Source organism: Gilliamella sp. wkB308 (assembly GCF_001690185.1).
GTDB lineage: Bacteria > Pseudomonadota > Gammaproteobacteria > Enterobacterales > Orbaceae > Gilliamella > Gilliamella apicola_I.
This window is the reverse complement of sequence record NZ_LZGN01000003.1, coordinates 115,344-156,161: the sequence shown is the minus strand read 5'-3', so window position 1 is coordinate 156,161 and position 40,818 is coordinate 115,344. Positions and strand designations below refer to the sequence as shown.

The window sequence follows — 40,818 nt, the reverse complement described above, 5'->3', positions numbered from 1 at the left end:
AAACCGTGACACTTGACGTGAGCATGGTGACAGAAAATGCACGGGTACCGCAAAATTTACTGGATGATTTTAAAAAGCTGGCAAACGAAGATATTTTACCTATCCAAAAATTTCGACGATTTGTCGCGCGCGTTCCTCAGGATATTGACATTGCGGTAATGGCAAATGGGGATGAATTACAACAATCATCATTAAAAGAAGTTAAAAATGAAAAACTGAACCATGTTCCAACAGAAAATCAAAAAATTAAAGTGAATGGTTTAGCCAAAAGTTTTTTAAATGTAGTGATGTTGGGGTTCACCCTGAAAGGATTAGAAGAGAACCGAAAACAACTTCAATCCGAAACCGACCCAATAGCACGAGCTTTTCTGTTTTATGATGTCTGTTCGGGTTACATTGCGCTGTATGGTATGACGGCTGAAGTGGTGGGGCATATTATCAAAATGGCAACCGGTAAAACGGCATTAAGGGTCAGCAATTTTTTAACCCGTTTTCCGCACGGCGAAAGTCGACTCACCACGCAAAACCTAAGAATGGCTAAGGGAATAAACAACTTTTTCAATATCACCAATAATTTGGTCAATATTGCCGGTAAAGGACTTGCTCTATTAACAATAGTTGATGGAGGGATGGAAGTAATTAAAGGTTTCAATTTAATGTTCAGAGAAGGAGAAGGAAAAGCTGGTACGCTAAAAATAATTGGCGGAGTAGCTATAATACTAGGTGCGGCATTGTCCTTAAAACTGTTTACATTATGGCTTCCAGCTACAGCGGTACCGGTAGTTGGCATTATTGCTGCCGTTGCCGGTATTATTATTATCTATATTGCCTCTTTTTTTGAACGAACCAAGTTAGAGCGTTGGTTTGCGCGTTGTGGGTTTGGGGTTGATCAGTGTCGATACCCAATGACCAAGGATGGATTAAAAAAAGCATTAAATGATTTTGCGTTTTTAACTTCGGGCATGTCACCCCAGCTGAAATTAAAAGAAGCTGAGTCCCGTAAGGATGTATCTTTAATCGGTGGTTTCGAGTATAAATCACTCTATCTTAGTATGACTATTCATAACTTTGATAAGCAGTATGATGAACTACAATTTATTGTCACTATAAATGATAAAATTGACTCAAAAAAGAAAATTATATTGGAACTGACTCATAATCCTGAAACATACGAGCTTGAAAGTAAATTAGTTGAATATACTTTTCCCCCGCTTTCGGTCAATCGTAAACCGACTGTTAGCATTACACCATCAAAAGGACGATTTTATAAGTACCAGTCGGAAGAAGTAGACATTGATAACAGCGATAAAACACTGAAAGTAATGGAAGGCACAATCACCAATCTGGTTATAAATTTTAAATTGGCTGAAATTGACCTGTCTGCCGTTCAAGATTTATTGTTTGCCGTTGAACTCATGTATCAAAAACCCAAAATTATCAATGATGATAAAATTGAACAACCTGCCCCAGTTCATCAATATCATGAATTTGAAGGCAAAAGTTTTTTAATTATAAAATAACGTTAGGAGTAAATGATGCCATCACGTTACAAACCGCAACTTGTTTGTTGGAATGAGGATTTAAGTAAAACCAGTGGAAGAGGGATACTCGGATCTACAAATTATATTGCATGTGCGACAGATAATTACCTTGAAATATTTCGTAAACGAAAAATTATCGGACCCTATTTTGGATTTTTTTTATTTGGAAGTATAGAAGTTGCTATTATTTTCGCCTTTTTTTTTAGTTTAAATCAAAATAGAATTGATTTTTTCGTGATTATAACGTTGTTTCTCACATCTATTGGATTAGGTCTATTTCTTTATTTCATTCTTTTCAATCTTCTTTTTGGTCAATTTGCACCCGTAAGTAATCCAATTCGTTTTAATCGCAAAACAGGTAAGGTTTACCTTTACGAAGCGGTGGCAACAAAATGGATGTTTAGATTTTGGAAGCCGCTATGTTCATTCAATGATTTAAATAAATTTGAGATTAAGGTTTATGATTGGGAAAACTTTCATGGTGTATTGCAACGATCTACGGGGGCTTTTGCTTCGGGCGGAACAATAGAACACAATTCTTTATACGGAGTAGCTTGCAAACCTGGTAGTTACGAAGTCATAGAATATATTTATATTCGAGAAACAGATTGTTTTGCTGGCGATTGGGATTGGATAAGCCACTTTATGGAGTTTAGAACGAACGAACCTTTAGACCAAATAGGTTTACAATACCTTAATTATTACCCACGTGATGCCGAAACCTTTATGCAAGTAAAACCGAGGCTAAAAATCACCTCGAGACAAATTGAAGGATTGGACAAGGCATCGAAAGCGGGCTCAAAAGAAGAGCTGGCCCAAATAGAACAAGAGTATGAACTCACAAAAACCGTGTATCCGGTCGAATAATCCTAACATTAGCTTAAAAAACGGAAAGCAAACCAATCAGGATAGCAGGAGCAAAAATGCCATCATGTTACAAACCACCACTGCCCAAATGGAAAAGCGATTTATCTAAAGGGGGCGGACCAGGCACTAAACACTATGCTAGTTATATTGCATGTGCAACGGATAATTATCTTGAAATCTATCGTAAACGAAAAATTTTAGTGCCTTATTTCACATTTTTTTTATTTGGAAGTGCAGAGATTTTGCTTATTTGGATGTTTTTTTATTCATTGGATGTATTAGCTGCAGCTATAGTGGCTTTTGTTGCATCAATAGGATTAGGTCTCGTACTTTACGTGAATTTTTTCACTTTTCTTTTTTATCAATTTGCCCCAGCAAGTAGTCCTATTCGCTTTAATCGTAAAACAGGCAAGGTTTATCTTTACGAAGCGGTAGTAATGGAACGGATGTCGACGAAGCTATGGCCACCGCTAAAGGCTTTTAAAGATTTAAATAAATTTCATATAAAAGTTTACGATTGGAAAAATTTTAATGCCGTATTACTAGGTTCGACAGTGGTTAACCCGCAAGGTGGTAGCTTTGAACGTTATGCTTTAGTTGGGGTTGCTTGTGAGCCTAATAGTTATAAAGTGATTGAATATATTTATATCCGTGAAACGGATTGTTTTACGATGGATTGGCATTGGATTTGTCATTTTATGGGAAGGAACACCGATAAACCCTTAGACCAAGCAGGTTTAGAATACATTGATTACCATCCACGTGATGCCGAAACCTTTATGCAAGTAAAACCGAAGCTAAAAATCACCTCGAGACAAATTGAAGGGTTAGACAAGGCATCGAAAGCGGGCTCAAAAGAAGAGCTAGCCCAAATAGAACAAGAGTATGAACTCACAAAAACCGTGTATCCGGTCGAATAATCTTCATGTTAGTTTAAAAAACGGAAAGCAAAACAATCAGGATAGCAGGAGCAAAAATGCCATCACGTTACAAACCATCACTCCCCAAATGGAAAAGCGATTTATCTAAAGGGGGCGGGCCAGGCACTAAACACTATGCTAGTTATATTGCATGTGCAACGGATAATTATCTTGAAATCTATCGTAAACGAAAGATTATAGTACCTTATTTCACATTTTTTTTAATAGGAGGTGGAGAAATTTCGGTTATTTTGGCCTTTTTTGTTTGTTTAAATCAAAATAATATTTCTTGGATTGCCGTTATAGTGCCATTTATTGCATCTATATTGGGAGGTCTGGTACTTTATGTGAATTTTTTCACTTTTCTTTTTTATCAATTTGCCCCAGCAAGTAGTCCTATTCGCTTTAATCGTAAAACAGGCAAAGTTTATCTTTACGAAGCGGTAGTAATGGAACGGATGTTGACGAAGCTATGGCCACCGCTAAAAGCTTTTAAAGATTTAAACAAATTTCATATAAAAGTTTACGATTGGAAAAACTTTAATGCCGTATTACTAGGTTCGACAGTGGTTAACCCGCAAGGCGGTAGCTTTGAACGTTATGCTTTAGTTGGGGTTGCTTGTGAGCCCAATAGTTATAAAGTGATTGAATATATTTATATCCGTGAAACGGATTGTTTTACGATGGATTGGGATTGGATTTGTCATTTTATGGAATGGAATACAGATAAACCGTTAGACCAAGCAGGCTTAGAATACATTGATTACCATCCACGTGATGCCGAAACATTTATGCAAGTAAAACCTAGGCTAAAAATCACCTCGAGAAAAATTGAAGGGTTAGACAAGGCATCGAAAGCGAGCTCAAAAGAAGAGCTAGCTCAAATAGAACAAGAGTATGAACTAACAAAAACCGTGTATCCGGTCGAATAATCCTAACGTTAGTTTAAAAAACGGAAAACAAAACAATCAGGATAGCAGGAGCAAAAAATGCCATCATGTAACCCCCCTCGTTAAGAGGCGGGGATTAAGCGTTTTGTCGTGTTTATTAATTAATTGAGGACAACTTAGGTATATCTGCAAGTATTTTTAACTCCATTTCATACAAATCATCAAAATGGTCTCTTTTCTAAAAGATGATTTAATTCTTCAAATTGTGTAAAAATTTTATCTTCGTTCCAATCTCCATTAAGAAGGGATGAAAATGAATGTCAAAATAACACCCATTATTAAGCACTGCAATCAGTAATCGCAAAATCAATCATCGTTAAATACCATTTGCCTTCAATCCAAGATAGGTAAAAAATAAAAGTTTTACCCCAAAATATTTTATCTTTTTCAGGTTTTAAGTCAGAAACCAAAATCACTTTGCGGGTAATGGGTTCTAATGTTTGAACTTTGGATAATAGCTCTTTTAATTCCTCTTCTGAATATATATATCTGGTTCTGGAAGGTCTATATATCTTTTTATCAAATCAGAAAACCGATGATCTGTTTTAGTAATGTCAACATATAATCCGGTTTTTGATGCGTATTCACAGTCTATTTCTGGATAAGATGAATACTGTAACTGAAAATTATCTGAAATTTTTTGTGTAAACGTCTGTTCAACAACGGTAGGCATGACGCGATAATTTTCAATTTCACAATCATCATTTAAACAAACATATTTTAGGTTTTGAGACCACCTATCATATGAACCTTGTGTAGATAAAAAGTAAAACCCGACATCTTTATTGATTAATTGATTGAACTTTGCATTATCTTTTTGGTTATAAGCATTAATAACTTCAGTGACCGTTTGTTGAAATAAAGATTCTTTTATCTGAGCTTCAGAAACGGATATATTAAAAAAAAACAGTTAGCAATATAACCAGTATTTTTTCATCTTCATTTTCCTATTCTTTTAATGGATTAATTCAAAATTGCCATTTTTATTTATTTTAAATTTTAATAAATGTGACTCTATTTTAGGTATTGTGGTGTGTTTGATAATATTTCCGTTATCATCAATTAAAACCTCATTTTCAGAAAATTCTTGAATGAATATATTTCCATTTTTATCAATAGTAAAATCATTCCAATAGGTGACTTCAAATGTGAATCTATTGTCTATTAATAAAGCATCAATATTATTTCCTGCATGATCATAACTGTTTATTTGAAAAAATAAACAGGGATATTCTGACTCAACCCATCCTTCGTATATAATCCCTGTAACTCTTTGTAAACCAATTGAAACGTCTAACACTGGGTAATAATATTTTGATGTTGAATAATAATCATGAAAATTTTTAGGCTTAATATTTTTTTCTGATTGGGTAAATTCTTTTTTTTCCAAAAATTGAGCATTTATTTTATAAGACCCCGTATTTTCGTCATAAGAATAAAATTTCTTTAACCCATCAGATGTAAAAGGCAAAGTATGTTGAATGGTGGTATTTTTCGTACTGCCATTTGAACTACCGATGACAATTAGCATAAAAAACAGAAAAAGAAGGATATGTTTCTTCATTTTTTAATCTCTTTTATAAACTTCAGTTATTTTATTATCCATAAAGTTAGGTGATTGAAAATAATATCTTTTATCCTTAATAAACAGGTTAAAGATAAAATTGCCTTGGGTTTGTTCTTTTGCTAATCCTTGATAGGCGCAAAGACTGACGTCGTTTTTTAGGTATAACGGTAAATCGTATTCAAGCGTATTAAGTTTAATCTTAGTATCATGAATAGTAAGTGTTAAATAAGTCGAACTATAATGACCATTAAAATCTTTTAAGGTCGTTGGTTGATATTGCAAAATAGTATTAATTGCTGATTGATAATGTTGTTTGTATCGTTCTTCTAACTCAGGATGTTGTTCGACTAATGCTTCGGTGACAAAGTCCCCTAGAAAGTATCGGGAATGTTTAGGATCTCGGTAAGAATATAGTTGTGATTGTTCAGTGTGCTTATCGGTAAGTAAAAACCATGACTGCGAACCTAACAGGATATCATAAAGTTTATTATTTTTGGTTAATTCAGCTTTAATATAGATACCATCAGGGGTAAAACCATAGTAATGTTCAAAATTAACATCATCAGGTAAGTACTCTTCGTGCTTATTTTGAGTAATTTCGAGAATATCGTCTGCACTTAAATGCCAATCTAAACACATTTGATAATAAATTAGATTTCGAAATTTTAAATCATGACATGACTTAGTCATATTGGTTATCTCATCTTGTGCTTGGCACGAGAAGGTTATTAATAGGCTTGTTATTAGTATTAAAATTTTATTCATTATTTCCAATCTACATTGTTATTTTTTATCATGCTTTTATATTAAGATTAATCTATTGATTGGATTAATATCCAAGCATTGAATTATTATTTAGGTATAGTTGAAAGTTCTTTTAACTCAACTTCGTACAAATCATCAAAGTTGTATATTTTTTTCGAGATGATTTTATTTTTTTCATATTGCGTAATAATTTTATAGTCTTTTCCAAACTCGTCGGGGTGGTAATACGTCGTTTCGATCAATTCGCCTTTTTGATTATATTTGTTCCATAATCCAACTTGTATTCCTGTTCCATTATAAATCCCTTGGCAACCTGATAATTTTAATGTTCCATTTGGAAAGTATTCTTTTATCGGTTTTTGACATAAGGCTTTATCAGTGGATAAAGTTTGGCTAAAATCGTGTTTATTTTCGTCTGCAAAACTTGTATTGCATAAACATGAAATGAATACTATTGCAAATAGTAAATTTAAATTCTTTTTAAAATTACTCATAATTAAAATTTTCCATGTTTTTTATCTGTTTATCTTTTTTTCGAACTTAAACTTTATTTGCCATTAAATTCGACTTGTTCATGACTTATCCATTGATTATCTTTCCATTCTCCGTCACACATTTGCACCCCAGACCAGACAACTTTTGATTTTTTGATATCGATAATGACACATTGATAGTTTTCGTGTAGCATTCGCTCATTGTCTGATATTTCAACATAACCTTTGATAATCGCATCCATTTTAACGTAATGTTTATTTTCAGATATTTTAATATCTATTGAGTCAATACCGGTATATTGGTCATCATCATATCCTTTGATTTTAGATGTAACCCCATTCTTAATTAATCTTGGATCTGAATAAAGATTAAATTCTTCATTATAAGTTAAGAAGATTAATTCTATTTGATCGGTAATTTTTAGTTTATTCGCAATAGGGACTGGTTTTATAGTTGTACCCACACAGGAAAGGCTAAAAATAAGTAATGTTATATATAATAAATATCTCATAAATCTTTTCGTTGCGTTTATCACATCTTATGGAGAGAGTATACTTTATTTCAGGTATTATTGAATTGTTTATTTTTCATTTAATGTGGATATTTAACTAATCAATTACGCTGAATAATAACAATTTTTGTGAATACAATTTTTTATTATCCCGCATTTTATGCACTGCAATCCATAGTATAAAAATCTAGAATTGTTAAATACCATATTTTATCTAATTGAGTTAGATAAAATATGAATATATTTTTTTCATCACTTGGTAATATGCCTGGAAAGTTTTCAATATAAACAACTTTCACTGTTTTAGGGGCTATTTTATCGGCAATGGCTTGATACTCCTGCCAAAATGGTCTTTTTTCAAATTGATAGTGTTTTAATTCCCAATGATAATAATCAAGCGCTATTTTTAAAGCGTCAATATTACTTTCTTTTGGATTGGCATACAGACCGAGTTTAGTGACTTTTTCACTACATGGATCAAATGTAGGATATTGTTCATATTGTATTTTAGGATTGCCAGATATTGAAAACCCTAGCAATTCATCTTCTACCCAAGACGGTATTGTATTTTCAATGATTTTATTATTCGATTTAAATTGTTCAATTCTTCTCATTGTGGGGCTGGTACTCGCATTATATACAATGAAAAGACCTATATCCTTTTGAATATATTGGTTAATTCCTTTAAAATTCTTTTTATTAAAAAAGTTAATAAGTTGATACACCGTTGGTTCAAACTCTTGTTGTGGGATTGTTTGAGTTACTGCTGGTTGATTTTCTATTTTTTGACTACATGCTATGTTAGCCAAAGACAAAAGGATCAGTAATATTATTCTCATTTTAAAATTGTTTTCTTTTACCATTAAATCAACCTTTTTATATTATTGAAAATTAATTCTTTTTTATTTTTAGTTTTTTTGCTAGTCCAGCTTGAAAGTATAATATTATCAGGGTTAAAACCATAGCAATAAATAAGAACAGCATGATCAAATAAAAATCTTAGTGCTTGTTTTGATGATGTGTTTCTCTTTTAATTCATTACCTGGATTATCTTTCCTCTTATTTTTTCCAACTAAATTTTTCACCCGATTGTTTTTTTTGTAAACACTCTTCAGTAGTATATTGTTGTGGGCAGGCAAAGCAGTCTTTTGTATTTTCATTGGTAAAATTTAAATCATCAGGGATTTTTATAATGCCATTTATTGGTTTTATTTTCTGACTTAAGCAGATCAAGCTTGCATTTGCAGAATCATAATCATCTTTTGCTATTTCAAATGTAAAAAGAATACGATCCCGACCAGTTTGTTTGAAGATTTCTAATTTGTTATTTCTTTCTCTAATAAATAATTGATAAGCGCTTACGCCTATGGTGTTTTGTATTTCGATAATGACATAATCCAATTTATTTATCAAAGAGATTTCAAAAACTCTTTCATAGCTATTCTGGTAATTTAAAAAAACGTCGGATTGCAAAATTATTTTATGAGAAAAAATATCAAAAGTATCCAAAATATAAGTATTTTCGGAATCATCATCTTCTATAATGGGTGACATTGTTTTAGCCGTTTCATGTATATTCTTTTTTTCATTAAAGAAACTAACTTTCACATTTTCTTGATTTAATTGTTTATTACTACAACTACTTAGCAAGACTATAATAAAAAAGTAACTTATTTTATTTTTCATCACGTTATCTATCTTATCGATTAGAACATTGTTTATCATATTTTATAAATTCTTCGATCCATTTGGTATTTTTTCTTTATTCAATATTATTAAGTCCGCCATTAATTTGTTTAGTAACAGATTCAACATCTGAATCTGTTAAATCTTTATCCATCACATTTAATGTTTGTCTTATATTAATTGTAGAATACTTATCTTGCTGAGTTAAAAGAATGAAATAAATCCTTGGAGAAATCTACTTCACCTTTATAATTAGTAGGACTTTTGTTTGATCTTCATAGGTGCTTCTAATTGTTTTTTTCCAAATAGCGTTGAGCAAGAAAGTGTATTTTTCTTTTTACATCTTTTAATATCAAATTTATCAATCAATAAAGATTAGTTTTTAATGATTATTTTTTTAATTTACTCATTTATATCGGTTTGCTTACCACCGTTCTTACTAATAAGGTGATAAGTAAAATCACCGGTTATTTCATACACTATCGTTACTTCAATTCATTAATTTCTTTATCCACAAATTTGCGTTCGACAAGCTCACCGTCTTTATAGGTTTCTGTGTATAAAAGTTTGCCTTTTTTGCGTACATTGATATTAGCGATTTATCTAAAGTTAGAAATAGATAAATGATTATTATATGCGGTTTGTATTTTATCTCTATTTTGTTATTTAGTTAAATTAATACAATCCGCATAATCACTCATTTTTATTCAGGAACAAAATTATTGATATTATAAAAGACGATATGATAGCCATTACCTATGTTTAATGTTATTTTTTTATAGGTAAATTCAACAAATAGGCTTTGTAATGAGTGAAAATCACGCTCTTTTTTAGATAAAAATTGTGTTGCATATTCAATATACTCAGGGCAACAATCCTTATATTTTTCTGGGTTATCGATTATTTCATTCTGATAGAACTGTTTTTGAACCAAATAAGACTCTTTCCGGATCTCATCAAAATATCTTTCTTGGCAAATGGCTTCTAGCTGTGATGTGGTTTTAATCGCTGTTGATAAAATAAATTTACCTTTATTGTTATGCAACTGTATGTCTTCTTTAAAATAAAATGGTAAAAATTCAATAGTTCGGATACCATCAATTAAGTCTTGAGAAACCGCATATTCTATTTCACCAGTTAATAGGAATTCTTGATCCTTGTTATCTATAAATTCAATTTGCAGCTTATCTATACCCAGATATAGCTTTTTAATGATAAAAAGCGTCTCATCTTTTTGCACCAGTGAAAAGTCTTCTTGGTTTAATCCTTTTAATGCTAATTTTTTACTGCCTAACTGAATTAAAACAGGATCATGGTCTAACGCAATGACTTTGCTAGAGTTTATGTTTGTTTTTTCCTCTTTATGCGCATAACCACAAGAAGTCAAAAAGCTAATGAGTAAAAGTATAGCTATCGTTTTCATTATTTTCCTAATTGAATAGTAGTATGTATAAAATCTGTATTAAATCCCCAATGTCCATGATCATAATGATTTTGGACACCTAAGCTTATACCGGCAAACTCTGCCAAACTTGTCGCATAGTTAGATCTGAATCCATATTCAAAAGTAATTTGGTAAATAGTCGCATTTTTATTTCAATCAAAATTTTTATTTTTCAAATATTTATTATTTCGGAATGGTGAAAAGCTCTTTTAACTCAGTCTCATATAAATCATCAAAATTGTAAATTTTCTTTGAAACAACTTTTCCATTCTTATATTGAGTTACGATTTTATAGTCTTTGCCGAATTCATCGGGATGATAATAGGTGGTTTCGATTAAATCGCCTTTTTCATCGTATGTTTTCCATAATCCTACAGGTATTGTGGTAGCATTATACATATCCATAAACCCTTCACTATGCTTAACGCCATTTTCAAAGTACATAGTAGTGAGTTTGGGTAATTCTAAAGAGTCAGTAACTATTGTTTCTATAAGATTTATTTGTCCATTAGGATAATAAATAACATATAATACATCTCCTTTTTTAACTTCATCTCTTACATAGCGGATGAATTTTAGTTTTCCATTTGGGTAAAATCCTTGAGCAGAAATGCCGTCTGGTTTATATGATGACATATAATACACAGATTCTAATTGACCGCCTTTAGTATAGTAAGTTTTTATATAATCCGCTGCTTTATTGCCATTGATATAATATTCATATCGTAAAAAACCCTCCGGAGTATTGGATTCTTTAATTTGTACTGAATGTGAAGAGGTAGCTTCTGAAATCTTTTTTGCTTCAATGCGTTGAACACATGCCAAAATGCCACCAAAAAAAATAGACACCATTAGTAATTTTTTCATTTTATTCCTAAAAATATTATTTAATGTTGATTTCTAACCCTTGAGCAAGTTGCTCTGCTATTAAGTCCATATTGTTAGAATACTTTTTTTATGCGCTGCAATCCATAGTATAAAAATCTAAAATTGTTAAATACCATTTATTATCCAGTTGTGTAAGATAAAATATGAAAACTTTTTTATATATCAAATATGGTGGTCCATTTGCATAATTTCCCGTATAGATTATTTTTACCGTTTTATGCGCAATGTTATCAGCAATGGATTGGTATATATCCCGCATAGGATGTTTACTAAATTGATAAATTTCTTCTTCTCTTTTAATAAAATCGATATGTTAATACTATTTAAAACTAATTTTTATTATTTGATTGGGATACTATCCCATATTTGTAGTAATCCTCAATGCCTACATTTGCCTCAGTATTATAATCAGTAGGTAAAGAGCAGTATAATATGTTGGTCTCAACGGATAAAAGTATTAATTTTTATCGATTTATCAAATATCTAGCTATTATACATGATTTTTTGTATTTTTATATTTAAAAAAATTAATACAAGCAATATTGAAATATAAAGAATTAAAGGAATTTCATAAATGAAATTAAGTATATTTTGTCCTATCATTTCATTTTCATCAGTAAACAAAACATAATAACTATTGTGACTTAAATAATTTATGTAACTATAATTTTCAGAAATAGGATTCAATTTCAACACCATAAAAACGGTAGGATCATCCTGACAAATAAGAATTTTGGTAAAACATTTAATTACTAGTAATATTATGATTAAAATCTTTAATAATTTCATAGTGTCATCCATTTATAATCTTCTTGGATAGATTGAATTTTGCCCTTCAATTTTCACCAGACAGTATCTTTATAGCGGAATAGGGTAACAAACCTTTCTTTGTGTTATCACTATTTTTTTATATTGAAAAATTTTTGTACTACAATTTAGAAATATCTTGAGTAATTTCAGGATGATTTGAATTTAATTATGTATATATTCCTTTAATATTTGAATTAATTTCAATATATCTACGATTATTAGCTGTAAAATTCAAAATTTTATTTTCCATTAGACTATTTACTTGTGGACTGGATTTTGCTGCGGCAGTATTCGATGAAGGGTACAAATTATTTGTATACAAGTTATCAAATAATGTGGTTATGTAGAATGATTAAATAATTAAGATCATAAACGTTATTTGTCACCAATTTTTGTAATCAATCGTTTACAAGTTAATGATGAATTGGTACGATGCGTGCAATTTAAAATTAATTTGTTATTTGTGATTTATGTTTTATCTTATTTTTGTCACGATTGTTTGGTCATTTTCATTCAGTCTTATTGCTGTTTATATCAGTGGACAAGTTGACTCTTGGTTTGCTGTTGTGATGCGTGTTTTGTTAGCCTTTATTACTTTTATCCCTTTTTTTCGATTTCGTGGTATCCGCTTTAAGCAGATGATTCTGTTAATGGGTGTTGGAGCCTGTCAATTGGGGATTATGTACTTTTTTTATTATAATTCCTTTCAGTATATTTCAGTACCTGAAGTCCTTCTTTTTACCATATCAACGCCTATTTATGTCACGATCATTTATGACATGTTGCAAGGGCATCGTCTTCGATATAGTTATCTGTTAACGGCTATTATTGCCGTAATTGGTGCAGCTATTATTCGCTATGATCATATCAGTCGTGATTTTATTATCGGATTTTTATTAATTCAGAGCGCAAATATTGTGTTTGCTTTAGGGCAGGTTGGGTATAAACGAATTATGGAACTTTATCCATTGCCTCAACATCAAGCTTTTGCATGGGTCTATTTAGGGGCTGTGCTGGTTGCTAGTCTTGGCTGGTTATTGTGTGGCGATTATTCAAAATTACCCACAACCAACTTACAGTGGGGTATCATTATTTGGCTTGGTGTGATTGCCTCTGGTTTGTGTTATTTTTTATGGAACTATGGCGCAACTAAAGTGGACTCAGGGACATTAGCGATTATGAATAACGTGGTTATTCCAACAGGCATCTTGGTTAATGTCGTAGTTTGGCATCAATCCATTGACTGGATTCGATTTTCAATTGGAAGTGCGGTGATTGTATTTGCTTTAATACTTCATCATAACGTGAGACGCCACTCTCCAAAATAAATTAAATAACATTATGTTAAGCCAAATTGTAACATGATGGATAATATCAACGGTGTTGTTATGGATGATAATGCTGTTGATATGAGCAAACTTGATGCAATAGGGCCTTGCAATACCTCAAATTGTCTTGCCATCATATAACAGTTGATCGCAATCGATACCGAGCTTAATAATACAATAACTTGTAATTCCAATACGGGTAATCCTAACAGTTTTCCTGTCACAAATGTAACAATAGGTAGTATTGCCAGTTTTATCATACAGATTGTTGCGGTAATGTGTAATTTGTTCCGGATTTGATATTCGGCCAGCCCCATGCCTAATACAATAAGTGATAAAGGTGCTGTCATATCACTGACCATTTTTGTGGATTGTTGAATGAATTTAGGTAATGTGATACCCGTATAATTAACCATAATACCAGCAAAAATCCCTATAATTATAGGATTTTTGATGACATTTTTGAATGCTTTAATAAATCCTTTGCTGGAAAGTTTTCCCATTTGTACAAATTCGATCGATACTGTTGCTAGCGTCCATAAAATAAGTGCATTAAAGATCACAATAATCGCAACAATTGGAATTGCACTGTCACCCAGTAGCATTTTTATGATTGGGATACCCACAAATACTGTATTGGTATAGATTCCCCCCATAGCAAACATCGTACTTTCAGAACCATTTAGGTGAAAACATTTATAGGCGATTAAGCAACCTAAAGCAAAAACAATAAATGAGCTACCGAAGAAAACAAATAATAGTTTCATATCGATTTCAGAATGCTCGGAAAAATGGCTCATAATTTGAAAGAGCATAATCGGAAATGCGATGTAGAAGGTGAATTTGGTTAAACTGTCGGTCACCGTTTTTTGCCAGCGACCTAATTTAACCGCTACATAGCCTAATAAAATAAGAATAAATAGCGGTAATGTTGCAACAAATTGTTGTCCTAACGTAGAAAAAAAAGCCATATGATAATTACTATTTATTGTTGTTTACGAATAAAATACCATTCTAACTGCGTCGATCGTTTTGGATCAAATTGATAGCCTTCAAGGTTAAAGCTTTTTATATCATCGGGTTGATTGAGGTTATTTTTGATGATGTAACGGCTCATTAATCCTCGTGCTTTTTTGGCATAAAAACTAATTACCTTGAATTCACCTTTACTTTCATCTAAAAAAATAGGTTGGATAATCGTCGCTTTTAATTGTTTTGGTTTAATGGCTTTAAAATATTCATTCGAGGCTAAATTGATCAACGTTGGATTTGCAGTTTTATGAAACTCATTATTTAACTGGTCGGTTAATTTATCCCCCCAAAATTGGTATAAGTTATTGTTATGACCGTTTTTTAGGCGTATCCCCATTTCTAAACGATAGGGTTGAATAAGGTCAAGGGGATTAAGTAGACCATAAAGTCCGGATAAGATCCGTAAATGAGACTGAGCAAATTGTAAATCTGCTTCTGAAAAATCGTCGACATGAAGCCCTTCATACACATCACCTTTAAAAGCAAGAATTGCTTGTCTGGCATTTTCAAGATTAAATTCTTTATGCCAATGTTGAAATCGTTCATAATTTACTTCAGCCAATTTTGGACTAATTGACATCAATTTAGCTAAATCGTCAGTCGATAATTTTTTACACTCTTTAATAAGTATTTCAGAATCTTTAATAAATTTAGGTAATGTGTGCGTTTTCGTGATAAGCGGACTTTGAAAATCGAGGGTCTTGGCAGGAGAAATTATCGTTAGCATAAAATGATACACCTATTGTAATTTATGTAGATTGAGGGTATTTTACACCTAATCGTGCAAAAAAGGGGTATAAAAATGAATCAAACCAAAAAAGAAATACATGATCTTCGTTCTTGGGCAAAAATTCGTGAAACATCTCTAGAAATTGCAGAAGCCATTTTTGAGTTAGCGAATAATGATGAAAAGCTTGCTGAACAAATTTGGTCGGAAGGAAGTGATGAAGTATTGCCACTTGCCTTTTCTAAAACAAAAGCAGATAGACTGTTTTGGGGCGAACAAACAATCGAGCGTAAAAATATCTAAATTTTATGAAATTGACTTTTTTAGGCACCAGTGCTGGTTGCCCAACAGCTGAGCGTAATGTGAGTAGTATTGTGTTAGATCTTTTGCAAGAACGTGGCAAATTATGGTTGTTTGATTGTGGTGAAGCCACACAAATGCAAATGCAAAAAGTTAAATTTAGTCTTGCAAAACTTGAGATGATTTTTTTAACGCATTTACATGGTGATCATCTGTTTGGGCTACCTGGGGTGTTAACTACCCGTTCTTTAATGCAAAATCAATCCGCTTTAACCTTAATTGCACCTAAAGGGGTGAAGCAATTTATTGAAACGGTTATCGCAATTAGTCACTCTTGGTTAAGTTATCCACTCAATATCATTGAGCTTGAAGAAGACTGTACGGTTTTCGAAGATGAAAAGTTCAAAGTCGAAGCAAAATTGTTGCAGCATCGCGTTCCTTGCTTTGGCTATCGTATTATTGAAAAGGATTTACCAGCCAGTCTAGATATCGATAAATTGAAACAAGATAATATCGAAATTGGCGCACACTATGCACTTTTGAAAGCCGGTAAAACGGTTACCTTAGAAGACGGCCGTGTTATTCATGGTAATGATTATTTAGGATCGGTAAGGGAAGGTCGAAAATTGGCAATTTTTGGTGACACTGTCCCTTGTCAAGCCTCTATTGCGCTAGCCAAAGATGTTGATTTAATGGTTCATGAGGCGACTCAAGAGCATGCTTTGGAAGAAAAAGCCCTAGAACGAGGGCATTCTACTACTGTTCATGCAGCAACGATTGCCAAACAAGCCAATGCCCAGCAGCTTATCATGACCCATATCAGCCCAAGATATAGTCTTAAAGATAATGATAAATTACTTAATGAGGCAAGAAGCATATTTGCTCATACGGAAATTGCGAGTGATTTTTCAACGTTCAATATCTAATCCTTCTCGCCGACTTTTCCGGCGAAAAGGATATTTTTTATAAACAAAAATCTTTAATCAAATTTTCGATAGCTATTTTAGTTGGTTTTAAAAAATCCATTGAAATAAACTCATCAGGTTGATGTGCTTGTTCAATTGAACCAGGACCTAATACAATAGTTGGTGAAATTTGGTTTAAGTAGGGCGCTTCTGTACTGTAGTTTACGGTTTGCGCAGTTTGACCAACTAATTTTTCAACTTGCTGTAAGGCAGGATGATCTTTTTTACATTCATAACCCGGAATTGGGGATACTTCATATTCAACCGAAATACGGTTAGGGTATTTGTCCATGACCGGTTGTAAAGCCTGACAAAGATCATGATAGAGCGAATTAACATCGTTATTTGGCAATACACGAATATCAATAATTAGCTCGCAACAACCACAAATACGGTTTGCTGCATCGCCGCCATGAATTACCCCAAGATTAAGCGTCGGGTAGGGGACAGTAAAACCGTCATTATGATATCGTTCTTTAAACTGTTGTTTGAGTTTTAACAATTGTGCGATAGCTAAATGCATGACTTCAATCGCATTTATTCCTTTGTCTGGATCACTGGAATGACCAGACTTACCAATGACTTTGATTGAGTTAGAAATAAAACCTTTGTGTGCTCGTATCGGTATTAATGATGTTGGTTCACCAATGATTGTACAATCGGGTTGTAAGTGAGTATGTTTAGCAAAAAATGATGCACCAGCCATAGTGGTTTCTTCATCAGCGGTAGCAAGAACATAAATAGGTTTAGTCAGTTTGGTTAGATCCATATCACGTAAGGCATCTAATATAAAAGCAAAAAAACCTTTCATGTCAGCGGCACCTAGTCCATATAACTTGTTGTTTTCTTCCGTCAATTTGAAAGGATCTTTAGTCCATTGCCCATCATCAAAAGGGACGGTGTCAGTATGACCGCTAAGCAGTAATCCACCTTGTGTCTGGTTTTCACTATTTGAATAAGTCGCTAATAAATTAAATTTATCGCGAGTATTCGGTACGGGCTGTATTTCAATTTTGAACCCTAATGCTTCAAACCAGTTAGCTAATTTATCTATTAAAGGTTTGTTTGAAAAATCGAGTTTTTCATTGGTCACATTGCTGATTGTTGGGGTTGATATCAGTTCACTATAAAGCGTTAAAAAAGAAGGCAGTGCCATACAAAATCACCTTGAGTTGCTAATTAAATTAAATCCATTAATAAGATGACAAGCATATCACTTACTGTAAGATTTGCCTATGACTAACGTTTATGTTTCACCCCGTTTTTAATCTGTATTGCTAATTTATTAATAATCCTTATGACTAGAAAACATTAATTTGGAGAGATAAATTGATAAAGATCCGATGATTTTCAATTTTTTAACATTTCTTGCGTTTATTTTGTATGCTGATTTTATTTGTAAAAAACATTTGTTATTATTTAATCATTACTAAATAGCATATAACGATTCATTATTTCGTTAAGCTTGATTATAAATTAATTATCTTGAACAAGGCATGAGTTATGAAACAAATAAGCAAAAAATGGATTATTATCACCGTCGTTATACTTGCTATTATTTTTATTGCATGGCAGCAATTAAAAACGGATGGATATGGTGCCGATTTTACTAGTGGAAATGGGCGTATTGAGGCAACCGAAATCAATATTTCTGCAAAATTAGCCGGTCGAATTGAAAAAATTAATGTGAATGAAGGCGATTTTGTTAAGGCAGGGCAACCACTCGTTGTAATGCAAACTGATACGTTGCAAGCCAAATTAAACGAAGCTCAAGCCCAATACCTTCAAGCCATCAGTAATGAGGCGAGTGCTAAAGCACAAGTTTCTTTAAAAATGAGTGATAAAATTGCGGCTTTAGCCGGTGTCACTCAGCGTGAAAGTGATTTAGATATCGCTTCAAAACATCTTCAACGAACAACCACCCTTTATCAAAAAGGGGCTTTGTCTATTCAACAATTTGATGATGATACCGCTAAATTCAATAGCGCCAAAGCGGCATTAGATTCTGCTCAATCACAAGTAACGGCAGCGGATGCCGCGATAGAAGTTGCGCAAGCTGGCGTGGAAAGTGCTAAGTCAGCCATTAATGTTGCTGATGCCAATATCAGACAAATCCAAGCCGATATTGATGACAGTACACTCGTTGCACCTGTTGATGGACGTATCCAATATCGTATTGCTCAGTTAGGTGAAGTGATGCCTTCTGGCGGTAAAGTACTTAATCTGGTTAATTTGTATGACGTGTATCTAACTTTCTTCTTGCCTGAAACTGTGGCGGGCAAAGTGGGCATTGGAGACGAAGTTAGACTGATTTTAGATGCCTTACCTGACAAAGCCATTTCAGCTAAAATTTCGTTTGTTTCGAGTGTTGCACAGTTCACCCCTAAAACGGTTGAAACGAAAGATGAACGCCAAAAATTGATGTTTAGAGTAAAAGCGCAGCTCGATCCTGAATTATTAAAATGTTTTATTAATCAAGTTAAAACAGGATTACCTGGTGTGGCTTGGGTTAAGCTTAATCCGAATACATCCTGGCCAGCTGATTTATCTGATGTAGCCAAATGTCCAACTAAATAATTGGAGATAGTATATGTCAGATTCAGACAATAAGGATTTAGCTTTATTAGCAGGAGCTAAATCTATTGATGATGCAGTGGTTAAAATTAGCGATGTTTCACTGCATTATAAAAAAAATTGTGCGCTGGATAAGATTAGTTTAACTATTCCACCAAGGTGCATGGTGGGATTAATTGGGCCAGATGGGGTAGGTAAATCAAGTTTGCTATCTTTGATTGCGGGCGCACATGTCATTCAAGACGGTTCCGTTTATGTTTTAGATGGCGATATGCAAGATAAGTCACATCGTAAAGCGGTGTGTACGCGCATTGCTTACATGCCACAAGGATTAGGCAAAAATCTTTATCCGACATTATCTGTCGAGGAAAATCTGCAATTTTTTGCCCGTTTATTTGGTAATGATGCCGCAGAGCGTCGACGTCGTATTGACGAATTAACAAAAAGTACTGGGCTGTATCCCTTTTTATCAAGACCAGCAGGGCGACTATCAGGGGGTATGAAACAAAAAGTCAGTTTATGTTCTGCTTTGATTCATGACCCCGATTTACTGATTCTCGATGAACCTACCACGGGGGTTGATCCCCTTTCCCGAGCGCAATTTTGGCAATTAATCAATAAAATTCGGCAGCAAAGACCACAAATGAGCGTTATTGTGGCAACAGCTTATATGGATGAAGCACAAAACTTTGATTGGCTTGTTGCGATGTATGGCGGTAAGATTTTAGAAACAGGCACACCTAAATCATTATTAAGCCAAACAGGAAAAGATAATTTAGACGATGCCTTTATTCAGTTGATGCCAGAAAGTGCCAAACAAGGCTATCAAGCCGTTGAAATTCCACCTTTGGATGTAAATAACAATCTACAAACAGCGATAGAAGCCAAAGGGCTAACCAAGCAGTTTGGTGATTTTATTGCAGTCGATCATGTTAATTTTTCGATTAAACAAGGCGAAATTTTTGGTTTTTTAGGATCAAATGGTTGTGGTAAATCAACAACCATGAAGATGCTAACCGGCTTATTACCGATTTCGTCCGGTGAAGCTTGGTTATTTGGAAAACCTGTTGATGCCAATGATATTAATACCAGACGGCATTTAGGTTATATGTCTCAAGCTTTTTCTTTGTACAGTGAATTAACGGTTGAGCAAAACTTAGTGCTACATGCACGTTTATTTGGCATTGAAGAAAGTAAAATACCTGAACGTGTTTCTGAACTTCTTAAACGGTTTGGATTAGAACAAGATGCGCAAAATCTACCGGATAGCTTACCTTTAGGGGTTAAACAGCGTTTATCTTTATCGGTCGCCGTTGTGCACAACCCAGAAATATTGATTTTAGATGAACCGACATCGGGCGTCGATCCGATTGCTCGAGATGACTTTTGGCGTTTGATCATCGAATTATCCCGTAAAGATAAAGTCACTGTTTTCATAACCACTCATTTCATGAATGAGGCCGCAAGGTGTGACAGAATTTCGTTAATGCATGCGGGGAAAGTGCTGGCAAGTGATACCCCCGATAATATTATTGCTTCGAAAGATGCATCCACATTAGAAGATGCCTTCATTCGCTACCTAGTTGATGCAGGTGCTGATGATAGTGATGAACAACAAAAATCGACCGAAGCACCAGTTACCGCCGACAAATCCCAAACAGTCATGCCACCAGTAAATCATCTTCAAGGATTCAGTTTAACTCGGATGATTGGTTGTTTATGGCGTGAAACACTTGAACTGTCGCGAGATCCTTTGCGAGCGATGTTGGCGTTATTGGGTTCGGCAATCTTAATGCTCGTTATGGGGTATGGGATTACGTTAGATGTCGAAAATTTACGTTTTGCCGTGCTCGATCGTGACCAAAGTGAAATCAGTCAAAATTATACGCTTAATTTGTCTGGTTCAAAACGTTACTTTGTTGAAAGACCGCCTATAACGGATTATGCAGACATGGATGCCCGTTTACGAAGTAATGATATTGCGTTAGCGATTGAAATTCCCCCTAATTTTGGACGAGATATTCAACGTGGTGATTCAGTTGATATCGGTGTTTGGATAGATGGTGCCATGCCACTACGAGCAGAAACCATTAAAGGTTATGTACAAGGTATGCACCTTGCTTGGCTAAGTCAAAAAGTGAAAGAAATGTCGGGAAAAGATTCCACCAGTTTGGCGAATATTGAGACGCGGTATCGATATAATCCTGATGTAAAAAGCTTACCGTCAATGGTACCTGCGGTTATTCCTATTTTATTATTGATGATTCCTTCCATGTTGGCTGCTTTATCGGTTGTCCGTGAAAAAGAGATGGGATCGATTATTAATTTATATGTTACCCCTGTAACGCGTGCTGAATTTTTATTAGGTAAACAAGTACCGTATATTATTATTTCTATGTTTAGTTTTTTGCTGTTGCTGTTTATGGCGATTACTATTTTTGGTGTGCCAATCAAAGGCAGTTTATTCACGTTATGCTTGGCTGCTTTAGCTTATTGTATTATTTCAACCGGGCTGGGATTGTTGGCGTCAACAATTACACGTAGTCAAATTGCTGTGATCTTTTTAACCTGTGTCGGCACCATGTTACCTGCTATTCAGTTTTCGGGTCTGCTTAATCCAGTGGCATCATTAGAAGGTAGTGGGCGCTATATCGGTGAAGTTTATCCGACAACACATATGCTAATCATTGCACGAGGTGTATTTAATAAAGCACTGGGTTTTAATGATTTACACAATTCTTTATTCGCATTATTAGTCACTATTCCTGTTGTGCTGTGCGCCAGTATTTTTCTTCTTAAAAAGCAGGAAGGGTAGTTATGAAGCAAAGCTTAATTAATATTTATCGATTAGGTATTAAAGAATTATGGGGACTATTACGCGATCCTATCATGCTTCTGTTAATAGGTTACTGTTTTACGTTTGATATTTATATTGCCGCTACAGCAACATCTGACTCGCTTCATCATGCCTCTATAGCGGTAGTTGATGAAGATGATTCACCGTTATCAAGACAAATTGTTGCGGCTTTTTATCCGCCGATGTTCAACCAACCAGTAAAATTATACTCAATGGATGAGGTGGATCGAGGCATGGATAACGATAGCTATACCTTTGCTTTAAATATTCCGCCTAACTTTCAGCGTGATGTATTGAACAATCAAAGCCCTGAAATTCAATTAAATATCGATGCGACTCGAATGGGACAAGCTTTTGTGGGAAATGGTTATATCACACAAATAATCACGGGTGAAGTGACAGAGTATGTTAATCGTTATAGCAAAGCAACCGATTTACCTGTCAATATTCAAGTTCATACCGCATTTAATCCGAATTTAACTCGCTCTTGGTTTGGCTCGGTAATGGAAATCATTAATATTGTAACGACGTTATCCATTATTTTAACCGGAGCAGCATTAATGCGAGAACGTGAACATGGTACTATCGATCATCTGCTTTCCATGCCTGTCACACCGTTTCAAATAATGATATCTAAGGTATGGTCAATGGGATTAGTGGTGTTAATCTCAACTTGGGTGGCATTACTATTGGTGGTAAAAAGCTGGCTTAATGTTCCGATTACTGGCTCAATTACGTTATTTTTAATTGGTGCCGCTTTACATTTATTTGTGACAACGTCACTTGGAATCTTTATGGCAACCATAGCCAAATCAACGGCACAATTTGCCATGTTATTAATTTTAATTTTATTACCGTTGCAAATGTTATCCGGTGGTAGTACCCCTAGGGAAAGTATGCCAGAAGTTGTGCAAAATATAATGATGATTGCTCCAACAACACATTTCGTCGAATTAGGACAAGCTATATTGTATCGTGGTGCAGGATTAAGCGTTATATGGACATCCTATGTTTGGTTAATTGGTATCGGATCGGTCTTTTTCTTCATTGCATTAAGACGTTTTCGTAGCTCAATTGTTAATATGGGATCGTAAGTTTCTTGCTATATGCTGATAAACCATAACCAATCGATTGGTTTTTTAATGAGTTGGTTATGGTTATTTATTTTTTCGATTTAATCGCCATCATCTTCTATAATGGTCATTGTCATCTTGAATCAATCATATCACTTAAACCGATTAGTGAATAAAATTGCAATTTTAGTTTATTGAGTTAACTTAATGTTTGTCATCAATATTGGGCTGTTACGCCAAATATTTTCATTATTTTATAAATATGAATGATTTTGTCACTAAAATGAATGTAAATGTCATTTCTTTTATATCAGTTATTGTTAAAATTTACCGCAAATTTAGCCAGCTACAAGTGTTAAATTCTAATAAACATAATGGGTTAAGATTAACAGTTGTGGCAATGTTATTTTCTTGAGCAGTAAATAAATTAATGCTTGTGTTTGTCATTTTAAGACTGTTGTATGAAAATTCAATCGTTTTCATATGATGAAATTCAGCGCTATTTTGTTAATTTAATTTTAGTGGTCTTGTTGTCGCTAAAAGTGTTCACAAATTTTCAGGCAAAGTCACGAAATAAGTAAAGGCTGTCTTATTTTTGTTTTGAATTAAGGCTGATTCAACCTTAATTCCTGTATGTCTACCTATTAAGATAGATATGAAAATCTTTAAAGTTCCACCATTTATTCAATTACTAGAACTAGCATGTTTGCCAGCGAAAGTAATATTCATTCTTAACGTTGTTTCCATTTAATGGAATAAATGATGAAATGTTTATTAGTTTCGTTTGGTGTTTTTTAATTCTCTTGGCGTTAATCCAAAATTAGCTTTAAATCTTTGTGAAAACCGACTGGATGAAGAATATCCTATCATTTCAGCGATATATTCTGTTGAAAAATTAGAGGTTTGTAATAAATGAAGCGCTTGTCCCATAACCAGTTTTTCCTTAATTTTTTGTATATTTTCCCCTTCAAGTTTCAATTTTCGATACAACGTTGCTTTACTCATGCAGATTTCTTTGCAAATTTCATCAATGGTTATTTTTTTATTATCTTTTTTGTTAAATATTTCAATTACTTTTTGCGTGGTTTCTTTTCGATTGGGTAAACATGCCAAATTTTTATAACCGGAATGGACTAACAGTTTAATAATTTCTTTTCTACGATTTGTGACGATGTCATCAGATGCCCATTCTAAGCATTCTATCATTTGTGAAACACATTTATAAAAGGCAGAATTTGCTTTCCCTGCGGTATATTCATTATTTTTTTTAGGGTTTATATTGATCGAAGTATCATTAAAATCTGAAAACTCAAAATCAATAAGTAATGCAAAGTAATTCGTATTTGCGGGTATATTTCTCATATTCATTGACTGAACATCGGTAAAAAAGATGAAATCTCCGGTATTACAGGCTAATTTTTTTTCATTACCAATCACTTTGCAACCACTTAATATAATTATTAATAATGGCTTTAAAATCGGTATATTAGATAAATTTTGTTGCTTTTTAGAGGTGTAAATTGAGATATAATTGCTGTGACTATTTGCTTCACTTAACTGTTTAAGTTTTTCAATTTCTACTGCGGTATTATTCATCCAAATTGCCCCATTACTTTCGTGTATTTTTTATCGTGATGATGAAAAACATGATGACGTTGTTCAGTATATCGTTCTGTTATAAAATTTATGCTTCATACACTGAAACGATTAACGTATAAGCAAACAATAAATAAGACCACAAAAATTTTTTACACATTTAGTACTCCAGTTGGTTATGGAAAAATGTAAGCCAATGTCCAAAAAGTTGTGGCCTTTAATGGAAATTTACTTATAAAGTTTTGTCACTAAAAAATTAATACACAATTTTTTATAAGCGATGCCATAACCTATCAAACATAATCTATGTGAAAATGTATATATATTTAACGTATTTTAATTACTCAAAATAAAGATATTTATTTTGCTTAAAACTGTTTTTTCGATCTTTGTTATTTCTGGATAAGCATTTTGAAGACATACTTTAGCACTGTATATTCTTCTTATTTGACTTATTTTTGAACTGTTAGTCTGCATTTAATACACGCTAACAACTCAATAAAGTTAACACATTTTAATCAAAACGTTAACTTTTTGTAAAATAAATTTTATGCGTAAAGAATCAAATTTGCATGTTATGACTATTTTTATATGCCCAATCGTTATTTATCTTAACGTTTATTACGATAAAAAAACGTAATTTAGATTTTTCTGTTGGAAATGCAAAAATTTACAACATTATTCTCCGTTATAATAATGATTGGTTATTTTTATTGCTAATTATCATTTAACTAATGGTAATTCATCCCAACGTGTTGTGTAACGTTGGCTAAGCCGTTCTCGTTTGATCTGCCAAGGTGCGGTTTTTCTACTTCCGCCTAATTGAATGGTATTTTTTCCCATTTTTTGATTAATGGTATCGATTGTTTTCATTAAGTTATCATTTTTTTGCTGTAAGACTGGCAGATTATTTAAAGCAAATAAGTCAGATTGGCAGAAGCTATCTTTGGCTTTTAAATCGAGTAACATAACACCTGACTTCATAAATAAAAATCCTTTTTTATAAATTGCTGTTAGCCCCTGTTGTGCCGCATGAATAATTACTCTTGTATCATCAGTAGGTGATAGTAGCGGTACGACAATCGACGGATTGTATTGAATTAAGTCTTGACGAAACTGATTTGTTTTCAAAAAAACAAGTACAGCATTAGCAATCGATTTTTGTTGTCTTAGTTTTTCAGCGCCTCGACTGGCATGAATACGAATGGCCTCTTGCAAGTCGAATAATTCACCTGTTAACTGCCCAAAACTACGTGATGTCATAATGTTTTTCTTAGGTGTAGCAATGTCATCTAATTCAATAGCGTTAATACCTTGCAACTCTAATATGGTACGTTCAAGCACGACTGAAAATTGTTGTCTAATTTGTTTTAAATTTGCCTGACGCAGATCCCATGCAGTATGAATGCCTAATGTTTGTAATCTTTTGGCTATGCGTCTGCCAACGCCCCAAATTTCATCAACAGGAAATGATTTTAAAATCTGATCAAGTAAGGCTGAATCGTTAGGAAGGCAATAGACCCCTTGATAAATAGGCTGCTTTTTTGCAATGTGGTTTGCCAACTTCGCTAACGTGTGGGTTGATGCAATGCCAATACTTACCGGAATCCCAGTATCACGTTTTACTATTGCCCTTAAATGTTGACAATGGGTTGTAACATCGTTAAATCCTACTAGTTTAATAAAAGCTTCGTCAATAGAGTAGGGTTCAATATCGGCAGTATAATGGCTGACAGTATCAAAAACACGTTGGCTCATATCGCCATAAAGTTCATAGTTAGAACTTAATAATGTAATTTGTTTTCGAATGTTAGCCTCAATTTGGTAGGCAGGCATACCCATTGGTACTAAAGGTTTAAGTTCATTGGAACGAGCGATGACACATCCATCATTATTGGATAAAATGCCAATTGGTTTTCCTTCTAATTTAGGGTTAAAAACACGCTCACACGAAGCATAAAAGTTATTACAATCAATCAGCCCAATCATGCATGTCCACGTTTTCGTAAAGAATGAATAGTGTGTATAACAACGCCCCAAATATGGACTTCTTTACCTGCTAATGAAATAGGGGGATAAAGTTCATTGCCCGATAATAGGTAATGTTGCCCATTAATAAGTCCCAGGCACTTACATGTTAGTTCACCGTCAACAGCAGCAACGACAATATCTTCTATTTGGGGTGCTAATGAACGATCTACCACTAAAAGATCACCACTAAAAATACCATAGTTAATCATTGATTCCCCCTGTGCTTTAATATAATAAGTAGCACTCGGGTGTTTAACTAAGTGATCGGTTAAGTCCAGTTTGGTTTCTAAATAATCATCAGCAGGCGATGGAAAGCCTGCCCTGACAGGGGTATCAACCAAAGGTAAGTAATTTTTGATAGTGCTATCAACGGTTCCTAGCACAATGCAGGATTTACTCAAGAACGTTTCTCCTAAAAATATACAGGTAAAATTTATACTATGTAGTAGTATTCGTGATAAAAAACGAATAGTGTATAAATATACAGTATAAAATTCTTGATTCAATGAAAAACACTGTAAAAAAATAGCAATGTGACAAAAAATGACCATGTGTAATGGATGATAAGCATATTTTAACGAGCCAGTAAGTATGACGATCTGAATCAATAATAGTTGAAATAACGGCAGGATTGAATTTGCATTGTTGTAAAAATAGCGAACAAAATCGCAAGCTATCATAATAATTGATTTAAATTACATTACGGCATTTTACAAAAACACTTAAATAGTTTACATTATAGTGATTATTTATTAATTAATTTACGACATAATTCACTATACCTTGTATTTTTGTTCACAGCCCTTATATAAGTGACTAAAGGTAAAGTTTGAGTGTGACTTATCGAAATAATACAAAAAGTCAAATTGTTAACCTAACTAAGCCTGATGCAATTTTGATTGGTTATCGATGATAAAAAATGCTAATTAGCTTGTTTTAGCTTAATTTTGATTTTTACTCTAATTTAACGCTCGTTTTTTTTATTTTCTCATCTTTTGTTTTTTATAAGAATAAAATATCAATATTGATATACATCAATAATATTTGTTGCGATTTTTTGTTTTTTTAGACAGTCAGCATTACCAGCTCGACACAAGGGCGAAAAGAATCAGATATAATATTTTCCAAGTTATGTTATTTGACATTTAAATATAGCAAGGGTTGTCGTATTAAAAATATTTTTCAAAACCACAAAGTGCGTAAAACAACATTTAGTTATATCAAGTTTTTAAAAAACTGAAAAAAAGGTTTGGCGCTAGTTTTATTATAACTGGGTCATGTTCAGTTTTATTACCTACTTATTTTAGCTCGGTCTATAAATATAAATTCTAATCCAAAGTTACCGACCAATTACCGAATATGTATTTTAAGTAATATTATTTTAGGAGTTTTAAAAAAAATGAATCTAATTTGGTCTGCAGTAGGGCAAGTTGTTAGTTCTTGTCTTCCGGTGTTTTTATTAATTTTTCTTGGTTGGTTATGTGTTCATAAGAATATTTTTACCAAAGACTCCAAGAAGTTATTATCCGGTTTAGTGTCAAACTTTGTATTTCCGGCATTGCTTTTTGTGCATACATCACATGCTAAGCCGTCTGAAATATTCAACGGCATTTGGATGATTGCATTCTTCTGTACAATGTCATTTTTATGGATAATTTGTTTTTTAACCAATAAATACATTTTACATAAAGATTTAAAATCAACAGCGATGAATGCGATGTTATGTTGTTTCCCCAATATGGGGGGAATGGGCGTACCATTTTTAACATTGATGTTAGGTGCGTCGTCAACCATTTCAGTTGCTGTAGCGAATTTTGTGGTGGCGTTATCATTGATACCAATGACGATTTTCTTATTGGAATTGTGTGATACGAAAATATCAGGCGGAAAAGTAACGGGCAACATGGTATTTAGCGCAGTGAAAAACTCGTTAATGAAACCAATGTTTTTAGCGGTTATTCTGGGCTTAATTGTTAGTGTTACAGATGGAACAAAATGGTTACCACATTTTGTCTTTAATACCTTTGATATCATGTCAAATGCTTGTAACTTTATTTCGTTAATTGCCGTTGGGGTAGGTATTTATGGTGTTAAATTGAATTTTTCAAAACCGTTGATTGTCAATGTGATTTTAAAAAGCTTCTTTACACCTGTAGTGGCTTTAATTGCGGTAAACCTTTTTGGTATTACGGGTATGGAAGCGGAAGAGTTAGTATTCTTGTTAGCGATGCCAACAGCATCAACAGCCGTTATTTTGGCTTATAATTGGAATGTTGAGCAAGAACAAGCTTCAAGTATCTTTTTTGCTTCAACAATTTTATCCATCTTTATTTTACCAACGTTACTATTAATTATGCATTTTACGGTACCGGGCGTGCAATAAACAATTTGTTTAAGCGAAAAATGGATATAAAAAACGGGCATTAAGCCCGTTTTTTGTTTATTACTTGTTGTTTTTTATCTTAGCTGTGTTTGCTTTAGCATAAGATAAAACAGTATTTAGATATGATTGTTTATTACAATTTAAATAAATTTGTCACTAATGTAAAAAGCTATTTTTGTGCAATAAATACCGCTCGCATTGGGGCAGGATAACCCTCAATGGTTTTACTTAGATCATTTGGATCGAGAAAATCAGCAAGTGAATCAGACGTCATCCAATCGGTTTTACGTTGTTCTTCTAAACTGGTTTGTGAAATATCTACCATTTTGACATCTTTAAAACCGCATTTTTGTAGCCAATTTATCATGGTAGGTACCGATGGAATAAAGTAAACATTGCGCATCTGTGCATAACGTTCACCTGGCATAAGTGCTTGATGTAAGTCACCTTCAATAACGAGTGTTTCTAATATTAATTGCCCGCCATCAACAAGCTGATCTTTTAATTGGTAAAGATGATCAAGTGGCGAACGGCGATGATATAACACACCCATTGAAAATACCGTATCAAAAGCATTAAGCTTTGGTAGCTCTTCAATACCAAGCGGTAATAAATGTGCTCGCTTATCATTGCCTAATAATTTTCTGACGGCTTCAAATTGACATAAATAAAGAGCCATAGGATCGATGCCTACAGCAAGTTTAGCCCCAGCGCCAATCATTCGCCATAAGTGATACCCACTATTACAACCAACATCTAAAACAAGTTTACCTTCTAAATTGTCAATATGATGAATAAGGCGTTCCCATTTCCAATCAGAACGCCATTCAGTATCGATATCTATACCATAAAAATGAAATGGTCCTTTACGCCAGGGCATCATGTTCTTTAATAGCTGAGTAATACGTTGCTGTTCCCCAGTTGAAAGAGGTATTTGCGTTTTTACGCTGACACCATGCAATAAATCTATATGATAGGGCGTTATAACAGGTAAGTGTTTAATACTATTTAGCCATTGAGTAAAACGGCTATCTAAGTTTTGTTTTTGCCAGTTGGCTAATTGTGCCGGTAAGACTTCAAGCCAGCTACTGAGCCTATTTTTTGCGATAATCTGGTAAAAATCACCAAAATCGATCATTCTTTTGTGTCCTTATTAATTTGATTTTTGACTGATATATGGATTAATAACTATCCTAAATAACAGCTATTTTATAGCAATGATAGAACCAAAATTGAAACATTGAAACCAAGTGTTAATATGTGTAAAACCTGCTTTGGTTAGGCGTTCATGATGGATTTCGACAGTATCAGTCAGCATGACATTTTCTAACATATTACGCTTTTGACTAATTTCTAATTCACTGTAACCATTCGCACGTTTGAAATCATGATGCATATTGAACAGTAAGTCATCAATAGTTGAATCAGTAAAACTAAATTTTTCAGATAATACCAATATACCATTGGTGTTTAATGCTTGATAAATCTTATTTAAGACTTGTTGTCGGGATTCTGGTGATAAAAATTGTAATGTAAAATTGAGAACAACCATGGATGCATTTTGCATCTGGATATTACAGATGTCGTCACAGATTACATCAACGGGCGTGTTGGCTTTAAAGGCGTCGATATGGCGTTTACAACGTTCAATCATCGGTAACGAATTATCAATAGCTATAATATGACAATTTTCATGTTTAATATTACGGCGGATAGAGAGCGTTGCCGCACCTAATGAACAACCTAAGTCATAAATCATCGAATTCGGTTGGACAAATCGTTCAGCCAACATACCAATCATAGAAATAATATTCGAATACCCCGGCACCGAGCGTTGAACCATATCCGGAAATACCTCGGCAACTTTTTCATCAAAAGTCCAGTCACCTAATTTATCGATAGGGGTTGAAAATAATTGATCTATTTTTGAATTCATAAAAGTTGAAGTTATAGATAACGAATAAAAAATAATTCTGTTATGATACCACTTTTTTCAGTTAATTTGTTTGAAGCATTATGAATTTTGTTATTCTTTTTATAAGTTTGATGAGTATTTTAGTCATTATTTACTTAGGTAAACGGTGGTTGTTTTGGCTAGATTTTCATTTAAATGGTTATTTGAAATTGGCTTATTGGTTAGCATTAGCAACCATTGCTATCACATTTATCCTGTCAAAAGTATTGAATAATTTTCCGGCCTTTTTTGGTATCTTATTCAGTTTAGCTATCTGTTTTGTTTATGCAACATTGCTATTTGACTTTATTCACTTAATAAGTAGAAAAAGATTTAAACCCGATTTTTGGGTAAGTTATGTTTATGTCGGTTGCGTAATTGTACTGTTTATATTTGGTCATCAAATGGCGACTAATTCTAAAATAGTGAATTATCAAGTTACGATTAATAAACAGGCTAATGTTGATCATTTACGTATTGTTCAATTGAGTGATATTCATCTTAATGGGTTAACTCAACGTAAATTTATTAAGCAAATGATTGATGAAGTTAACAAACTTAATGCCGATTTAATCGTCATCACGGGTGATACGCTAGATAAACAATTAAAATCATTTACAGAAACTGACTTTAATAAACAATTTTCACAATTGAAATCGAAATATGGTACCTATATTATTTTTGGTAATCATGAATATCTAGCCATTAATAAAGAGCATCCTCATGGTGAGGATATTGTTGATGCGTTTAAAGCTGCCAATATGCGCGTTTTACGAGATGATATTGTGTACCTTAGTGATTTGAATATCACGTTAATTGGTCGAGAAGATTTTTCATCGAGTAAGTATGATTTAAAACGAGCAGAACTAGCTGATTTAATGATGTTTGCCGATACGTCTACACCCATCATTTTATTAGATCATCAACCCAAACATCTTGATGAAACAGCCAACGCTGGGGTTGATTTGATGATTTCAGGACACACGCATGGTGGACAACTTTTTCCAATCAATTTTTTGTTATCTGTTATTTATAAAAATGCTGATGGGATATATCATGATTCAGAAAAACAATTTACCAGTATTGTAAGTAGCGGTTATGGCTTTGGAAGTATACCTTTACGCTTAATGACACGTTCAGAAATTGTTGTCATTGATGTGACGTTTGATAATAACAAAGAAAAATCAAATCATTCTTTAGAATAGGTAATTAATATTGACTTATCAATTTATTATAAATAATGAACAACTCGCTAATTTTTGTTCAAAAATTAAAAATAGTGCAGCTATTGCATTGGATACTGAATTTGTTCGAACTCGAACTTTTTATCCTCATTTAGGCTTACTTCAGGTATTTGATGGTGAATTTGCAGCCTTGATCGATCCTATTGCAATCACAGATTGGCAATGTTTAATCGACATTTTTCGAAATGATGCCATTGAAAAATATTTTCATTCTTGCAGTGAAGATATTGAAGTATTTATGCATCATTTTGATTGTGTCCCAACGCCAATCATTGATAGTCAAATTCTTGCTTCTTTTTTAGATAATCCATTAAGCAGTGGTTATGCTAGTTTAGTTAAAAAATATCTTAATATTGATCTTGATAAAAGTGAAACCCGTACAGATTGGTTGAAACGACCATTGACAGACAAACAGTGTCAATATGCGATTAATGATGTGATATATCTGTTTCCGTTAATGCAAAAACTCAAATCACAATTAACCAGCAACCATTATTTAGCTGCCGCTTATCAAGAGTGTCAAATGGTTATTGGTCGCAAATGTGAGGTGATCAATCCGGATGATGCTTATCTGAATATTAAAAATAGCTGGCAATTGAAAGGTAAGAGTTTAGGGCAGTTATATAAATTAGCGAGTTGGCGCTATCAATTAGCTAAGCAACAAGATATTGCTGTAAACTTTGTGGTCAAAGAAGATATATTATGGAAAATAGCCCGTTATTCACCGTCATCCTTGTCTGAACTCGATAAATTAGGATTACATGGAAAAGAGATTCGGTTATATGGTCAGCAGATTCTGAATATTTTGTCTGAACCGATTCCAGACATTCCAGCAATACGCAGAGTAAACAGCTACCCTGATTATAAAGTGATCTCAGACCAATTAAAAAATGCAGCAGTCAAGATTGCCTCACAAACGGGGCTTAATCCAGATTTGTTACTATCCCGACGATTAATAAACCAATACGTGAAGTGGAAGATTGATAAAATAGGGCAGGAGCCAGAAATTTTATCAGGCTGGCGAAAACCTTTATTTGAACCCTATTGCCAATAAATGTGGCTAATGAGCAGATCATATCTGCTCATTTAATATGACATTTTTTTCAATTATCAATGTATAAATTTGACAACAATTAAGCAAGTTGTGTTAGCATTGATTCGACAATCAGTGAGGATTGCGTTGCAGCCAATTTTAAGAAAGATTGAAAATCAACGGCTGATTCACTATCACCATTATCCGAAATTGCTCTAACCACCACAAAAGGTATCTGATATAACCAACAAACATGACCAATAGCAGCTGCTTCCATCTCAACGGCGATAGCATTGGGAAATGTTTGCTTAATTCGTTCCAGATTGGTTTTTCCGTTGATAAATGCATCACCACTACCGATCGACCCTTCAATAGCGTTGACCCCTTGTTTTTTAATACACTCTTTGGCTAATGTTTGGAAAGTTTCACTTGCATCAAAGGCAATCGGGCATCCTGACATTTGACCAGGTTGATAACCAAACGCTGTCAAATCCACATCATGATAAAATACATTTTTCGATACCACGATATCGCCAATGTTTAATGCTGTTGATAGTCCGCCTGCTGAACCTGTATTGATAACAGCATCAACTTGATAATTATTCAATAATAGGGTGGTGCCTGATGCTGCTGCGACTTTTCCAATGCCTGATTGAAGAAGGACAATTTCACAATTGGCTATTTTACCAAGATGAAAATCGCAATTTAGATGGCGTTCCACTCTATAATGGGTAATTTTACTTTTTAATATCGCAACTTCTTCTTCCATTGCGGCAATGATAGCGATTCTCATACGATCCTCATGACTAACGTTAAGTAACTTAAATTAAGATGTGATATCATAATTGCTATGTGTTAACTTGACAACATACAACTATCTGGGAGAAGAGAATTGCGCACAATATTTATAACGGGCTGTTCAAGTGGAATAGGGCTGATTTCGGCTGTTGCACTCAAACAACGAGGATATCGTGTTATTACTTCTTGCCGTAAAAAAGAGGATCAAAAAAAACTTATTGAGCAAGGATTCGAAGCTGTGATTCTTGATCTCAATAATCCTGATTCAGTTACTCAAGCCGCTAAGGAAGTATTAGCATTATCCAATAACAAGTTATATGGTTTATTTAATAATGCCGGATTTGGTGTATATGGTCGATTAAATACCATCAGTCGTGAGCAGTTAGAATCTCAATTTTCAACTAATTTTTTTGGTGTTCATCAATTAACTCAATTACTCTTACCCGCCATGATTGAACATAATGAAGGACGAATTATACAAACCAGTTCAATCGTTGGTATTATTGCAACACCGGGGAGAGGTGCTTATTCAGCCAGTAAGTATGCTTTAGAAGCTTGGTCGGATGTGTTAAGACTTGAATTGGCCAATACAAATATTAAAGTGTGTTTGATTGAACCCGGTCCATTAACTACGGCTTTTTCAAAAAATGTGAATCAAACAGAAAAAACACATCGGATTGAAAATCCACCAATAGCTAAACGATTTACCTTACCGCCCGAGGCCGTTTTGCCATGTTTATATCATGCCCTTGAACATCGCAAACCTAAAATACGTTACAGGGTAACAAAAGTAACCCAGTTAGCGGCGATTGGCAAACGTTTGCTTCCGGATAGATTAATGGATAAAATTTTACTCAATAAATAATGAATCTTAATATTCATAGGAAATAATATGCAAAACCCTTTTATTTTTGATGTTAATGAACAAAATATTCAAGAAATTTTAGAAAAATCAACTAAACAGCTTGTGTTATTTTACTTTTGGTCACCAAGAAGCCCAAATTACGAAGAAACGACACAAACATTGACAAAATTAGCTGATGAATATCATGGTCAATTTATTTTAGCGAGTGTCAATTGTGATGAGCAGCAGATGTTGGCTGCACAGTTTGGACTACGTGCTATTCCGACTGTTTATTTATTCCAAAATGGCCAACCTCTAGATGGTTTTCAAGGACCTCAACCAGAAGAAAAAATCCGTGAATTATTGACTAAAGTGTTGCCTAATGAAGATGAACTTAAATTAATTGAAGCACAAAATCTATTTAATGAAGAAAAATACGAAGAAGCGTTGCCATTATTAAGACAAGCATGGAAGAATTTGAAGGATCATTTAGGTAAGCCAAGATCCGATATTGCATTCATGTTAGCCAAAGCACAGATTGCATTAAAGCAGTTAGCGGAAGCAAAAGACGTTTTAGATTCTGTTCCATTGCAAGATCAGGATACTACATATCATGGATTACAAGCTGAAATTGAGTTATTGGAACAAGCTGCAAATTCTCCAGAATTGCAATTATTACAAACTGAATTAGAAAAACAACCGGATAATGTAGAGTTGATGATCCAATTATCATCACAATTAATGCAAGTAGGTCGGCAAGAAGAAGCACTCGAATTACTATTTAAGCCGCTTACTCAAGATCTTAATGCTGGTGATGGGCAAGTTAAGAAAACCTTACTGGATTTGTTAGCTGCGCTTGGCACAAGTAATCCATTAGCTGCTTCTTATCGTCGTAAACTTTATACATTACTTTATTAAGATGAATTAAAGAAAAAGATCATGATTCAACAATAACTTTATTGTTGAATCATCAGTTTTAGTGTTCGATTACTCGAGGGAAGTTTTCATTACTGCGTAGCGTTAATACTTCAACACCATTATCAGTTACTAAAATAGTGTGTTCATATTGTGCAGAAAGTCCATGATCTTTGGTTTTTACGGTCCAACCATCTTTCATTGTACGAGTACGCCAGTCACCTGTGTTTACCATAGGTTCAATGGTGAATGTCATACCTGGTTTTAAAATAACGCCACCATCATCAGCATCATAATGTAAAACTTGGGGTTCATCGTGATAAACTTCACCAATTCCATGACCACAATATTCTCTAACAGATGAAAAACCAAATTTTTCAACATATTTTTGAATTGTTTTGCCGATTTCTCTTAATCGTAAACCCGGTTTAATAATTTTAATCGCTTCATACAAACTTTCTTGTGCTACTTGGCATAATTTTTCGCCAGCAACGGTTGGTTTTCCAGCAATATACATTCTTGATGTATCACCGTGATAACCGTCTTTGATTACAGTGACATCAATGTTAAGTATGTCACCATCTTTTATTTTTTTATCAAAACTTGGGATACCATGACAAACAACGTCATTGATTGAAATACAGCTCGTATGTTGATAACCGCTATAGCCGATATTTGCAGGGATAGCTTTTTGAACATTGACAATGTATTCATAGCAAATTTTATCCAGTTCACCTGTCGTAATACCGGGTTTGACATAGGGTTCGATCATTTCTAATACATCGGCGGCAAGTTTGCCAGCGATACGCATTTTTTCGATTTCTGTTGGCGTTTTTAACTTAATAGACATTAAATTGTTCCTGTAATGTTAATGGCTATATCCTATCATATAGCGCTATTACGTCAAACCTTGGTAATAAAATAATTAAATACCTTTTTGATAAATAATTATTTTTTATTTTCAAAAAGTCAGTTTCAGGCTGTCTCTTATGGTTTGGCTTAAAATAACTAATCTTTGAAACAATTTAATTATATAATAACTTATTATAAAACGAGGTTATGACTATAATGCAGTGTCGCTATTATCAGCAAAAAAAATGTTTATCCTGTAACTGGATCAATTATCCTTATACCACTCAACTTCAAGAAAAACAGAATAATTTATTAGAAAAAATAACGGAGTTTAACCCTAAAGAGGTTAAGCCACCCGTTGCTAGCTCAGAAGTCGCTTTTCGTAATAAGGCAAAAATGGCTGTACTTGGCACCGTTGAAAAACCGATATTGGGTATGGTAAATGATAATGAAGCTATTGATCTTTGCGATTGTCCGCTTTATACCACCAGTATGCAAAATATTCTTAAAATGGTACGAACATATATCCGTAAACAAGGGTTAGTTCCTTATAATATTAATAAGCGAAAAGGGGAATTAAAGTTTGTCATCATTACAGAAAGTACCACCGAAGAAACAAATGGTTTTATGATTCGATTTGTGATGCGATCACACAAGTTTGTGGAGAAAATCAGAAATTCACTTCAACAGCTTCAAAACAAAATTGAAAATTTACAGGTTGTTTCAATAAATATTCAACCTAATCATTCAGCTATTTTAGAAGGTGAAGAAGAAATTGTCCTTACCCAGAGTAGTTATTTGAATTTTACATTGAATTATATACCCCTTTATATTAAAGCTAAAAGCTTTTTTCAAACCAACACCAATATCGCTAAAAATCTTTATCAAACAGCGAGTGACTGGGTGAATAATTTAAATGTAAGATCCATTTTGGATCTGTTTTGTGGCGTAGGTGGTTTTGGTTTACATTGTGTCAATGCTGCAAATAACAAAAATATCAACTTAACAGGAATTGAAATTAATTCAGATGCAATAGAGTGTGCTTCACGAACAGCAGATGAACTGGGTTTTACTCATCTTACATTTAAATCATTAGATGCAACTCGGTATAGCATCGGACAACAGAATATACCTGACTTAGTGTTACTCAATCCACCAAGAAGAGGGGGAGGAGAAACATTAATGCAATTCTTAGCTCAGGTTAAACCTTACTATATTTTATATTCTAGCTGCAATTTATCATCATTAGTTGAAGATATACGCTTATTATCGGATTACCAACTTAAGAAAGTTCAATTATTTGATATGTTTCCTCATACCTCGCATATGGAAGTATTAGTTTTATTGGAAAGAAAAGATGGATAAGGTATGATTAATCGCCTTTACAAATAGTTAACAACATAATGTTAATTGAGTAATGCCTATAAAACAATAGGGCTATACAGTGCACCTAATAACAATGATTTAAGTTATAACTGAATAATTAATAGATTAACTGATTGATCAAGTAGCGATTAAACTTTAATCTATCGAGCTAATTATTAAAAAAATAAATTAAAAAATTTAAAGGAGATTTTTATGGCTGAGTCCAACATTGAGATAGTTCAAAATACAATAAATAGCCTTCATGAATCCGTTTTATCGATCATATTGTCAACCATTAATCCAAATGGAGATGTCGAAACAAGTTATTCACCTTATTTTTTTGATGGTAAGGATTACTATATACTTATTTCTGATTTAGCCCCACATAGTCAGAATATCAAGGCTAATGCCCATATCTCAGTGTTTATTATTGAAGATGAATCTAAAACAAAGAACATCTATGCTCGTAAACGTTTAAACTTTCAAGCAACAGCTAATATGATTGAAAAAGATTCCGAATTGTTTAATGCTATTATTGAGCAATTTGCTTCACGAGTCAGTAAGATGGTTTATATGTTGTCAGAAATGAAAGACTTTAATTTATTTAAAATTTCACCAAAGCAGGGCAGACTGGTTATTGGATTTGGTAAAACCTATCAAATCGATCATCAAAATAATAGTATAACGCAAGTTGATGAAAGCTATATTGCCAATCAAAAAGCACAATAACAGAATTAAAACTTTGTGAAATTGATGATACCTAATCGCTTTACATTGAAAGGAATGGAGATAATTACCCATTCCTATTCATGAAATAGACAAGATTATTAAATTTCGATTCATGACTTAACTATAGATAATAAATAGTATTATTGAGTGTTTTCATCTTTCAAATCAGTTCTATTTTTATAGAGCATAAGTAAAAAGCCAAATTTACCAATAGAAGCTTGTAAATTATGATAATATTGAATATATAAAACTCAATTTAGGATAAATAAAGATTATGATACCTGATGTTTCTAAAGCACTTAATTGGTTAGAAAAACATTATACGATTTTACAAGGTATTCAACGTGGATTGGAACGAGAGACCTTACGAATTTTACCCGATGGTTCTTTATCTAAAACGCCTTTTCCCAATAAAATTGGTTCAGCCTTAACTCACCCTTGGATCACAACTGATTTTGCAGAGTCGATGCTTGAGTTTATAACACCAGTAAATACGAACATTGATTATATGCTCACGTTTTTACGAGATTTACATCGTTATGCCAGTATTAATATTGGTGATGAAATGATGTGGCCACTAAGTATGCCGTGTTTTGTTGCCAAAGAAGACGATATTATATTAGCACAATATGGTTCTTCAAACGAAGGGCGTTTTAAAACGCTGTATCGTGAGGGATTAAAAAACCGTTATGGTGCAATGATGCAAACTATTTCAGGTGTCCATTATAATTTTTCTTTACCGACAGCATTTTGGCAAGCAAGAGACGGGATAAAAAATACCGAAGAGGGTAAAGACGTTATTTCAGAAGGCTATTTCACTTTAATTCGTAACTATTATCGCTTTGGTTGGGTAATCCCGTATCTTTTTGGCGCATCACCATCAATGTGCTCTTCATTTATTCAAGATCCAGAAAAAGCGAAAGCATTTATTGAACAAACTAACGGCAACTGTTATTTACCTTATGCCACCTCTTTAAGGCTAAGCGATATCGGTTATACCAATAATGCTCAAAAGCAATTGGGTATCACGTTTAATCATTTGGATACTTATGTCGAAGGATTAAAACGTGCAACTAAAACACAATCCCCCGAATTTAGTCGCTTAGGCATTAAAGTTGATGGTCAATATCGTCAATTAAATGATAAAGTCTTACAAATTGAAAATGAGTTTTATGCACCGATTCGTCCTAAACGTGTTCCTAAGGCAGGGGAATCTCCTTCAGATGCATTGCTACGAGGTGGAATTGAGTATATCGAAGTCAGAGCTTTAGATGTTAATCCATTTTCACCAATCGGTATTACAGAAGAACAAATTCGATTTATCGATTTATTTTTAATTTGGTGTGCATTAGCACCGGCACCTGAAATGAGCAGTCAAGAGCTAGAGTGTGCAAAATTAAACTGGAATCGAATTATTTTAGAAGGTCGAAAACCGGGTATTGAAATAACAATGGGGTGTGGAAGTTATCATGAACCAATGGCCAAAGTAGGTCATCAATTATTTAAGGATTTACTACGTGTTGCTGATGTTTTAGATCATCATGATGAAAAACAGCATTACCGTAAGGTTTGTGAACGACTTGATGTTATGTTTGATTACCCGGAATTAACTTTATCTGCAAGAACATTACAGGCGATAAGTGATTTGGGGACAGCTAAATTTGGTTTAGCTTTAGCAAGTCAATATAAAAAACAGTTATTGTCAGAACCTTTAGCCGTGTTAACCGATAATGATTTTGTTCAACAACGCTATATATCACTCGAAAAACAGAAA

General features: G+C 33.5%; 36 protein-coding genes (1 of these 36 cut by a window edge). 18 read left to right on the top strand and 18 right to left on the bottom strand.

Annotated features, from left to right (window positions below; translation table 11 throughout):
- The 4 genes from A9G10_RS12670 to A9G10_RS00775 all read left to right on the top strand — a co-directional run.
- Positions 1–1,520: hypothetical protein (locus tag A9G10_RS12670; RefSeq protein WP_179855792.1), on the top strand; the 1,520-nt coding region annotated here is incomplete at its 5' end.
- A gap of 15 nt (positions 1,521–1,535) precedes the next feature.
- A complete protein-coding gene (locus A9G10_RS00785; protein WP_065557798.1) occupies positions 1,536–2,408 on the top strand; it encodes a DUF6708 domain-containing protein in 873 nt (290 codons plus the stop codon).
- 56 nt (positions 2,409–2,464) lie between these two features.
- Positions 2,465–3,328: a DUF6708 domain-containing protein gene (locus A9G10_RS00780; protein WP_065557797.1), complete on the top strand. Its 864-nt coding sequence runs from the start codon at positions 2,465–2,467 to the stop codon at positions 3,326–3,328.
- 56 nt (positions 3,329–3,384) lie between these two features.
- The gene (locus A9G10_RS00775; RefSeq protein ID WP_065557796.1) at positions 3,385–4,260 is read left to right on the top strand and encodes a DUF6708 domain-containing protein; all 876 of its coding nucleotides are present in this window, start codon (positions 3,385–3,387) and stop codon (positions 4,258–4,260) included.
- 973 nt (positions 4,261–5,233) lie between these two features.
- Here the strand turns inward: A9G10_RS00775 and A9G10_RS00770 are convergent.
- The 8 genes from A9G10_RS00770 to A9G10_RS00735 form a co-directional block, all read right to left on the bottom strand.
- Entirely contained in the window at positions 5,234–5,842 is a 609-nt protein-coding gene (locus A9G10_RS00770) for a hypothetical protein (RefSeq protein WP_143425911.1), read from the bottom strand.
- A gap of 3 nt (positions 5,843–5,845) precedes the next feature.
- Positions 5,846–6,535, bottom strand: a complete 690-nt coding sequence (locus A9G10_RS00765; RefSeq protein ID WP_065557794.1) for a hypothetical protein — start codon at positions 6,533–6,535, stop codon at positions 5,846–5,848.
- 161 nt (positions 6,536–6,696) lie between these two features.
- On the bottom strand, positions 6,697–7,104 hold the full coding sequence (locus tag A9G10_RS00760) for a hypothetical protein (protein ID WP_065557793.1): 408 nt from the start codon (positions 7,102–7,104) through the stop codon (positions 6,697–6,699).
- Positions 7,105–7,157: 53 nt separating this feature from the next.
- Entirely contained in the window at positions 7,158–7,616 is a 459-nt protein-coding gene (locus tag A9G10_RS00755; RefSeq protein ID WP_065557792.1) for a hypothetical protein, read from the bottom strand.
- 158 nt (positions 7,617–7,774) lie between these two features.
- Positions 7,775–8,479, bottom strand: a complete 705-nt coding sequence (locus tag A9G10_RS00750) for a hypothetical protein (protein WP_065557791.1) — start codon at positions 8,477–8,479, stop codon at positions 7,775–7,777.
- Positions 8,480–8,675: 196 nt separating this feature from the next.
- The gene (locus tag A9G10_RS00745) at positions 8,676–9,302 is read right to left on the bottom strand and encodes a hypothetical protein (RefSeq protein ID WP_143425910.1); all 627 of its coding nucleotides are present in this window, start codon (positions 9,300–9,302) and stop codon (positions 8,676–8,678) included.
- 703 nt (positions 9,303–10,005) lie between these two features.
- Entirely contained in the window at positions 10,006–10,725 is a 720-nt protein-coding gene (locus A9G10_RS00740; RefSeq protein WP_065557789.1) for a hypothetical protein, read from the bottom strand.
- A 204-nt stretch (positions 10,726–10,929) separates the two neighbouring features.
- Positions 10,930–11,613, bottom strand: coding sequence for a toxin-antitoxin system YwqK family antitoxin (locus tag A9G10_RS00735; RefSeq protein ID WP_065557788.1), 684 nt, complete (start codon positions 11,611–11,613; stop codon positions 10,930–10,932).
- A gap of 1,301 nt (positions 11,614–12,914) precedes the next feature.
- Between A9G10_RS00735 and A9G10_RS00725 the strand changes: the two genes are divergently transcribed.
- Positions 12,915–13,772 carry a carboxylate/amino acid/amine transporter gene (locus tag A9G10_RS00725; RefSeq protein ID WP_065557786.1) on the top strand — a complete coding sequence of 286 codons (858 nt, stop codon included), beginning with the start codon at positions 12,915–12,917 and terminating at the stop codon, positions 13,770–13,772.
- Positions 13,773–13,783: 11 nt separating this feature from the next.
- Here the strand turns inward: A9G10_RS00725 and A9G10_RS00720 are convergent, their stop codons facing one another.
- Positions 13,784–14,743 carry an AEC family transporter gene (locus A9G10_RS00720; RefSeq protein ID WP_065557785.1) on the bottom strand — a complete coding sequence of 320 codons (960 nt, stop codon included), beginning with the start codon at positions 14,741–14,743 and terminating at the stop codon, positions 13,784–13,786.
- Between the two features lie 14 nt (positions 14,744–14,757).
- Positions 14,758–15,531 carry a peroxide stress protein YaaA gene (gene yaaA, locus A9G10_RS00715; RefSeq protein WP_065557784.1) on the bottom strand — a complete coding sequence of 258 codons (774 nt, stop codon included), beginning with the start codon at positions 15,529–15,531 and terminating at the stop codon, positions 14,758–14,760.
- A gap of 75 nt (positions 15,532–15,606) precedes the next feature.
- Here yaaA and A9G10_RS00710 point away from each other — a divergent pair, with 75 nt between their 5' ends.
- Positions 15,607–15,834, top strand: a complete 228-nt coding sequence (locus A9G10_RS00710) for a YccJ family protein (protein ID WP_065557783.1) — start codon at positions 15,607–15,609, stop codon at positions 15,832–15,834.
- A gap of 5 nt (positions 15,835–15,839) precedes the next feature.
- On the top strand, positions 15,840–16,757 hold the full coding sequence (gene rnz / locus A9G10_RS00705; RefSeq protein WP_065557782.1) for a ribonuclease Z: 918 nt from the start codon (positions 15,840–15,842) through the stop codon (positions 16,755–16,757).
- A gap of 37 nt (positions 16,758–16,794) precedes the next feature.
- On the opposite strand, the gene argE is transcribed toward rnz, so the two are convergent.
- Positions 16,795–17,952 (bottom strand): acetylornithine deacetylase, encoded by a 1,158-nt coding sequence (gene argE / locus A9G10_RS00700; RefSeq protein WP_065557781.1) that lies wholly within the window; start codon positions 17,950–17,952, stop codon positions 16,795–16,797.
- 347 nt (positions 17,953–18,299) lie between these two features.
- On the opposite strand from argE, the gene A9G10_RS00695 reads away from it, so the two are divergent.
- The 3 genes from A9G10_RS00695 to A9G10_RS00685 are packed head-to-tail and all read left to right on the top strand — an operon-like array spanning position 18,300 to position 23,321.
- Complete coding sequence (locus tag A9G10_RS00695; RefSeq protein ID WP_065557780.1) at positions 18,300–19,373, top strand: HlyD family secretion protein; 1,074 nt, start codon at positions 18,300–18,302, stop codon at positions 19,371–19,373.
- A gap of 13 nt (positions 19,374–19,386) precedes the next feature.
- Positions 19,387–22,185 (top strand): ribosome-associated ATPase/putative transporter RbbA, encoded by a 2,799-nt coding sequence (rbbA, locus tag A9G10_RS00690; protein WP_065557779.1) that lies wholly within the window; start codon positions 19,387–19,389, stop codon positions 22,183–22,185.
- A 2-nt stretch (positions 22,186–22,187) separates the two neighbouring features.
- Positions 22,188–23,321, top strand: a complete 1,134-nt coding sequence (locus A9G10_RS00685; protein WP_065557778.1) for an ABC transporter permease — start codon at positions 22,188–22,190, stop codon at positions 23,319–23,321.
- Positions 23,322–24,074: 753 nt separating this feature from the next.
- On the opposite strand, the gene A9G10_RS00680 is transcribed toward A9G10_RS00685, so the two are convergent.
- From A9G10_RS00680 to A9G10_RS00670, 3 genes are all read right to left on the bottom strand, one after another.
- A complete protein-coding gene (locus A9G10_RS00680) occupies positions 24,075–24,896 on the bottom strand; it encodes a helix-turn-helix domain-containing protein (RefSeq protein ID WP_081298948.1) in 822 nt (273 codons plus the stop codon).
- Between the two features lie 723 nt (positions 24,897–25,619).
- On the bottom strand, positions 25,620–26,885 hold the full coding sequence (locus A9G10_RS00675; protein WP_065557777.1) for a Y-family DNA polymerase: 1,266 nt from the start codon (positions 26,883–26,885) through the stop codon (positions 25,620–25,622).
- On the bottom strand, positions 26,882–27,328 hold the full coding sequence (locus tag A9G10_RS00670; RefSeq protein WP_065557776.1) for a LexA family protein: 447 nt from the start codon (positions 27,326–27,328) through the stop codon (positions 26,882–26,884). The genes A9G10_RS00675 and A9G10_RS00670 overlap by 4 nt, the downstream gene beginning before the upstream one ends.
- 998 nt (positions 27,329–28,326) lie before the next feature.
- Here A9G10_RS00670 and A9G10_RS00665 point away from each other — a divergent pair.
- Positions 28,327–29,310 (top strand): AEC family transporter, encoded by a 984-nt coding sequence (locus tag A9G10_RS00665; protein WP_065557775.1) that lies wholly within the window; start codon positions 28,327–28,329, stop codon positions 29,308–29,310.
- Between the two features lie 169 nt (positions 29,311–29,479).
- Here A9G10_RS00665 and cmoB read toward each other — a convergent pair whose 3' ends face one another.
- Positions 29,480–30,448: a tRNA 5-methoxyuridine(34)/uridine 5-oxyacetic acid(34) synthase CmoB gene (cmoB, locus tag A9G10_RS00660; protein WP_065557774.1), complete on the bottom strand. Its 969-nt coding sequence runs from the start codon at positions 30,446–30,448 to the stop codon at positions 29,480–29,482.
- Between the two features lie 66 nt (positions 30,449–30,514).
- Positions 30,515–31,246, bottom strand: a complete 732-nt coding sequence (gene cmoA / locus A9G10_RS00655) for a carboxy-S-adenosyl-L-methionine synthase CmoA (RefSeq protein ID WP_065557773.1) — start codon at positions 31,244–31,246, stop codon at positions 30,515–30,517.
- 80 nt (positions 31,247–31,326) lie between these two features.
- Between cmoA and A9G10_RS00650 the strand changes: the two genes are divergently transcribed.
- On the top strand, positions 31,327–32,469 hold the full coding sequence (locus A9G10_RS00650; RefSeq protein ID WP_065557772.1) for a metallophosphoesterase: 1,143 nt from the start codon (positions 31,327–31,329) through the stop codon (positions 32,467–32,469).
- A gap of 10 nt (positions 32,470–32,479) precedes the next feature.
- On the top strand, positions 32,480–33,562 hold the full coding sequence (gene rnd, locus A9G10_RS00645) for a ribonuclease D (protein WP_065557771.1): 1,083 nt from the start codon (positions 32,480–32,482) through the stop codon (positions 33,560–33,562).
- A gap of 79 nt (positions 33,563–33,641) precedes the next feature.
- On the opposite strand, the gene A9G10_RS00640 is transcribed toward rnd, so the two are convergent.
- Complete coding sequence (locus A9G10_RS00640; protein ID WP_065557770.1) at positions 33,642–34,334, bottom strand: 5'-methylthioadenosine/adenosylhomocysteine nucleosidase; 693 nt, start codon at positions 34,332–34,334, stop codon at positions 33,642–33,644.
- A gap of 99 nt (positions 34,335–34,433) precedes the next feature.
- On the opposite strand from A9G10_RS00640, the gene A9G10_RS00635 reads away from it, so the two are divergent.
- Together A9G10_RS00635 and A9G10_RS00630 are read left to right on the top strand one after the other, a co-directional pair.
- On the top strand, positions 34,434–35,204 hold the full coding sequence (locus A9G10_RS00635; RefSeq protein ID WP_065557769.1) for an SDR family oxidoreductase: 771 nt from the start codon (positions 34,434–34,436) through the stop codon (positions 35,202–35,204).
- 27 nt (positions 35,205–35,231) lie between these two features.
- Entirely contained in the window at positions 35,232–36,101 is an 870-nt protein-coding gene (locus A9G10_RS00630; protein ID WP_065557768.1) for a thioredoxin family protein, read from the top strand.
- Positions 36,102–36,159: 58 nt separating this feature from the next.
- On the opposite strand, the gene map is transcribed toward A9G10_RS00630, so the two are convergent.
- Complete coding sequence (map, locus tag A9G10_RS00625) at positions 36,160–36,948, bottom strand: type I methionyl aminopeptidase (protein WP_065557767.1); 789 nt, start codon at positions 36,946–36,948, stop codon at positions 36,160–36,162.
- Positions 36,949–37,166: 218 nt separating this feature from the next.
- Here map and rlmC point away from each other — a divergent pair, with 218 nt between their 5' ends.
- From rlmC to gshA, 3 genes are all read left to right on the top strand, one after another.
- Positions 37,167–38,315 carry a 23S rRNA (uracil(747)-C(5))-methyltransferase RlmC gene (gene rlmC, locus A9G10_RS00620; protein ID WP_065557766.1) on the top strand — a complete coding sequence of 383 codons (1,149 nt, stop codon included), beginning with the start codon at positions 37,167–37,169 and terminating at the stop codon, positions 38,313–38,315.
- A 213-nt stretch (positions 38,316–38,528) separates the two neighbouring features.
- The gene (locus A9G10_RS00615) at positions 38,529–39,044 is read left to right on the top strand and encodes a HugZ family pyridoxamine 5'-phosphate oxidase (RefSeq protein WP_065557765.1); all 516 of its coding nucleotides are present in this window, start codon (positions 38,529–38,531) and stop codon (positions 39,042–39,044) included.
- A gap of 274 nt (positions 39,045–39,318) precedes the next feature.
- Positions 39,319–40,818, top strand: partial view of a glutamate--cysteine ligase gene (gene gshA, locus A9G10_RS00610; protein WP_065557764.1) — the 5' portion only. 60 nt of this gene lie beyond the right edge of the window; 1,500 of the gene's 1,560 nt are visible here — the first part of the coding sequence; the start codon lies at positions 39,319–39,321; its stop codon lies off the right edge, out of view.

Coding starts and splice junctions, on each gene's coding strand:
- A9G10_RS00785 (WP_065557798.1), top strand. CDS start 1,536: ATGCCATCACGTTACAAACCGCAACTTGTTTGTTGGAATGAGGATTTA.
- A9G10_RS00780 (WP_065557797.1), top strand. CDS start 2,465: ATGCCATCATGTTACAAACCACCACTGCCCAAATGGAAAAGCGATTTA.
- A9G10_RS00775 (WP_065557796.1), top strand. CDS start 3,385: ATGCCATCACGTTACAAACCATCACTCCCCAAATGGAAAAGCGATTTA.
- A9G10_RS00770 (WP_143425911.1), bottom strand. CDS start 5,842: ATGAAGAAACATATCCTTCTTTTTCTGTTTTTTATGCTAATTGTCATC.
- A9G10_RS00765 (WP_065557794.1), bottom strand. CDS start 6,535: ATGACTAAGTCATGTCATGATTTAAAATTTCGAAATCTAATTTATTAT.
- A9G10_RS00760 (WP_065557793.1), bottom strand. CDS start 7,104: ATGAGTAATTTTAAAAAGAATTTAAATTTACTATTTGCAATAGTATTC.
- A9G10_RS00755 (WP_065557792.1), bottom strand. CDS start 7,616: ATGAGATATTTATTATATATAACATTACTTATTTTTAGCCTTTCCTGT.
- A9G10_RS00750 (WP_065557791.1), bottom strand. CDS start 8,479: ATGGTAAAAGAAAACAATTTTAAAATGAGAATAATATTACTGATCCTT.
- A9G10_RS00745 (WP_143425910.1), bottom strand. CDS start 9,302: ATGAAAAATAAAATAAGTTACTTTTTTATTATAGTCTTGCTAAGTAGT.
- A9G10_RS00740 (WP_065557789.1), bottom strand. CDS start 10,725: ATGAAAACGATAGCTATACTTTTACTCATTAGCTTTTTGACTTCTTGT.
- A9G10_RS00735 (WP_065557788.1), bottom strand. CDS start 11,613: ATGAAAAAATTACTAATGGTGTCTATTTTTTTTGGTGGCATTTTGGCA.
- A9G10_RS00725 (WP_065557786.1), top strand. CDS start 12,915: ATGTTTTATCTTATTTTTGTCACGATTGTTTGGTCATTTTCATTCAGT.
- A9G10_RS00720 (WP_065557785.1), bottom strand. CDS start 14,743: ATGGCTTTTTTTTCTACGTTAGGACAACAATTTGTTGCAACATTACCG.
- yaaA (WP_065557784.1), bottom strand. CDS start 15,531: ATGCTAACGATAATTTCTCCTGCCAAGACCCTCGATTTTCAAAGTCCG.
- A9G10_RS00710 (WP_065557783.1), top strand. CDS start 15,607: ATGAATCAAACCAAAAAAGAAATACATGATCTTCGTTCTTGGGCAAAA.
- rnz (WP_065557782.1), top strand. CDS start 15,840: ATGAAATTGACTTTTTTAGGCACCAGTGCTGGTTGCCCAACAGCTGAG.
- argE (WP_065557781.1), bottom strand. CDS start 17,952: ATGGCACTGCCTTCTTTTTTAACGCTTTATAGTGAACTGATATCAACC.
- A9G10_RS00695 (WP_065557780.1), top strand. CDS start 18,300: ATGAAACAAATAAGCAAAAAATGGATTATTATCACCGTCGTTATACTT.
- rbbA (WP_065557779.1), top strand. CDS start 19,387: ATGTCAGATTCAGACAATAAGGATTTAGCTTTATTAGCAGGAGCTAAA.
- A9G10_RS00685 (WP_065557778.1), top strand. CDS start 22,188: ATGAAGCAAAGCTTAATTAATATTTATCGATTAGGTATTAAAGAATTA.
- A9G10_RS00680 (WP_081298948.1), bottom strand. CDS start 24,896: ATGAATAATACCGCAGTAGAAATTGAAAAACTTAAACAGTTAAGTGAA.
- A9G10_RS00675 (WP_065557777.1), bottom strand. CDS start 26,885: ATGATTGGGCTGATTGATTGTAATAACTTTTATGCTTCGTGTGAGCGT.
- A9G10_RS00665 (WP_065557775.1), top strand. CDS start 28,327: ATGAATCTAATTTGGTCTGCAGTAGGGCAAGTTGTTAGTTCTTGTCTT.
- cmoB (WP_065557774.1), bottom strand. CDS start 30,448: ATGATCGATTTTGGTGATTTTTACCAGATTATCGCAAAAAATAGGCTC.
- cmoA (WP_065557773.1), bottom strand. CDS start 31,246: ATGAATTCAAAAATAGATCAATTATTTTCAACCCCTATCGATAAATTA.
- A9G10_RS00650 (WP_065557772.1), top strand. CDS start 31,327: ATGAATTTTGTTATTCTTTTTATAAGTTTGATGAGTATTTTAGTCATT.
- A9G10_RS00640 (WP_065557770.1), bottom strand. CDS start 34,334: ATGAGAATCGCTATCATTGCCGCAATGGAAGAAGAAGTTGCGATATTA.
- A9G10_RS00630 (WP_065557768.1), top strand. CDS start 35,232: ATGCAAAACCCTTTTATTTTTGATGTTAATGAACAAAATATTCAAGAA.
- map (WP_065557767.1), bottom strand. CDS start 36,948: ATGTCTATTAAGTTAAAAACGCCAACAGAAATCGAAAAAATGCGTATC.
- rlmC (WP_065557766.1), top strand. CDS start 37,167: ATGCAGTGTCGCTATTATCAGCAAAAAAAATGTTTATCCTGTAACTGG.
- A9G10_RS00615 (WP_065557765.1), top strand. CDS start 38,529: ATGGCTGAGTCCAACATTGAGATAGTTCAAAATACAATAAATAGCCTT.